General features: G+C 45.5%; 59 protein-coding genes and 1 riboswitch (1 of these 60 running past the window's edge). Of the genes, 4 read left to right on the forward strand and 55 right to left on the reverse strand.

Going from position 1 to position 57671, the window contains the following annotated elements:
• From dxs to BQ9856_RS01890, 42 genes are all read right to left on the reverse strand, one after another.
• Nucleotides 1-1255 (reverse strand): 1-deoxy-D-xylulose-5-phosphate synthase (gene dxs, locus BQ9856_RS01685; protein WP_077609429.1); only part of this gene is annotated, 1255 nt, incomplete at its 3' end.
• A gap of 16 nt (nt 1256-1271) precedes the next feature.
• Nucleotides 1272-2159, reverse strand: a complete 888-nt coding sequence (locus tag BQ9856_RS01690) for a polyprenyl synthetase family protein (RefSeq protein ID WP_077609430.1) — start codon at nt 2157-2159, stop codon at nt 1272-1274.
• Nucleotides 2149-2361 (reverse strand): exodeoxyribonuclease VII small subunit, encoded by a 213-nt coding sequence (xseB, locus tag BQ9856_RS01695; RefSeq protein WP_077609431.1) that lies wholly within the window; start codon nt 2359-2361, stop codon nt 2149-2151. Before xseB ends, BQ9856_RS01690 begins: the two co-directional genes overlap by 11 nt.
• The gene (gene xseA, locus BQ9856_RS01700; RefSeq protein WP_077609432.1) at nt 2333-3700 is read right to left on the reverse strand and encodes an exodeoxyribonuclease VII large subunit; all 1368 of its coding nucleotides are present in this window, start codon (nt 3698-3700) and stop codon (nt 2333-2335) included. Before xseA ends, xseB begins: the two co-directional genes overlap by 29 nt.
• Before the next feature lies 1 nt (nt 3701).
• Entirely contained in the window at nt 3702-4145 is a 444-nt protein-coding gene (gene nusB, locus BQ9856_RS01705) for a transcription antitermination factor NusB (RefSeq protein ID WP_077609433.1), read from the reverse strand.
• Nucleotides 4146-4227: 82 nt separating this feature from the next.
• Nucleotides 4228-5127 (reverse strand): NAD(P)-dependent oxidoreductase, encoded by a 900-nt coding sequence (locus BQ9856_RS01710; RefSeq protein WP_077609434.1) that lies wholly within the window; start codon nt 5125-5127, stop codon nt 4228-4230.
• 14 nt (nt 5128-5141) lie between these two features.
• Nucleotides 5142-5927, reverse strand: coding sequence for an aspartate dehydrogenase domain-containing protein (locus tag BQ9856_RS01715; protein ID WP_077609435.1), 786 nt, complete (start codon nt 5925-5927; stop codon nt 5142-5144).
• A 99-nt stretch (nt 5928-6026) separates the two neighbouring features.
• Entirely contained in the window at nt 6027-7454 is a 1428-nt protein-coding gene (locus BQ9856_RS01720; protein ID WP_077609436.1) for a sensor domain-containing diguanylate cyclase, read from the reverse strand.
• A gap of 163 nt (nt 7455-7617) precedes the next feature.
• The gene (locus BQ9856_RS01725; RefSeq protein WP_077609992.1) at nt 7618-7995 is read right to left on the reverse strand and encodes an Asp23/Gls24 family envelope stress response protein; all 378 of its coding nucleotides are present in this window, start codon (nt 7993-7995) and stop codon (nt 7618-7620) included.
• 85 nt (nt 7996-8080) lie between these two features.
• A complete protein-coding gene (locus tag BQ9856_RS01730; protein ID WP_200801233.1) occupies nt 8081-8905 on the reverse strand; it encodes a SpoIIIAH-like family protein in 825 nt (274 codons plus the stop codon).
• A 15-nt stretch (nt 8906-8920) separates the two neighbouring features.
• Nucleotides 8921-9526, reverse strand: coding sequence for a stage III sporulation protein AG (locus tag BQ9856_RS01735; RefSeq protein ID WP_442855458.1), 606 nt, complete (start codon nt 9524-9526; stop codon nt 8921-8923).
• Entirely contained in the window at nt 9495-10178 is a 684-nt protein-coding gene (locus BQ9856_RS01740) for a stage III sporulation protein AF (RefSeq protein WP_235839099.1), read from the reverse strand. The genes BQ9856_RS01735 and BQ9856_RS01740 overlap by 32 nt, the downstream gene beginning before the upstream one ends.
• Nucleotides 10179-10183: 5 nt before the next feature.
• Nucleotides 10184-11383: a stage III sporulation protein AE gene (locus tag BQ9856_RS01745; RefSeq protein ID WP_235839100.1), complete on the reverse strand. Its 1200-nt coding sequence runs from the start codon at nt 11381-11383 to the stop codon at nt 10184-10186.
• Complete coding sequence (gene spoIIIAD, locus BQ9856_RS01750; protein WP_077609439.1) at nt 11380-11766, reverse strand: stage III sporulation protein AD; 387 nt, start codon at nt 11764-11766, stop codon at nt 11380-11382. Before spoIIIAD ends, BQ9856_RS01745 begins: the two co-directional genes overlap by 4 nt.
• Nucleotides 11767-11825: 59 nt before the next feature.
• On the reverse strand, nt 11826-12020 hold the full coding sequence (spoIIIAC, locus tag BQ9856_RS01755) for a stage III sporulation protein AC (RefSeq protein WP_013273849.1): 195 nt from the start codon (nt 12018-12020) through the stop codon (nt 11826-11828).
• A gap of 10 nt (nt 12021-12030) precedes the next feature.
• Complete coding sequence (locus tag BQ9856_RS01760; RefSeq protein ID WP_077609440.1) at nt 12031-12561, reverse strand: stage III sporulation protein AB; 531 nt, start codon at nt 12559-12561, stop codon at nt 12031-12033.
• On the reverse strand, nt 12554-13567 hold the full coding sequence (gene spoIIIAA, locus BQ9856_RS01765; protein WP_077609441.1) for a stage III sporulation protein AA: 1014 nt from the start codon (nt 13565-13567) through the stop codon (nt 12554-12556). The genes BQ9856_RS01760 and spoIIIAA overlap by 8 nt, the downstream gene beginning before the upstream one ends.
• Nucleotides 13568-13738: 171 nt before the next feature.
• The gene (locus BQ9856_RS01770) at nt 13739-14260 is read right to left on the reverse strand and encodes a C40 family peptidase (RefSeq protein WP_077609442.1); all 522 of its coding nucleotides are present in this window, start codon (nt 14258-14260) and stop codon (nt 13739-13741) included.
• Between the two features lie 26 nt (nt 14261-14286).
• The gene (locus BQ9856_RS01775) at nt 14287-14832 is read right to left on the reverse strand and encodes a DUF3877 family protein (protein WP_077609443.1); all 546 of its coding nucleotides are present in this window, start codon (nt 14830-14832) and stop codon (nt 14287-14289) included.
• Nucleotides 14833-14931: 99 nt separating this feature from the next.
• Nucleotides 14932-15867 carry a M14 family metallopeptidase gene (locus BQ9856_RS01780; protein WP_077609444.1) on the reverse strand — a complete coding sequence of 312 codons (936 nt, stop codon included), beginning with the start codon at nt 15865-15867 and terminating at the stop codon, nt 14932-14934.
• Nucleotides 15864-16802 (reverse strand): M14 family metallopeptidase, encoded by a 939-nt coding sequence (locus tag BQ9856_RS01785; protein ID WP_077609995.1) that lies wholly within the window; start codon nt 16800-16802, stop codon nt 15864-15866. Before BQ9856_RS01785 ends, BQ9856_RS01780 begins: the two co-directional genes overlap by 4 nt.
• A gap of 110 nt (nt 16803-16912) precedes the next feature.
• Nucleotides 16913-18604, reverse strand: coding sequence for a hypothetical protein (locus BQ9856_RS01790; RefSeq protein ID WP_077609445.1), 1692 nt, complete (start codon nt 18602-18604; stop codon nt 16913-16915).
• 13 nt (nt 18605-18617) lie between these two features.
• A complete protein-coding gene (locus BQ9856_RS01795) occupies nt 18618-20753 on the reverse strand; it encodes a PAAR-like protein (RefSeq protein WP_077609446.1) in 2136 nt (711 codons plus the stop codon).
• Between the two features lie 14 nt (nt 20754-20767).
• Nucleotides 20768-21580, reverse strand: coding sequence for a hypothetical protein (locus BQ9856_RS01800; RefSeq protein ID WP_077609447.1), 813 nt, complete (start codon nt 21578-21580; stop codon nt 20768-20770).
• 77 nt (nt 21581-21657) lie between these two features.
• Nucleotides 21658-22503, reverse strand: coding sequence for a hypothetical protein (locus BQ9856_RS01805; protein WP_077609448.1), 846 nt, complete (start codon nt 22501-22503; stop codon nt 21658-21660).
• Between the two features lie 245 nt (nt 22504-22748).
• A complete protein-coding gene (locus tag BQ9856_RS01810) occupies nt 22749-23612 on the reverse strand; it encodes a hypothetical protein (RefSeq protein WP_077609449.1) in 864 nt (287 codons plus the stop codon).
• Between the two features lie 174 nt (nt 23613-23786).
• Nucleotides 23787-24644 (reverse strand): hypothetical protein, encoded by an 858-nt coding sequence (locus tag BQ9856_RS01815; RefSeq protein WP_077609450.1) that lies wholly within the window; start codon nt 24642-24644, stop codon nt 23787-23789.
• A gap of 170 nt (nt 24645-24814) precedes the next feature.
• Nucleotides 24815-25726: a hypothetical protein gene (locus BQ9856_RS01820; protein WP_077609451.1), complete on the reverse strand. Its 912-nt coding sequence runs from the start codon at nt 25724-25726 to the stop codon at nt 24815-24817.
• A gap of 86 nt (nt 25727-25812) precedes the next feature.
• Nucleotides 25813-26361, reverse strand: a complete 549-nt coding sequence (locus BQ9856_RS01825) for an imm11 family protein (protein ID WP_077609452.1) — start codon at nt 26359-26361, stop codon at nt 25813-25815.
• Nucleotides 26362-26367: 6 nt separating this feature from the next.
• A complete protein-coding gene (locus BQ9856_RS01830) occupies nt 26368-27513 on the reverse strand; it encodes a pentapeptide repeat-containing protein (protein WP_077609453.1) in 1146 nt (381 codons plus the stop codon).
• Nucleotides 27514-27523: 10 nt separating this feature from the next.
• On the reverse strand, nt 27524-28945 hold the full coding sequence (locus tag BQ9856_RS01835; protein ID WP_084758070.1) for a contractile injection system protein, VgrG/Pvc8 family: 1422 nt from the start codon (nt 28943-28945) through the stop codon (nt 27524-27526).
• A gap of 33 nt (nt 28946-28978) precedes the next feature.
• The gene (locus tag BQ9856_RS01840; RefSeq protein WP_077609455.1) at nt 28979-29575 is read right to left on the reverse strand and encodes a hypothetical protein; all 597 of its coding nucleotides are present in this window, start codon (nt 29573-29575) and stop codon (nt 28979-28981) included.
• Between the two features lie 380 nt (nt 29576-29955).
• On the reverse strand, nt 29956-30618 hold the full coding sequence (locus BQ9856_RS01845) for a DUF1062 domain-containing protein (protein ID WP_077609456.1): 663 nt from the start codon (nt 30616-30618) through the stop codon (nt 29956-29958).
• 125 nt (nt 30619-30743) lie between these two features.
• Nucleotides 30744-31028 carry a CD3324 family protein gene (locus BQ9856_RS01850; RefSeq protein WP_077609457.1) on the reverse strand — a complete coding sequence of 95 codons (285 nt, stop codon included), beginning with the start codon at nt 31026-31028 and terminating at the stop codon, nt 30744-30746.
• A gap of 229 nt (nt 31029-31257) precedes the next feature.
• The gene (locus tag BQ9856_RS01855; protein ID WP_077609458.1) at nt 31258-31920 is read right to left on the reverse strand and encodes a pentapeptide repeat-containing protein; all 663 of its coding nucleotides are present in this window, start codon (nt 31918-31920) and stop codon (nt 31258-31260) included.
• A gap of 34 nt (nt 31921-31954) precedes the next feature.
• A complete protein-coding gene (gene rlmH, locus BQ9856_RS01860; protein WP_077609459.1) occupies nt 31955-32434 on the reverse strand; it encodes a 23S rRNA (pseudouridine(1915)-N(3))-methyltransferase RlmH in 480 nt (159 codons plus the stop codon).
• A gap of 11 nt (nt 32435-32445) precedes the next feature.
• A complete protein-coding gene (locus BQ9856_RS01865; RefSeq protein ID WP_077609460.1) occupies nt 32446-33474 on the reverse strand; it encodes an alpha/beta hydrolase in 1029 nt (342 codons plus the stop codon).
• A gap of 30 nt (nt 33475-33504) precedes the next feature.
• On the reverse strand, nt 33505-35361 hold the full coding sequence (locus BQ9856_RS01870) for a DUF6320 domain-containing protein (RefSeq protein WP_077609461.1): 1857 nt from the start codon (nt 35359-35361) through the stop codon (nt 33505-33507).
• 12 nt (nt 35362-35373) lie between these two features.
• Entirely contained in the window at nt 35374-35880 is a 507-nt protein-coding gene (locus BQ9856_RS01875) for a GNAT family N-acetyltransferase (RefSeq protein ID WP_159441943.1), read from the reverse strand.
• Nucleotides 35881-35970: 90 nt separating this feature from the next.
• Nucleotides 35971-36669 carry a response regulator transcription factor gene (locus BQ9856_RS01880; RefSeq protein ID WP_077609463.1) on the reverse strand — a complete coding sequence of 233 codons (699 nt, stop codon included), beginning with the start codon at nt 36667-36669 and terminating at the stop codon, nt 35971-35973.
• Nucleotides 36670-36690: 21 nt separating this feature from the next.
• Nucleotides 36691-37395, reverse strand: a complete 705-nt coding sequence (locus tag BQ9856_RS01885) for a helix-hairpin-helix domain-containing protein (RefSeq protein ID WP_077609464.1) — start codon at nt 37393-37395, stop codon at nt 36691-36693.
• A gap of 100 nt (nt 37396-37495) precedes the next feature.
• On the reverse strand, nt 37496-37921 hold the full coding sequence (locus tag BQ9856_RS01890) for a DMT family transporter (protein ID WP_077609465.1): 426 nt from the start codon (nt 37919-37921) through the stop codon (nt 37496-37498).
• A 138-nt stretch (nt 37922-38059) separates the two neighbouring features.
• Nucleotides 38060-38158: riboswitch (TPP riboswitch) on the forward strand.
• A gap of 26 nt (nt 38159-38184) precedes the next feature.
• Between BQ9856_RS01890 and thiT the strand changes: the two genes are divergently transcribed.
• Nucleotides 38185-38856: an energy-coupled thiamine transporter ThiT gene (gene thiT / locus BQ9856_RS01895; protein ID WP_077609466.1), complete on the forward strand. Its 672-nt coding sequence runs from the start codon at nt 38185-38187 to the stop codon at nt 38854-38856.
• 16 nt (nt 38857-38872) lie between these two features.
• On the opposite strand, the gene eam is transcribed toward thiT, so the two are convergent.
• Nucleotides 38873-40132, reverse strand: a complete 1260-nt coding sequence (gene eam, locus BQ9856_RS01900) for a glutamate 2,3-aminomutase (RefSeq protein ID WP_077609467.1) — start codon at nt 40130-40132, stop codon at nt 38873-38875.
• A gap of 420 nt (nt 40133-40552) precedes the next feature.
• Between eam and BQ9856_RS01905 the strand changes: the two genes are divergently transcribed.
• Together BQ9856_RS01905 and BQ9856_RS01910 are read left to right on the forward strand one after the other, a co-directional pair.
• Nucleotides 40553-42118 (forward strand): class I SAM-dependent methyltransferase, encoded by a 1566-nt coding sequence (locus BQ9856_RS01905; RefSeq protein WP_077609468.1) that lies wholly within the window; start codon nt 40553-40555, stop codon nt 42116-42118.
• A 108-nt stretch (nt 42119-42226) separates the two neighbouring features.
• The gene (locus BQ9856_RS01910; RefSeq protein ID WP_077609469.1) at nt 42227-43654 is read left to right on the forward strand and encodes an amino acid permease; all 1428 of its coding nucleotides are present in this window, start codon (nt 42227-42229) and stop codon (nt 43652-43654) included.
• 48 nt (nt 43655-43702) lie between these two features.
• Here BQ9856_RS01910 and BQ9856_RS01915 read toward each other — a convergent pair whose 3' ends face one another.
• Both BQ9856_RS01915 and BQ9856_RS01920 read right to left on the reverse strand, forming a co-directional pair.
• The gene (locus BQ9856_RS01915; protein WP_077609470.1) at nt 43703-44545 is read right to left on the reverse strand and encodes a bifunctional 5,10-methylenetetrahydrofolate dehydrogenase/5,10-methenyltetrahydrofolate cyclohydrolase; all 843 of its coding nucleotides are present in this window, start codon (nt 44543-44545) and stop codon (nt 43703-43705) included.
• A 20-nt stretch (nt 44546-44565) separates the two neighbouring features.
• On the reverse strand, nt 44566-45198 hold the full coding sequence (locus BQ9856_RS01920) for a cyclodeaminase/cyclohydrolase family protein (protein WP_077609471.1): 633 nt from the start codon (nt 45196-45198) through the stop codon (nt 44566-44568).
• A 205-nt stretch (nt 45199-45403) separates the two neighbouring features.
• Here BQ9856_RS01920 and BQ9856_RS01925 point away from each other — a divergent pair, with 205 nt between their 5' ends.
• Entirely contained in the window at nt 45404-47035 is a 1632-nt protein-coding gene (locus BQ9856_RS01925; protein ID WP_077609472.1) for a PucR family transcriptional regulator, read from the forward strand.
• 1 nt (nt 47036) lies between these two features.
• Here the strand turns inward: BQ9856_RS01925 and BQ9856_RS01930 are convergent, their stop codons facing one another.
• The 10 genes from BQ9856_RS01930 to BQ9856_RS01975 all read right to left on the reverse strand — a co-directional run.
• Nucleotides 47037-47996, reverse strand: coding sequence for a DUF1177 domain-containing protein (locus BQ9856_RS01930; RefSeq protein WP_077609473.1), 960 nt, complete (start codon nt 47994-47996; stop codon nt 47037-47039).
• An 18-nt stretch (nt 47997-48014) separates the two neighbouring features.
• Nucleotides 48015-49268: a M20 family metallopeptidase gene (locus BQ9856_RS01935; protein WP_077609474.1), complete on the reverse strand. Its 1254-nt coding sequence runs from the start codon at nt 49266-49268 to the stop codon at nt 48015-48017.
• Nucleotides 49269-49288: 20 nt separating this feature from the next.
• Complete coding sequence (locus tag BQ9856_RS01940; RefSeq protein WP_077609475.1) at nt 49289-50275, reverse strand: ABC transporter ATP-binding protein; 987 nt, start codon at nt 50273-50275, stop codon at nt 49289-49291.
• Complete coding sequence (locus tag BQ9856_RS01945) at nt 50268-51281, reverse strand: ABC transporter ATP-binding protein (protein WP_077609996.1); 1014 nt, start codon at nt 51279-51281, stop codon at nt 50268-50270. The genes BQ9856_RS01940 and BQ9856_RS01945 overlap by 8 nt, the downstream gene beginning before the upstream one ends.
• A 13-nt stretch (nt 51282-51294) precedes the next feature.
• Nucleotides 51295-52482 carry a M20 family metallopeptidase gene (locus BQ9856_RS01950; RefSeq protein WP_077609476.1) on the reverse strand — a complete coding sequence of 396 codons (1188 nt, stop codon included), beginning with the start codon at nt 52480-52482 and terminating at the stop codon, nt 51295-51297.
• A 9-nt stretch (nt 52483-52491) separates the two neighbouring features.
• Nucleotides 52492-53388, reverse strand: a complete 897-nt coding sequence (locus BQ9856_RS01955) for an ABC transporter permease (RefSeq protein ID WP_077609477.1) — start codon at nt 53386-53388, stop codon at nt 52492-52494.
• Nucleotides 53389-54342, reverse strand: a complete 954-nt coding sequence (locus BQ9856_RS01960; protein ID WP_077609478.1) for an ABC transporter permease — start codon at nt 54340-54342, stop codon at nt 53389-53391.
• A 64-nt stretch (nt 54343-54406) separates the two neighbouring features.
• Nucleotides 54407-56038, reverse strand: coding sequence for an ABC transporter substrate-binding protein (locus BQ9856_RS01965; protein ID WP_077609479.1), 1632 nt, complete (start codon nt 56036-56038; stop codon nt 54407-54409).
• A 109-nt stretch (nt 56039-56147) separates the two neighbouring features.
• Nucleotides 56148-57317 (reverse strand): M20 metallopeptidase family protein, encoded by a 1170-nt coding sequence (locus tag BQ9856_RS01970; protein ID WP_077609480.1) that lies wholly within the window; start codon nt 57315-57317, stop codon nt 56148-56150.
• 139 nt (nt 57318-57456) lie between these two features.
• Nucleotides 57457-57671 carry the final stretch of an AroM family protein gene (locus tag BQ9856_RS01975; protein WP_077609481.1) on the reverse strand. 457 nt of this gene lie beyond the right edge of the window, so only the last 215 of its 672 coding nucleotides appear in the window; its start codon lies beyond the right edge, outside the window — the gene reads right to left on this strand; it ends in the stop codon at nt 57457-57459.

Here is a 57671-nt window from a genome sequence, read left to right on the forward strand (position 1 = left end):
CCAGGCCCGCCCGGTCAACGGAAAGCACCACAGGCAGATTCTGTATGCACACATCATGGAGAATCTGGTCAAAGCCCCGCTGTAAAAAGGAAGAATAGACCGCCACCACCGGCTTTAAGCCGCCTGCCGCCATCCCCGCTGCCGACGTAACCGCATGCTCTTCTGCAATTCCCACGTCAAAAAAGCGGTCAGGATACAGGCGGGAAAACCGTTTTAAACCTGTTCCATCCGGCATGGCTGCCGTTACCGCCACAAGTTTCTGATCCCTCTCGGCCAGACTGCAGATGGTTTTGGAAAACACATCGGTATAACTGGGGTTTTCCTTCTTTTTCTTCGGTTCGCCGGTGATAATATCAAAGGGGTCAACTCCATGGAATTTGGATGGATTCCTCTCCGCCGGAGCGTATCCCCTGCCCTTTTGGGTAATTACATGAACCAGCACGGTATGGTCCAGTTTCTTCGCTTCCCGCAAGGCCCTTTTAAGTGCCTTGACATTGTGGCCGTCCACCGGTCCCAAATAGGTGATTCCCATGTTTTCAAACAGCATCCCTGGGATCAGAAGCTGTTTGATCCCGTTCTTGGTCCGGCTGATCTTATCTATGAGCTGGTCTCCTATGACCGGAATGCGTGACAGCACATTGGTCACATGCTTTTTTAAATCCAGGTAGCCTTCCCCGGTACGGATGCTGTTTAAATACGTTGACATGCCGCCGACATTTTCTGAGATGGACATGTTGTTATCGTTGAGAATGATGATGAAATTCTTCTCCATCCTGGCCGCATTGTTTAAAGCCTCATAGGCCATGCCGCCGGTCAAGGCGCCGTCTCCAATGACGGATACCACGAAATGATCCTCTCCCAGCACGTCCCTTGCCTGAGCCAGTCCCAGCCCGGCTGAAATAGACGTAGAGCTGTGTCCGGTATCAAAAGCGTCACAGGGGCTTTCCTTCCGCTTCGGGAAGCCGCTGATGCCGCCGTACTGCCTCAGGTCATCAAATTCCGCTTTCCTGCCGCTTAATATCTTATGGGTATAGGACTGATGTCCTACATCCCAGATGATTTTATCTTTTGGAAGGTCGAAAGCCAGGTATATCGCCATGGTCAGTTCCACAACTCCTAAATTGGAAGCCAGATGGCCTCCTGTCATGCTGATTTTTCCTAACAAAAAATTGCGGATTTCCTGGCTTAAGATATCAAGCTCCTGTTTGGTCAGGCTTTTGATATCCTCAGGCCCGTTTATTAATTCCAATATCATATTCTAATCAGATCCTTTATTTTTCCCGGTTCACCAGCATCCGGATCAGTTCTTCCAGAAATTGATTCTGTCCCGGAAGCTCATGGAGGCAGGAAACCGCCTCTTCTGAAATCATCTCCACATCCTGCTTTGCCTTTATCATGCCCTCCAGGGTTACATAGGTAGTTTTATGGTTCTTTTCATCGCTGAGTACAGGTTTCCCAAGAACCTCATCACTGCTTGTCACATCCAGGATATCATCCCGGATCTGAAAAGCAAGTCCCACACAGGATGCCATTTTCTTCACCAGCTTTAACTGTTCTTCCCCGGCTCCTCCAAGCACGGCTCCGATCATCATGGAAGCCTCTAAAAGCGCTCCCGTCTTCAGCCGGTAGATGAAGTCCAGCTTTTCCCGCGGAATGGGTTTTCCTGCCAGCTCCACATCCACAGACTGGCCGCCTATCATACCGTAAAATCCCGCTTTTTCCGCCAAAATTCCCATACATCTGGCAACCCGGTCCGCCCGGTCCGTCAGGCCCAAGGCTTTTGCGGCCGTCTCCATGGAATACATCAAAAGACCGTCTCCTGCAAGAACGGCAATATCGTAGCCGAATTTTACCCACGTAGTGGGAAGCCCCCGGCGCAATGTATCATTATCCATACAAGGAAGGTCATCGTGGATCAGAGATGAGGTATGGATCATCTCGATTGCCGCCATAAAGGGTTCAATCTCTTTTCCCTGGCCGCCGAACAGGCGGTAGGTCTCTTCCATCAGCATGGGCCGCAGCCTCTTTCCTCCGGCGCGTACGCTGTAATCCATAGCCCCTAAAACCGTGCTCTGATGGCCTTCCACGGGGGGAAGGTATGTTTCTACAACATGGCCGACCTCCTCTGTCCGGACAGCCAGTATTTCTTTAAAGTTCATGATTCTCTCCATTTTCCTCTAATACAATGATTCTTTTTTCCACTTTATCTATTTTTTCATTGCAGGACTTGACCAGTTTTATACCGGCCTCGTAATACTGAAAGGATTCCTCCAGCGAACTTTCTCCGCTTTCCAGCTTGCGTATGATTTCTTCCAGCTCTCCGAATGTCTCTTCAATGTTTTTTTCCTTTTTCGCTGCCATAAGCCCGGTCCTCCTTATCCGATGGTCTTGCTGCCGCCGTCTGTTTTTCCTGTCCGGCTGGGGAACGGCCGAATTCAGCCGGGGTAATCCGGGAAACCACCGCTTCCACGCTTCCATCCCGGATTCTCAGCCGTATCCCGTCTCCGGCTTTTACCTGGTTTACGGAATCTATGCGCCTGTCTTTTTCATCGGTTACAAATCCATACCCGCCGCCGATCCGTTTGAAAGGGGACCCGGCCTCCAGACGGCTGATAAAAAGCTCTAACCTGTGCCTGTCCCGGACCGCCTGCTTTTCAATCAGCTGCTTTAAGCGATGCTCTCCCTCCGCCGTTCTGACCCGGTCCGAAGCTGCCTTCGACAGCATAAGGCCTCTAAGTTTATCTTCTGCATCGGCAAGCCTCTGCCGGTTCTCCCGGATACGGCTCTTCGGATCATGAACTTTCAGCCTCAGACCGTATTGAGCCGCATGGAAACGGTAACGCTCCAGTTTTCTGTCCATGGTCTTTGCAAGCGTGTTCCGGTAAAGCTCCACCTGTTCCTCAAACAGACTGTAATCGAATACAGCCAGTTCTGCGGCCGCAGACGGCGTAGGCGCACGCATGTCCGCCACATAATCCGCAATGGTCACATCAGTTTCATGGCCTACAGCGGAAATCACGGGAGTGATGCAGTTAAAAACAGCTCTTGCTACGATCTCCTCATTAAATGCCCACAAATCCTCAATGGAACCGCCGCCCCTCCCTACGATCAAAACATCAAGCCCCATCTGATCCAGGGTTTCAATGCCTTTTACAATGCTTTCCTTTGCGTTCTCTCCCTGGACCAGAGCCGGGTATAGAAAAAGCTGCACGTAAGGGTTGCGTCTGGCGGATATATTCATAATATCCCGGATCGCCGCACCGGTGGGAGCCGTTACGATTCCTACGGTTTTTGCATGCCTGGGAATGGGCTTTTTATATTCAGGGGAAAACATCCCCATCTCTTCCAGTTCATCACGCAGTTTTTGGAACCTTTCAAACAAGTCACCGATTCCTTCTCTTGTAATTTCCTGGGCATAGAGCTGATACCTCCCGTCCCGCTCATAAACTTCCACGCTGCCCTTTGCCACAACCTGCTGGCCTTCTTCCAGCTTAAAAGCAAGACCTTTTCTGTGCCCGGCAAACATCACCGCCGAAATAGACGATTTCCCGTCCTTTAAGGTAAAATATATGTGGCCGGAGGTATGGTATTTGCAATTGGACACCTCGCCCTTAATGGAAATCCGGTTCAAAGCAAAATCCTGGGCGAACATATTCTTAATGTAAGCATTGACCTGGGAAACGGAATACACGCCTGCCATATTACACCAGCTTTGCCAGGACTCCGTTTATAAATGCCGGAGCCTCGTTCCCGCCGTATTTCTTAGCCAGTTCCACCGCCTCATTGATGGCTACTTTTTCCGGCACATCCTCATCATATAAAATCTCGTACAAAGCAAGCCGGAGAATGGTAAGTTCCGCCTTTCCCATACGCTTTGTCTTCCAGCCCTCTGCCACTTCATTGATTTTTAAATCCAATTCCGGAATCTTAAGGATAACGGCCTCTGCCTTTTCTTTTAAATAAGCAGAATTCTCCTCGCTCATATCCACGTCATGGACGATCTCCTCCACGCCTTCCGTGTTTAAATCATCCTCTTTCGGTTCCTCAAAATATTGAATAAGCTGCTCCGACTTCTCCTCCGCCGGATGAAAATCCGTGCAGAAGAGCATCTTAAAGCAGTGTTCGCGCAATTTACTTCTGGTCATTTACCATGGTCCTCCTATTGGTGATTTTTCTGGACGCTTGGAATTATTATACCTTACCGGGGTTTTTTATACAATAGAAACTTCATTCTTCCCCCAAAAAGCACCTGATATGATCAAGCACCTTTTCACTCAAAATCCCAAACGCCTGCTTCGTCCTCCCGGCCGAAGCATTCACACAAAACACCTTCGGATGCCCCACAAGTTCCCCTGCCGGATCCCCTATGGCCCCTGCCGTATCGCAGGCAAACCGGTTATCCCCCTGATCCAGCCATCTCTTTAAATCCTCCGCTTCAAACGCCGGCCCAATGGACGTATTAAATAAAATCTTCCCATTCCCCAGCTTATTAAACTCCTCTTCATGAAGCAGAATTACATTTTTATTCAAACAGGTAAACACTACCTCGCTGCGTTCCAAAAGTTCATGGAGCGGAAGGTACTTCATCCCCTTCTCCTCATACTCCATTTTTCTGCTCCTGCTATAATAGGAAACATCCGCACCAAAAAACTTTAAAGCCTCTGCAATCATCCCGCCGGAAACTCCCATACCGATTACACCGGCCTTTAGCCCGGTGATCTCAACCGGCATATCCTTCCACACAGGCCTGTCATATCCATGAAGAAACCGTACCAGCTCACAGATCACATACTCCACTACCCCCGCATCACCATAATCCCTGATCCCCCGGACCGTTATCCCATGCTGTTCCGCATAACCAATATCCACATTTGCACTTTCCTTCGAATACAGACTGCAGCACATCCCCACATACTTGATGTTCGGACACCTTTCAAACACGAACTGGCTGATCCTGGAGGTATAACTGAGCAGCACCCCATCCGCATCCCCAATTCTCTTAATAATCTCTTCGTCATCAGATGGTATGTCATCATAAAGCACCACTTCCCCGGCATAACGAAAAAGCTCTTTTTCCGCATCTTCCACCAGATTCACCGGCTCAATCGCCACTAACTTCTCAAACATCCTTAAGTCCTCCCCTAAAATACGATGGGTGAAACAATATTCTGTAAAACCGCCACCACACTCCAGCCGGCAATGGCACTGTTTTCTGAATAGATATCCACTACAGCCTTCACCCCGCCGGTTTCCGCAGTAATCTTATGGTCATCCCCCACCATTCCCGGAACGCTGTGAATATTCACTTTCGTCTTTTCCGGACCGGCAGTTGCCAAAGAAGCTGCCACCGCAACATTCACCTTGGAAGGAAGAAGGGCGATCGCCCCTTTTGCATTCCCATCAAACACCATTGTGCTCTCAGCATCCGTCAGCAAATGCTCCTCAAAAAGAGGTGTATTCTGCAATGACTTCGGTCCCTTCCTGGTCTCGATCCCGGAAACCGCCTCTCCCATCAGAGATACCGTTCGAAGCACATCAAATCCGCCGACAGCCCCGGAGGCAATATACACCCTGGTATGATGCCTGTAAGCCGTTTCCTTCACCCTTTCATAAAATCCCTGATCCGCAAAAGCGCCAATGGACAGCACGACCAGATTGGAGCCGCTTGCCAGAATCTTTTCCGCCATATCCTTAACAGACTCCACCGATGCCGCCTCAGCTATGTAATCCGGTTTTAATTCCAGTAACTCATCTATGCCCGGGCAGGATCTGCAGCCATGCTCCTCTGCCAGTGCATCGGTCTTTTCCTTCGTCCTTCCGACGATACCGACCAGCTCATATTCAGGCAGCAAGCCATCGTTCCATGCCTTTGCGATAATTCCCCCAAGATAACCATTTCCGATGATCCCAAGTCTAAGCTTTTTCATGCGTTTCTCCTTTTCTTTTTAAACATTTAAATTTCATTATACTTGAAATTCCCAATAGTTTCAAGGAGCACTCAGGCTATGGTTCTTCCTGTGAGGCATTTATAGCTGAACTGCAAACTGATTCTTCCCTTTTCTCTTTGCCTGGTACAAAGCCTTATCCGCTCTTTTTAAAATGGCGTCGTATTCCATCTCACCTTCTCCCACCAGAGTAATGCCGATGCTTGCATGCACTTTGCCGGAAATATGAAAAGCGCTTAAAATCCGTTCTGCAATGGCTTCCGGCTGCTTCCTGTTCTTCGCTCCATACAGCCAGATGCAGAATTCATCCCCGCCGAAGCGGACGATCACGTCCTCTTGTCTTGTACAGGCACTTAAAATCTGACCGACTTCCACCAGAACCAGATCCCCCCTGTGGTGTCCAAAGGTATCATTGACCTTCTTAAAATCATCGATATCGAGAAACATACACGCATAAAACCGCTTTTTCCCTCCGCCTTTTAACCCCTGCTCCACCAGCTTCCTGGCGGTCTCTCTGGTATAAACTCCTGTTAAATAATCCTTCTGGGCCCTCTTTGCCTCCATTTTCCTTAAATACAGAATGCATATAATAAGTAAGACCGCACAGACCAGCATAATCGTGGAACCTGTGATAAAGCTTGCCGACAGCCCCCGGATCCGGTGAAGAGTGCTCTCATACCCTTCTGTTTCCACCAGAGAGGCAACCATCCAATCCTCTATCCCGGCATACTGATAATAAAGAAGCCTTTTATTCCCATTGCTGTAGTAGGTGGCGTATCCGGAAAGCCCGTTCTGCACCGCTGCCTCCATCCGCTTCACAGACTGCTCGTCCCGAAATTCCATTGCCTTCAGCATATCATAAATGGTATTATAATTTTCAGAACCGTGGCATGCGACCAGCAAATCTCCGCGCTTTGTAAAAATCAGATTGGCACCGTACATGCTTAACTCCGTATTATTTAAATAATTCCCCAGTTCTTCCGTAGCATATTCCATGCAGGCTACCCCTTTCACCTGCCCGTCTCTCGTAATCGGAACAGCCAGAACGATGCCGTCCTGACCGTTAAAATCCCTTTTAAGAACTGCGGAAACACTTTTTTCTCCTTTTAACGCTCTCCGGTAATAATCCCGTGCTGAAACGTCCTCGGTTTCATGATCCCCAAAATACATGGTCCCATGCTCGTCCGCCACTCCAAACCGGGAACCTTCCTTCTCAAATTGCCCGACTTCCTTCCACCATGTTTCCTTTCCCGATCCATCCGGTGGATCACAGTAGGACGCAAATACTTCCAACCATTCAAATTTTGTCTGGACCATCGTCTGGAGATAAGTAAGCGCCTTATCATTCTCCTGCTTTAAATCCCGGTAAGTCTGTTTTATCAGGCTTTTCTCGACTTCCCTGAAATAATAAAGATTTAAAGCGCATATTCCCATAATAACAGAAATCACCAACCCAAACAAAACCATTACCTTTGGCGAGTATTGATCCTTTTCCCTATGATTCGTCATATATTAAAACACCTGTCCCTTAAGAATCCTGCTGTACGCTTTATGGTTCATTATAAGTCCTGTGCAATGCCATTACAAGAAAAATTTATTCATTTAAACACAAAAGAAAAGCGGGGGCCCGGACCTCCTGCCGGTCCGCCCCCCGTTTACGACTTCTAAAAATCTACTTGTTCTCTTCCAATGCAACGCCGGCAATCCGGATGTTGACATCCAGAACCGTCAGGCCTGTCATATTCTCAATGGCGTTCTGCACTTTCTCCTGAACTTTTTCACTAACGGCCGGTATGCTGTAACCGTACTTGATGTTCAAGGAAAGATCCACAGAAACATGTTCCTCTGTCAGCTCTACCTTAACGCCCTTGGACAAATTTTTCATGCCCAGCTTTGACACCAATTCATTGGTGATGTTGCCTGCCATGGAATCTACACCTTCTACTTCCGTTGCAGCAAGGCCTGCAATGATAGCCACCACATCGTCCGCAATCTGTACTTCGCCGATTTTATCTTTTTCATATACCTTGTGAGTATTTCTGTTTTCCATTTCTGCCACAGCAATTCCCTCCTGTACTTAAATTCTAGGTTCTGGAATCATTATAGCAAAATTGTCAGTTGTTTGCAAAGGCTTTTTACTCTTCCAGTTTCATAAGGGTGATCACGATATTTTCTGCTCCAACCTCGGTTTTTCTCTTTACGATGTCCTCAATTTGGGCTCGCTGCGGATCGGTAATGCTGGATGCATTGATGACCACATCTACCTTTCCGTTGGAGATGCTGACCACCGGATCTGCAAAACCTTTGGCAAGCAGCAGGGTTTCCGCCGCATTTTCCTTTTCGGATATAGCTGTCATGTCGATCATTTCCTGAATGGCTTCCTGCTTCGCTGCTTCCTCAATGTTTGGATTGTTAATCAGGTTCATTAAGGTTTCCTTATTTTTGGCCCTTACCTGTTCCCGGTTTAACTGGACGCTAGATATGTAATCCGATACATTCATGCCGCTGGTGAGAACCGCTTCTCCGGGATTTTCAAGACCGGTGCCGGCTGCCTGGGTTTCATTTGCCGCAAGGTCCGCGGCTGCCGTACTCTCCGCAGCTAAATCGGTGTTTGCTGCTTCCGTATTTTCCTCTGCCTGCGATGACTCTGCTGCGGCCATTTTATCGATGTCCTCGGCATCCTGGTCAAGGCTCACAATCTCCTGATTTGCGTCACCTTCGTTAAGGGCCTGATTTTCCGCTAAAATATCTTCTTCGGAAATGTCAGTCATTCCTGCCTCATAGACATCTGTCCCGGAAGCCATCTCCTGTTTTCCGGCATAGTTTAAATATCCAGCTGCAGCTATCATAACGGCCAACGTGGTGATAATAATCTGGTTTCTTCGGAACAGTTTCTTCATATCCATTTTCTTTGGGGTTCTAGGGATTTTGGGTTCATTGCTTGTTTTCCAATTTCTCATACCTGACACTCCTTTTTATTCCACCCTCTTTAATACTTTTATTTTATGTGGGGGCAGGTTAAATAATGCTTCCATGGCACTGGAAATTTCAGCTTTTACCGTAGGACTGCTTCCGCCCTGGGCACTGATGATAATTCCTTCTATTTCCGGACGTATCTCTTTCTCCACAATGGGAGATGTATTTTCTCCTGTACCGGTCAGAATGGTGCTTTCCTGCAGTTCTGCGCTGGTAATCTTTCTGGTTCCTCCTGAGCTGTCTTTTTCCTCGGTGGAGGAATCAGAGCTGTTCTTATCAACCCGAAGCACTTTTTCTTCTGAGGATTTCAGTACGATCATCACATCTACCTGACCGACCCCATCCACGGTTTTTAAGATTTTCTTCACCCTCGCCTCCAGCTGTCCCTCATAGTTTTGGTCTGCTCCGGCTGCCACAGCCAGTTCCCCGTCTTCAGTCTCCGCAACAAGTCCCTGCTGCAGTACCGATTGGTTCTTACTCTCTGCTGTCCGCTCCACTTTCTCAGCGATACCCGAACCGGAGGGAAATGTAAGGATCAGGATAATCATTCCGGCCGCCAGCAGAATCAGCCATTTATCCTTTCCCATCTTCCAATTGAATTTCAATATCCTGTTCCTCCAAATCATAATATTCGGCAATTCGCCTTCTAAGACCAGAAAGCCGCGAATTTTCTTCCTGTTTCTTTTTTCTCACGTCTTCCGGCTCCTTTTCCTCGCTGTTTTTCGATTCTGAACTGCTTATCTTTCCCCCATCTACCTCCTGTACCTTCTTTACCGGCTCTACCTTTTCTATGGCCGCGACCGTGCCTTCTGCTTCATGTCCGGCTCCATCCGGGATCAGAAGCATGGATACCCGTATCACATGGCCAAATGTGCTGCTTTCCTGATTTTTATCAATCTCCACGGCTGATTCCCTGCATCCAAAGCCGGCTGTCTCTGCCATTGATTTTAAATCCACTCCCACCGCCTCCTCATACCTGGCGATCATGCTTTCAAGCCTTTTTTCTTCCATTTCAGAAACTTTTCCCGTTAATTCTCCCGCCTCCTTCTTAAGGCTGATCGCCTCAAAATAGTAAGCCAGCGTTTCATCAAGCCTTAAACCTCCTGTAATGGGTTTCAGCACCAGAAGGATGAGAACCATGCCTGCGAAAAATTTTAAGTATTTCTCATATTTTTTATCAGGAAGGAGGTTCATTGCTACGGTTATGAAAATCAGATAATAAGTAATATTGCGTATCCATTCAAACAATTCTTCCATGTCACTCACCCGGTATAATAGGTCACATTGGTAGAGGCACACACCAATGCTATGGTAACTACAAACAACAGCACCCCGGATGCTGCTATGGAAAGCAGCATTTTGTGGCCTTTTGCCATATCGGAAATGCAGGAAACGATTCTCTTGTCACAGACCGGCTGCAACAGAGCGGCAACGCACTGATACAGTATCATCAGCACCACCAATTTAAGCAGCGGGACCACGGAAATAATGAGAAGCACGATAATACCGGCAGCACCAATGGTATTTTTTATCAGCACTCCGGACCCCAGAACCATCTGGGCAACAGAGCTTACTCCGTTTCCGATTCCCGGAATGGCACCGATCAGCTTCTGGACTGCTCCGGTTTTCATGGAATCCACATAAGGAAGTACCATGGCCTGAATGATATGAAAACCAAGCACAACCCCGACCAGGGTCTTTATGCTCCAGGTAACCACCTGCTCCAAAAGCTCGGTGAGCTTGGAAAGCATATCCTCCTTTGCAATATGTCCGGCCATGACAAGAAGGGCATAGACCCTTACCATGGATAACAGTACCTGTCCCAGGAGCCACTGGGAAACAGCAAGAGCAAACAAGGTAAATTCATAGGAGGCCACTGCCGATACACTGCTTCCTGCAAATGCCGCCGCCAGGAAATAGGCCGGCAGCAATGCCTTCATGAAATCCAGAATCTGTCCTACCACGTCTCCTGCAATGGTCACACTGGTAAAAAAGCTGGCCGCCAGATACGTAAACAAAAGCAGATAGGTGACGAAAAAACCGGTCTCTGAAATCTGGCTTCCTGTAAAGACACTGGAAAAATTGGTGAACACCGCTCCAATGATCCCAAGCACGATAATCTGTCCCATCATATGCCCGCTGCTGCTTACTTCGGCCATAAGCATATCCTTAAGCGCCTTGCCGGCCTGTCCCATGACTTCGTTTAACTTCCCATCCATCAGATCCTTCATGAGCTCTTTAAACGAAAGGTTCATGCCCTGCTTTCCCTTCATCCGGTCCAGGAAATTCTGAATATCCGATAAATCATACTGATCCAGATCCAGTTCTCCGTTTACGCTTTCGCCGGTCTCCTGCCCCAAAGACGTCTCCGCCCCAAAAGCATCCCCGCAGAAAAACAGCATTGGCAGCAGACACAACAGGAAAAGGGCGATCCTTTTCATGGTCTTTTTTCCTCCCGTCATGATAAAAATACCTGCAGCGTTTCAATTAAAGCCAGCAGAATAGGCATGCTCACCGCCAGCACGGAAAGCTTCCCGAATATTTCAATCTGGGTCCCCACAGCCCCGTATCCGGCGTCCTTGCAGATCCCCGCGGCAAATTCTGCGATATAAGTAATGCCGATCATTTTCACCAGCGTGGACAGATAAACGTTGTTAATCTTAATATAGGACTGGATTTCTTTCATGGTATCCAGAATGGTGGTAAGCTTTCCCATACCGTAAAAGAAGATAAAAAAGCCCGCCGCCATGACCAGATAGGTTCCGTATTCGCCCTTCATCCCCTTTAAAGAAACCGCCAGAAGCACCGCTGCGATTCCTACTGCGGCTATGGTCACTACCGTCATGTTTTCCTCTTTCCTGCCCTGCTTTCCAGGGCATAAGGGTAAGCCTGCAAGGTGCTCACCTACAATGCAAACAGATTTTTAATGGATTCAAATAACTGGTAAATGTAAGGCACAAGCCAGAACAGCACCAGGATCAGCCCCGCAAGGCTTGTTAAGAATGCCTGTTCTTCCCGTCCGCTGTGCTTTAGTACCTGGCAGATGACGGAAACCAGGATTCCAACTGCTGCAATTTTAAATATCAAATTGACCCCCATGCTATCCTCCTTAATACATTACAATTGTCAGGAACAAACCGCCCATGATACCGAGACTGGTATAAAGGCGGCTTTTCTCCTGTTTATGTTCTCTTAAATAGCCGATGGTTAAGTCAAGCTGCTCCAGATACAAAAGGATGTTCCTTTCCTGCATATCCATGTCCAGATATCCAAGATGCTCTCCCAGCCCTTTTAAATTCTGTTTGTCCTCTTTGGATAAACAGACCTCCTTCGGAAGCTTGTTAATCTCTTCCTGCCAGATGGTATAAAAGGGTTCCCCTGGTTGTCCCGAAAGTCTTTCTGAAACATTCTCAAACAAAACACCGATTTCGCCTCCGGCTTTTCTGCCGGTCCGCTCAAACGCCTCTGTCAGCGGGGAATTGGCATAAACAATTTCCCCTTTTAATAGAAAAATCATTTTCCGGAGCTTCTCCACAGTCCTTAAATGCTCGTTCCATTGGGCCGCCATAAAAAAACCAAGGCCCGAGCAGGATACAATGACCAGAAGCGCTCCCAAAATCCGCAGCCATGCGTTATCCATAAGCCATGCACTCCTGCCTGTCCCACTGTTTTTCCATCTGATGTACCTGGGCTTTATAAAGCTGAGTTCCTCTGGAATCGTATATCTGGTCAATGTTTCCGATCTTTCCAAGGTTGTTTAAGACGATATACCGTTCAAAGACCCGTTCCTCAACCAGCTTTCTAAGGACCGGCTTCTGCTTCAAATCGTCTATGGAACTTCCGTGAACGGTTGCGATCAGCTTACAGCCGCAGTTCATTACGTATTCCATGGCTTCTAAGTCCTCCCTGCTTCCGATTTCATCTACAGCGATCACCCGGGGGGACATGGTCCGGATCAGCATCATCATCCCTCTGGCCTTGGGACAGCAGTCTAAAATATCGGTACGGATCCCCAATTCATTCTGAGGAATGCCCTGATAGCAGGCCCCGATCTCAGACCGTTCATCCACGACTCCCACCGTCAGTCCGGCATGTCCTTCGGAACCGTTGGAAACCTGCCGGATCAAATCTCTTAACAGAGTGGTCTTTCCGCATCTTGGCGGAGAAATGATCAGTGTGTGACAGATTTCCTTCCTTTCCTCATAGAGATAGGGCAGAACCGGAGAGGCACATCCCTTTACCTGATGGGACAGCCGGACATTGATAAAGGATATGTATTTCATGGTCTTTATTCCGGATTCATCTAAAATGGTTTTTCCTGCAATCCCGATCCTGTGACCGCCCTGTATGGTGAGGAACCCCTGCTTCATCTCCTCTTCAAAAGCATACAGGGAATAGCTGCTCATGTATTCCACGGTATCCTTCAGTTCATTTTTAGAGACTATATAGGCTGCCCTTCTATCCTTGCTCAAGGCTGCCTGGGGGGTTACATAATACTCTTCATTCCGGTATAATATCAAAAGGGGGGCTGCCACCCGGAGCCTGATTTCCTGAACCTCGTCAAAGTCGATGGCCACCCGGTTTAATATTTCTCTTATGTTCCTGGAAAATATACTGATAAGCTCGTCTTTCCTCTCCACCTTCATCCCTCCTCTTACCTCAATATATGTGAGGTGGGACAAATTATGACTGAAAAACTTTTGGCTTTTTCGCAGAGGGAAACATAGATTATGGCTGAACGTCTGAGAAAAAGAGGGAAGGCTTCCCGGACACGGAGAGCCTTCCCTCTTTTTCTTTTAAAACACTTTTTATTCTTTTTAATTTAAGATCCGTCTGACTGAAAGGATCGGCATAAAATCCACCTTGGAAACTTTAATCCCGTCTTCAGGGCCGCTTGCATGTATCACCTGGTTCTGGCCCGCGTAAATACCGATATGTCCTATGTAAGATATGAGGTCACCTGGCTGCGCATATTCCAGGCCGCCTGCGTCGGTTCCTGCTTTTCCCTGCTCTTCGGAAGTCCTTGGCAGGTTTATTCCAAACTGTTGATAGACACTCATCACAAACCCGGAACAGTCTGCGCCTTCCGTAAGGCTGGTCCCTCCATATGCATAGGGATTTCCGATAAACTGTCTGGCATAGGCCGCAACCTGTTCTCCCGTGCCTGCAGGCGATGTCCGGGTATAATTATTTTTTATGTTAACTCCAGGGCCGGCCGGCTCCTCATACGGCGGCGGAGCCACTATGGGTATTGACGTTTCTGCCTTAACCGTAAAGCTATTTGCAAACATAATCGCCAGACCTGAAAATAAGGTCGCCATCAATTTTTTCTTTCGCATTCTTTTCTTCTCCTCGTATCATATCGTTATAAGCCCATATCCATTGCATCATCGGATAAAAATCTGTGGTATGTGATATGGTTTTCATGGAATTTCATGTAATACCGGTAGCAGTCAACGGATGGATCTTCAAAATATATGATATAATCGCATTCCTCTTCTCCGGATTCCAGGCAAATAACCTTACCATCCGTAAATTTTTGAAAGACATGTAATATATCATCTAATGCTGCATCGGGTCTCTCCACGGTTTCAATGAATTCCTTTAAAAAACCATTGTCCTTTCCATTTTCCGCTGCGTACTCCACGCCTTCCGGCGGTATCTCAAAGCAAAAACGTTCCTGGCTTTTTGAGATCTTAATGTCTCCCAGCCGTCCTTTGACATATTCCTTGAAGCCCTCCATCGCCGTCTTTACTACCTGGCCGGATTCTCCGCTGATCTTCAGTATTTTCATCAATGCCTTTTCCGGATAATAAAACCGTATGGATTCTTTCTCATATCCTAATTTTATCTGCACTTCTTTTATTGAATTCATGAGCATTTGCTCCAAAGCCGCATATTGCATATCCATTTCTCCAGTCACTTCCCATTTGCATTCATTGAATAAATGTTCAATTATTATGATATCTATTATAGCCAGGCAGTCATTTAACAGTCAAGCCTGTTTCCTCTACTCGTGAAGCCTACGGATAATTTTAAAGATAATGGCTCCTTCCATCACTAATGGCTGGGAATGGGCAAAGAATACAATTCCTTCTGTGGGAGCCAGGATCTGGCTCATGACCTCACCTTCGCAGGGATCCAGAATATCTGCCAGCACATCCCCCCGGCTTACCTCCTGTCCGGGCTTAAAATACGGGCGGTAAATCCCTGCGCAGTCTGTCCGCACACTGGCTAAGTCGCTTTCATGAAGAACGGTGGCAATGTAGCCGCTGTGGCTGGTATAGCGTACCATTCCCATACGGGTCAGAAACCGCAGCACCGATGCCACTGCCATTTTGGCAGACGGTTCGTCGATCTGATCGGTTCCGCTTGTGTATACAGAAAAAGCATTGGTATTTTTAAGCTGCCAGTTATAATTTAAGGTAGCTTTATCAAACGGCTTGGCATCCCGGACAACCACATAGGGCAGGCCAAATAAGTTCGCCAGACTTGGATTCTGGAATCCCGTATCCATCATCCGCACATGGGGAACGAAATTACCCGGAATGTAAAAGCTGGTAAACTGGATCCCATAGCTGTATTCTTTTACCGCGTCAAAAATACCGGCGGCGATCCGCTTTGTAGTCTCCCCTGTTCCGTCTCCCGGATACATGCGGTTAATATCCGAATCATCCGCGGGCCAAAATCTCTTTCCCACATTTAAGGAGGCAGTATTCACGGTGGGAATGACCATGATTTCATTGCCTTTTACAATAGCTCCCCTCTCCTCCAGCTCTTTTAACCGCCGGATCAGCTGGGAACAGATATAAAGCTGCTGGACCTCATTTCCGCGGCATGCTCCCACAATGCAGGCTGATTTTTCCCCTTTTCCGAAATGATAGCCATAAATGTTCATGTTATCCCGATAGAGATTATTCAGCGTCAGAATCACTTCTTTCCTCATGCTTCCTCACCTCCCAGCACCCGGGCAAGTAAAGAGCCCACGGATACCACCGGATATTCTCTCAGGGTAAAGACCAGCCCTGTAATGGGGGAAAACACCTCTTCCAGAATGGTACCGGTCAGAGGATTTAAGATCTGGCCAATGGACCGGCCCTCCTCCACCCTTCCCAAATGCTCCACCGACGGCATGAAGATGCCGGCCTTTTCCGCGTTTACCAGCCCCAGTTTCCGTTTTAGGGATATCATGGGTTCTCTGGGAGTGATGGTTTCTCCGCTCCAGATCCCCAGCTTCTTCATCAGGCAGAAAATTCCTTCGGCCAGCTGGCGGCCATAACTTCTGGTGATCCGCATGCCCACTCCCATTTCCACAACAAAGGTGGGAACGCCGATGCTGTTTAACCCATGGGAAAGGGTGGATTCCAGCACGACCGCATTTTCATGGATCCAGACCAGATCTACATTCATAACCTTTGCATATTCAATCAGCTCTTCCGCCCGTTTCCCACTCATGCGGATCTGGGGGATCTCCCTTAAAAATATGTTACTGGCATGGAGATCAACACAGAAATCAGAACCGGATATATCCGATATGATCTCTGAGGCGATGTGCTCGGTGACAGCCCCTTCCTCGTCTCCCGGAAAAATGCGGTTCATGTCAATGTCAAAGCCGGGCACGCCTCTGGTGATGGAATCTATACCAAGAGGATTCAGGGCCGGATAGATGTCCACAATTCCTTTTAAATGTTCCCTGTTTTCCTGCAGCATGCGGTTTAATTCATAGCATACGAACTGGCCTTCCAGCTCGTCCCCGTGGACCCCGGTCACAATGCTCAATCTTTTTTCTCTCCCAGTCAGCACTTCGGGCTGGATCCTGTTTTTATAAATCTTCCAGTTTTCTCCTACTGCCAGCCCTACGGATACAACCGTCCTCACCATATTCCTCACCACCTTTGTGTTCATACTTTGTTCTACCTTTAAGAATAAATCAGGCTGATTCAAACGTCAAGCGCTTCCTTATGTAAAAAATGTCTCCACAGCTCCGGCTCTTACTCTTCTCCGTTCAAGCTTTCTCCATAGGATATAACACGAAACAATCCTTCTTCTCCCCCCAGCATCCCATCCTGTATCGGATTGTAATTCAGACAAGACTGCTCTTCAGACAACGGGGGATTCATTGTTGTACCAAACATATCACCCAGTAAGCCGACGGAATCACTATAGCTGCTCTTCCCGCTGATTGCCTGTGATATAAATTCAACTGACGCAACCGACATCAATGCTCCTTGTACTCCACTCAAGCCTTCTGCCGGTACCTCATATTCACAACCTCCCTGAAGCTGTTCCGGCTTTCCGGTACACTTCACCCCATTTTCCGCTTTACAGCTAATATTACCTGTTTGATTTAATTTGATAGAAGAAGTGCCTGTCTTAAAAGAAACACTGTTTCCTGCCTGGATTGAAATTCTTTTCGGATTTTGATCTCCTAAAATCAGATTTCCATTAGATTTAACCGAAATAGACCCCGGAGCTGAAAGAAGCGCCCGTCCGTTCTCTGTAAGGCATATTTTTGTACTGGACTTCTCATCACTCAGCGTAAATTCCGAGGGCCGCAAGTACATCCCTTTCTGATTTTCATTACAAAAATATTTTTCCATTGGACTATCCGTCAGAATAACGGGATTTTCTTTGTTTCGCACCATATCTGCCACAATCCCTGTTTCCTCCGGACCGGAAAAAGATACAACTGCCCGGTCTCCCGGCTGCGGCATATAGTATCCCAATTCATTATTTACACCGCCCGCATAATCAATATAAGGATAGCCTTGCCCTGAATACTCCTGATCAATAAGAAAATGTACCTTTAATTGATTCCGCTTTACTTCCTTTACAATTGCCTCTAGCTTCAGACCATAAAGTTCTTTATTCTCAAGCTTTATCGTCCTGGTATTCATAAAATGCGTAAGATACAGCCGGCAATAGATTTCTTCATTTCTTACGATTGTCTCAGATTTTCTCACAATCCATTCTTTTTTATGAAAGCTAACAGCAGAACCTGCTGAAATTCTTTCTGTACTTTCCACTATATAAGTGACATCTTCACCTGCAAAAGGCAGTAAAGCATTTTGAGATATCTTTCGATATTTCCCGATATCTTTCCGTATTTCATAGTTTTCTGACTGCAGCACCTTTCCTGGTATCTCATTTTCGGCTGCAACTTTAATGTCAGGATAGGAAGCAGAACTGTTAATGCATAGATATCCGGCCTGATGGGAGGCCAGTCTGAGCAGAAACTCCCAGTCTGTCTCTTCATATTGCAGCAGCATATGAGACAATTGTTTGTTTTCTGCCGCATAATGCACATTTCCATTTGCATATGCTGACATGATCTTCCCGGCAATCTGTTCATATGTATCTTCCAGACACTGGAAGGAACGCCTCTTTTTTTCTATATCCAATTGAAAACTGAAGGAAAAAGCATAAAGCTCAAACTGGCTGACCTGTCCTTTCAAGTGCATCTGTATCCTGTGAAGCAGACCGCAGAATATTGGCCGCCCGTTTTCCTTTACTTCTACTTTGCTTCCCTCGTAAAGCCTCATAATGCGGTCATCATTATCATCTTCCTTATAAATCCCTTTTAAAAAAAGAACGGTATGATGATTAATCTCTTCTACAATATTAAAATCATGAATACTGTGAACAGGCAATTCTATATCAATCTCATATTTTTTGTACTTCAAAAATCAGCCCTCCCTATTTACTGGTTCCAAGAATTCCCTCTGCAGTCCGAATGATGAAACTGGAATCCCTCTCCTGTCTGCTTAATTTATTTTCAATCTTTATTTCCTTCATATCGCCCAAGTAATCCCAGGTATTCATTGCAGTCTCCTGAATGGCTTTAGCTGCATCTTTGGTTCCAGCCAAGGCCGTGGAAAAGCTCTCCTGAATGAGTTTTCCTGTGTTCTTCACAGAATCCATTGCATAATTCTTAGCACTCTTTGATTGCTCTTTTGCATGCTCATATACATTTTCCAGACTTTCTTTTGTATAATCCAGCGGAGATATGCCCCCGGACAACGTATAAGGGGACCCCAGCAACTGTTCCGTCTGTGCATATTGCTCCTTCCACAGCCTGTCCAGATTATTTTTGCTTTCTTTTAAGTAGGCGGAGGTCAGATTCCCCTGGTTTTTTCCATAATCCCATAAATCTCCGGCCTGGTCATTCAGGCTTTTTAAAAGATCATCTCCGTATTCTTTCAGAACATCTGCCTGCTTCTTTCCATATTCTTTTGTGGCGTCTAAACTCTTCTGAGCAGAATTCTTTCTTCTGATCTGCATAGATTTTAAATCGGCTGCCCTGTTTATTTGTCCGTTATGGAATACGGTGACAACCCCTCCCTTCAGACAGCCTAACACAGATTTTTTCAGGACAATCTCCTTTCCATTAATCGTCTTGTTCTCATCCGTTAAAAGCCAGTCAAGTAAAAATTCCGGTTCACACAGCGTCATATCTCCTTTTCCCACAATCCGGGAAGGAACCTGCACCAGCTCTGCCGTACACTCGGCCCCTTCATCCATACAGATGTTCTCTCCTTTTTTCGTATCCTGCTTAATTGCTACTGCCTTTCCCTTGGTTATCTTTCCATGGGATTCCGGTACCTTTAAAGTTCCGCTTCCACTGCAATACCAGCATTCCAGAATGGCTCCGTCCACCACTTCGCTGTTTGGCGGCTGGCGGAGAGCATTAGAAGAAAAATTGATTCCATATAATTTGCTCAGACGTTTCATCAATGTATTTTCCCGTTTGTTCAAAACCTGCCGGTATGTTTCTTCCGCTGCCAGGACTGACAGCCAGTCAGACATGCTCCATCTGGTATTCTTCGTATTCTTAACCCCTTCTCCTTCTGCCTTACTGTAGAGGCAGCCAGCCAGGAATTTAGCTGCTGCAACCTTGGCTGCGGGAGGTAGCTCATACAGAAAATCTGCATTGGTAAGAAGATTTATTCCTACGGGAAGTGCATCCGGGGCTTTTTTTAGTTCTTTCTGATTTGCAAGATAATAATTTGGCTTATGTGCACCAAAAAAATTCATTATTAAACTCTTCTGATATTCCGGCAGATCCTCAAAATCCTTTCCTTCGGGATAAAAATATTCGGAATACCCGGCAGGCCGTCCCAACAGGGCATTGACGATATCCCTGGCATCATTGATTCCTATGGTTAAGCTTCTACCTATTTTTAACTGCTCCTCTGCCAGCTTATCGGCAAACGGGATGGAAAAGCCGGGGCCGTCTATGGAGTAGGCTCTTTCTATAATTCCTGCCGGAAACAGATACGCAAGGGCCGCTGCCAGATTTCCTGCCTTGGAGTGGCCGATTGGTATAATATGCTCCAGTCCGGAGCCTGCCACATATTTGATGGCCTCCCTCTGGGTCGGTGTCTGGGAGGAAATGAACATGGCCAGGTTATCATCCCACTGGCCGTCTGCTGCTGTGCCGCGAAATACCATTATCGGATTTGTTTCTTCTTCCGGGTCGATCAGGGTTACGGCACGGAAGCCGGTATCGCCCACATCTTTAAAGTTTTTTAGTTTCATATCCTTCAATGTCTCCGAGTTCTCCAGTACTTCTACCACTTCTAAAAACTCTTTCTGGCTCATCATACCTCCATAAGGATTATTGTGATTTTTTAGATATTCCTCATCCCAGGTATTCATAGTTTCTTCAGTGGGGTATTTACCTTCTTCATTATCCTCAATTCTATCTCTTAATTTTTCTAAATAACTTCCCATGGTCATATTTTCTTTATCTTTGCCTATAACCTCTTCCATATCTGGAAAATAAATCACTGCTGACAGTGCAACCGCTTCCTCTTTTGTAATCTCTCCCATTTTTTCATCTCCGTTTATTTTTGAAATCTGTTTTTTTTCTCTTCCAGTGCATTTTTCATATCATATATCAGTGCTTCTTTACTAATATCAAATTCCTTTCCTGCTCTTTTATCAAATAAAGTTCGTCCTATAAAATTCGTAGTTTCAACCTTTTCTTCTTTATCCTTGAATAATACCTGAAGTGTTATCCAAGAGTTAAAGTTTATCCCCTTTTCATAATTATACTCCTCCATCAATTCTGTCACACAGGCTGATATCCTTTCCGCCATCTCCTCTATATCTTCCTCTTTTATATAAATGTAATATTTAATACTAGTATGATAATCTTTTTTATCAATTAAACTTTTATCATCTTTTTTTACCTTTGGATATGCCCTAAATCCGCCGTATTCTGTTTCATAATCAATTCCATACTTCTCCGCCTTCTTCTGAAATCTCACCTCCAGTAAATCCTGTCCATAACAGTCGCGATACTCAAGTTCTGCATGCAAACCGCCCGATTTTGAAAAAGGGATGGGACTGGCATTCCCATATGTCCGATAGGTATATACTTTAAATATAAAGGATGAATCGCTTTTAGGACTCACCTCATAAGCAATCCCTTCTGCAAGGTCACCGTACGGCGCTTTTACCCAATATCCTAATGACAACAGATCTATTTTTCTTCGGATTTCAAATTCTTCCCCATAGGTATCCCTTAATCTTTCAAGGACTTCCTCCTCTGTCAGAAGGGGCGGATACTCCACTTTTTCTTTTTTACAACTGACTAACAATGTATATGTTAGCACTACACATAAAACTATTATTAATTTATGTAATTGCTTCACCTTGCTTCCTCCTGATATTTTTCTATTATCAACCATAGTTCACACAGTTAGAGTTTCGCCACCTCATGTTTTTAAAATCAATTTTTTTCTTCTTCAACAGCTTGTTTTAAATCTCGTATTAAAAATTCTTTACTGATATCAAACTCTCCTGACTCCAATCCCCAACGTTTACAAAATAAATTCCTTCCTACATAAGAAGTGGTTTCTTCCTTTCCATCTCTATCTTTAAAACACACTTGGATATCAATAGATGAATATAGATTCATTCCTACTTCATAACAATATTCTTTCATCAATTCCGTTATGCAAAGAGAGAGTTTTTCTGCCATTTCCTCTATCTCAACTTCCTTTATGTAAATGTTATAAGACATAGCTATATGATAGTCTTTTTCTTCAAAATCAGGAATCCATACCTTACCTCGTCGTCTAGCATCATTTGCTTCTTCTGATGTAGAATTCCCATCTCTGAATCCCTCATACTCAGTCTCATAAGTAATTCCATACTTCTTTGCCTTCTCTCGGAACCTTTGTTCTAGCAAATCCGGACCATAGCACTCATAGTACTCCGGTTCTATTTGTAAACCACCCGATTTTGAAAAAGGGATAGGACTGGCATTCCCGTAAGCTCTATAGGTATATACTTTAAAAACAAAGGATGAATCACTTTTGGGACTAGCTTCATATACAAACCCTCCTGCAATGTCACTGTAAGGGCCAGGAGCTTTTACCAGCTTTCCTAATGACAGCAAATCCGTCTTACTTCGTATTTCAAATTCTTTACCATATGTTTTCTCCAGTCTTTCTAGCACTTCCTCCTCTGTCAGCAAGGGCGGATACTCCACTTTTTCTTTTTTACAACTAACTACCAATATACTTATCAGCACTGCACATAAAACTAATATTAATTTATGTAATTTCCTCATCTTGCCTCCTCCCGATTTATTCTATTATCAGCCATAGTTCACACAGCACATACTTGCATGACAATTTATTCTAATAGTCCGGCAGACCTTACACCTTCCCCTCTTTTTTTGCTCCTCTGTCAGCTTATCGGAAAATTGTATGGAAAAACCGAGGTTCTTCTTTTGTAATTTCACTCATTCCTAATTCCTCCTTTTTGCAACCTGTTTTTTTCTCATCTACTTTTTTTCATATCAATTGCTATCTATTACCTCCTATTTTGAAACCTATTTTTTTCCTCTTCCACCACGTTTTCCAAATCATGCATAAGAACCTCTTTTTTTATATTAAAAGCTTCATCTCCATATTCATCAAATAAAACTCTTCCTACATAATCTGTAGATTTCTCCTCTCCTTCTTTATCCTTAAACCTTACCTGAATTAATATTGAAGAATCAAAACACATTCCCTCTTTGTAATGATACTCTTCCATCAATTCCAGCACACAAAGGGATATTTTTTCAGCCATTTCCTCTATATTTTCATCTCGAATATAAATATAATATTTAATACCCGTATGATAACTTTTTATATCAATAAAATCTTTACTGAACTCTTCATATTCACCCTTTATGCGAGCTATACGTGCTTCCTCCGAAAATTCATATCCGTCATAAAATCCGCCATATTTTGTTGTATAAACTATCCCATACTTTTTTGCCTTCTCCTTAAATCGTTTTTCCAATATATCCTGTCCATAACAGTCATGGTACTCAAGTTCTGCCTGCAATCCACCTGATTTTGAAAAAGGAATGGGGCTGGCATTCCCATAGCACCGGTAAGTATATACGTTAAATACAAAGGACGGATCACTTTCAGGACTGGCTTCATAAACAAGTCCATCCGCAAGATCAGAATAAGGTCCAGGTGCATGTATCCACGTTCCCAATGACAGTAAATCCCTCTTACTTCGAATTTCAAATTCCTCCCCATATGTTTCCTTCAGCCTTTCCAATACTTCTTCCTCTGTCAGAAGGGGCGGATACTCCACCTTTTCTTTTTTACAACTGACTAGCAATGCACTTATTATCACTACAAATAGAATTAACATAAATTTATATAATTTCTTCATCTCGCTTCCTCCTGATTATTTATGATCATTTATAGTTCATGAAGCACATACTTTCGTAACAACTTTTTTATGATATTACGGCAATTTTTAGATACTATTCATATCAGGAAAATAAATTACTGCTGATAAGGCAACCGCTTCTTCCTTTGTAATTTCTCCCATTTCTATTTCCTCCTACTTTTTATACCTGTGTTTTCCCTCTTTCACTTCATTCTCCAAATCACGCATGAGTATTTCTTTTTTAATATTAAATTTTTCTTTTCTGTTATCATCAAATAAAATCCTTCCTACATAATCTGTAGTTTCCTCCTCGCCTTCCTTATCCTTAAACCTTACCTGAATTCCTACTGTCGAGAAAAAATTCATTCCCACTTCGTAATGATACTCTTCCATCAATTCTGATATACAAAGGGCTATTTTTTCTGACATTTCTTCTATCTTTTCTTCTCGAATATTGATATAATATTTTATACTAGTATGATAATCTTTTGTATCAATAAAATCCTTACTGAACTCTTCATATTCACCTTTTACGCGTGCTATATGCGCTTCCTCTGAAGATCTATATCCCTCATAGAACCCTTTATATTTTGTTGTATAAACTATCCCATATTCTTCTGCTTTTTCCTTAAACCTCTTCTCCAGTAAATCCTGTCCATAACAGTCATGGTACTCAAGTTCTGCCTGCAATCCGCCCGATTTATCAAAGGGAATCGGACTGGCATTCCCATAGCACCTGTAAGTATATACGTTAAATACAAAGGACGGATCACTTTCAGGACTGGCTTCATAAACAAGCCCCTCCGCAAGGTCGGAATAAGGTCCAGGTGCATGTATCCACGTTCCCAATGACAGTAAATCCCTCTTACTTCGTATTTCAAATTCTTCCCCATACGTTTCCTTCAGCCTTTCCAATACTTCTTCCTCTGTCAAAAGGGGAGGATACTCCACCTTTGCTTTTTTACAGCTAGCTGCTAATATACATAAAAACACTACACATAAAATTAGTAACAATTTATGTAGTTTCTTCATTTCGCATCCTCCAGTTTTTTATAATCATTTATAGTTCATGAAGCACATACTCTCGTAACATTTTTTTAATAGCACGACAAATTTTAGACACTATTCATATTCGGAAAATAAATTACTGCTGACAAGGCTACTGCTTCTTCCTTGGTAATTTCTCCCATATCTATTACCTCCTATTTTTGCAGTCTATTTTTTTCCTCTTGAATTTCTTTTTTCATGTCACTTATTAATAATTCTTTACTAATATCGAAGTCTCCATCTTCCGAATAATTTCCCCATCGTCTATAAAACAAGTTTCTTCCAAGAAACGAGGATTCTTCTCTATCTTTAAATATAAATTTAACATCGATAATAATGGATGTCTGTAAATCCATTTCTGGTATGTACTGCCATGGTTTATATTGCAAAGGATCGTAGTTCCATGGTTCATAGTGATACTCTTCCATTAATTCTGTTACACAAAGGGATATTTTTTCTGCCATCTCCTCTAGCTTTTCTTCTCTTATAAAAATATTAAAATCAACACTCGTATGATAATCTTTTGTATCAATAAAATCCTTACTGAACTCTTCATATTCATCTTTTATACGTGCTATATACGCTTCCTCTGAAGATCTATATCCCTCATAGAACCCGTCATATGTTATTGTATAAGCTATCCCATACTTTTTTGCTTTTTCCTTAAACCTCTTCTCCAGTAAATCTTGTCCATAACAGTCATGATACTCAAGGTCAGCCTGCAATCCGCCCGATTTATCAAAGGGAATCGGACTGGCATTCCCATAGCACCGGTAAGTATATACGTTAAATACAAAGGACGGATCACTTTCAGGGCTGGCTTCGTAAACAAGCCCCTCTGCAAGATCGGAATAAGGTCCAGGTGCATGTATCCACTTTCCCAATGACAGCAAATCCCTTTTACTTCGGATTTCAAATTCCTCCCCATAAGTCTCCTTTAATCTTTCAAGAACTTCTTCCTCTGTAAGCAGCGGCGGATACTCCACTTTTTCTTTTTTACAACTGACTGCCAAAGCACTTATCACTATTACACATAAAACTAATATTATTTTATGCAGCTTCTTCATTTCACTTCCTCCATAAAATCAGGCAACACTTTTTGTTCCTCTGTCAGCATAAGGACAAATGGAATGAAAGACCATATCCATCCGCGTTACACCACAGTAACCGGAGTTAAGACGATTCCCTCCATGGATCTTCGCAGTAAGCTTTCTGCCACATCAAGGCTCACTACCAGCCTCTTTTCCAATAATCCATCGATCATAAATATCTGCCTTGTTCCAATTTTTTTCTTATTCAGTACCATTTTCTTTAACAAACGGTTAGGAAATAACTCCGCACTTTCATCCAGACAGTCCTGCTCTCTTACGGCAAATAACCAGTAAACTTCCTGTATTTTTAAAACAGGATCACTTAAAAAAGCGGCTGTACTGCTAAAATATTGCTCATAAGCCTCAAAGATTTCCTTCATCCGGGTGGACAGCAGGGGAAGCGGCTGATATAAATAATCCGGATACATATTGCTGTCTTTGCTGATCACCCGGAAATTGTAACATTGTTCAAAGATCGCCTGATCGCTCCATCTTATATCCGTTGTCAGCTTTATTTCAATATCCGGTTTCAGCTGTTTCGGAAGGTATCGGTAATCAAGAGATACCACATGATTCATTGCTTTATCCTGAGAGAACAGAAAATACTCCATCACCGGTCACCTGCCTTTCTGAAATAAAATATTCTCTGACTGTTCCTCTGAAAACTGCACCCCAGCCTTTGCCTCCGGGCTGAAGACAGCATGATAGAGATTCGCGCCGGTAAAATCCGTATTTTCAAATACTGCATCCCTGAAATCGGCCCCCGCCAGATTCGCACCCTTAAATGTAGTATTTTTTAGAATCGTATTGGTGAAATCAGCCCCTATCCAGCTGATTATGCTAAGGTTCAATATAGATGGAATGCTGATCGGTGCAAAGGAATCGCGGAAATCGCTGTCAGTTAAATCGCAACCCGAAAAATCTGCATCCAATAAAACAGCATTTCTCCATATCGTACCTGTAAGATTGCATGCACTCCATTTCGTTTTCAAACAAAAGCTGTCACTAAGATCAGCATTGCTCATATCCGTATTCGTGAAGGTGCTTTTACTTAAATTAATCTCTTTCAGGCTCAAATATCCAAGCTGACAGTTTACATAATTTTTACAAAAAAATTCATCCGGAAGCTTTCTGTACTCCTGAAATTCCAACCTTATGGTATCACTGTCCTTTTCCACAATTTCTGTCAGATATAATTCATCCAGGCTTCCTTTGTATTCTCCTGCTATGATCCGGAAATCAGCAGTTTTTTGTATTGGTGAAATCCATTCCACTCCATACTCTTTGATGGTCTGCCTTGCTATTTCTATGATTAATTTGTTTACAAACTTTGTATAGTCATGTAATAAAAAGCTTCTGATATCACTTTCCAGTACGTTTCCCCGAAAGTATTTTGCTTTTTGATTCAACCGTTCTTCCAGCTTCCATATAAACTGAAAGATTTCTGACCCATCGAATTCCACAAATACAGGCTCTTCATCCAGATAAAATCTGTTATCAAAAGCATACATTCGTATTTTTCCTGTCTTGAGCAAAATTTCGCTTCGCAAGATGGAGATTGTTATGTATAAAATTTTCCCTTTTTCTCCAATCCTTTGCATGTCTGCTGTTTTTGCAGCCAATTCCTGCATACTTTCATAAATCTCTCTGCAGATAGTCTCTTTTCTTGCCCGGGCATATTCATACAGCAATTTAATCCCAATAGCAGCTTCGATAATCCCGTGCTGACCCCAAAAACGACTCAATGCTTTCTTTCTCTCCATCTGCTTCTCCTTAGTTAATATAAACTTTATTTCCCTTTAATTCTGTTTTTCCTTCCTTATCCATAGATATCTCTGCTTTGCCGCCGCAGCGGACCTTTATGCTGTCAGATGCCTCGATACTCACCTGATCTCCTGCGCTAAGCTCAATGGATTCTCCGGCTGCAATTGAGATATTTGTCTTTGATTGAACATAAATCGTCCCGCTTTCATCTAAAACCAATTTACTCCCGCCATTTGCTGAAATAATCACCTGCTGCGGAGTCCACATGATTTCCATTCCCTGTGGATTTCGTATGTACCTTCTCTGGTAGTCCGCCATTCGGTCTGTCTGCCCTTTTGAAGGTTGATAATTACTGACTGCACTGACGGCGAATGCAGACTTTTCATCTATATCCGGGATTTGGATTCTCACTTCATCTCTCACTTCCGGCATACAGTACCACCCGCTCCCGTCCTGTGAAGCATAAATAGAGGAATAAGAAAACCAATACGCTTTTTCTATACTCTGCTCCTTATCCGCCTCATGGATATGTACTTTAATCTGATCTCTTTGTACCGCTATTACCGTCCCTTTTAAAGAACTTCCTTTAAGCTGTTCATTATAGCTTAATTCCTTTTTAAGTCCGCCTTTTGTACTTAAATCATAGTATCCTGCCAGCCCAGCCTGCTGCATCCGGATTTCTGCTTTCTTCACATAAAATGGAATTTTCCTGAATGTTACCTGCTCTCCTAACTCCATCACCTTTAAAGCTTCAATCCTATAAGCGCTAAAGTCCAGACTCATGATATTCTGAATCGTATTTTTCTCAGCCTTCTGAAATTCTCCAAGCTCTCTATTTATTTCATAATCTGTTTTTGCAATTTCAACATTTCGTTCTATTGATGGCATACCTGCATGGTATGCTAAAAATCCTGCCTCAACATACGGAAACAGGCCCTGGTTTATATGAGATGCCAGACGCTTTATAAACTGCCAGTCCGTTTCGTCATATTGCAGGAACAACTGCCCTGTCGGTACATCAAATTCATTACTCACAATAACATTGGAATCTTTATATTCCCCTGTTATTCCTTTGATAATGTCCGCATAGGTAGCTGTTATATCCTGAAAAGAACGCTTCTTTTTTTCAATATCCATAAGAAATGTTTTTGAAATTGCCTGAACCGATATGCTGTAAACTCCTCCTTCTTTTTTCAAATTGATTTGACTTATCATTCCATAGAATAAAAACGAACCTGTACGAAATTTTATACAAATTTCAGTTTCCGGGCCGCACCGTTCCAGATAAGGCTCGGCCAATTCCGCTTTGACCTTGCCAGACAGCTCCAGACTGCTATGTTCATTTATTTCTTTATGAATTTCCAACGTTTCAATTGTTAAAAATTCAAATGGGCTGATTTGTAATTCTTCATATGTCATCATCTGATTCATTTTCATAATTCTCCTCTCATTCTGTATGAACCGCTATACCGGTTCCTCTTTCATTGTCATAAAAATACGGTAAACCACGGACTGCCATGCCTGAAAACACTCTTCCTGCATTTGAAAATTTATTATAATTACTTTTCTGTTACAAATAATAATTCCTGCCGTATTATATATTTTTTTATCCGGCATCCTTAGCAGCATTGTAAAGATATCTGCCTCCATCTCCTTATGCACCATAGTTTTTGAAAAAACCAATTCTGATTGCTGCTTTGATTCATTCATCATTTTTTTATAATGCTCTTCTATCTCCTGTATTCCAGGTTTTTGTTCCTGATCTAACCGTTTGATTGTCAGCAGAAACTGATTACTGAATGAAAATACAGCCATTTCCTCTCTTTCTGCCAGTAGTCTTATACCTTTCGGTAAAAGTATGGAAAGCCCATATTTAGAAAAGGAATACCGGATAAATTCATATTGAATATTATCTATAAATAAGCTTTCCCCTTCCTCTATTTCCTGTAAACCATTTACATCTGATTCACTGATAAGAGCAGGCTCTGCTGTTTCTTGGAATTCTGATTTCAACAGAACATTCCTTCTTGCTTTTGCAAATAATAAATCAATGTCATTCATTTTTTATTCCCTTCTAATCCACCCTCCGAGATAGTAAGTAACTACCCGTAATAAATGAACCCGTATATATCCTCATTCGACATTTTATGAGCATTATTTCAACTTATGAGCATTGTTTCAACCCAAGTGCCAAAATTATACACGTTGAGTGCCAAAATTTGCACATCAACCTTTTTGCTTCCGTAATATTACCTGAATGTAGAACCACATTCCTAGTTTATAAGCGGTTTCACATGTTGAAAGTAAGCTTTAAAGTTTAAGTAGAAAAGTTACCACATATGCCATATTCTATTTATATAAATGACTTAAAAAAATAAAGGTAACGGCTGTCATAATAAGACCCATTACCTTTAAAATACCATACAATTTTTTGTGATTTCTCAATACTTAACACACCTTTTCACTTTACAGGGAATAAAATCAGATTCATGGGATTCCCTCAATGCTTTCGTTTTAAAAGCCTCTGTTCTGATCTGCAAAAGCATTCCATCCTTTACTCTGCTTTTAGGTGATAAAACCCCGCTCCCGCTGGCAATCAGCCCTTCTTCACACCATTTCTTTATCCTACTTCTTGAAACAGAGAGCTGACGCACTAAAAACAAGTCAACCCTTAAATCAAAACCGGCAGGAACCCTTACTTCTACCTCTATGGCATGATCATCCATGCAGGGAAGGGGGGTAACCACCTCCAGTATATGGTACTCTGTTCTAGTATTTGCTGCTTCTGCTTTGTTTTTTGCAAATAAATCTCTGTCAGATCCATATATGGCAGCCAGATAGGGATCATTTTTTAAAAATCCCTCATATTCCTTTTCATCAAGGTGCCCGGCCTCCGCTCTTTCCCAAATTGCCATATTCCAGGAGGTCTCACACTTACCGCACCGGTATATCAGCCAGACATCGATGAGACGTCCATTGGCATTTACTCTGAATTTTCCGCTATTTTTATATTCCGTCTTTTTTCCGCATTTCGGACACCTTCTTATGACAAAAGGAAGTTCATCCGGCGTGATGATCCATTGTTTCCGAAAATTCCGTTTCATGTTTTTCCTCCATTCATGCAGATTTTCTTATGTTACTGTATCACGCCTTTTTTCTTCATCCTACCTCAAACTCTATTATGAAAGAAAGAAAAGGCGGCACATCATGCTCTTTCCGATGTGCCGCCCTACTCTATTTTCTTTTTTCTCTTTTCCTGAAGTACGATTCTCTGAATGCTTTTCTCAGACAGGTAATACCGCTCAGCAAGCATCTTCACACAGATGCCAGAAGCATAATCCCTGTAAATGGCCAGGTCACGGAGCTCACGCTCCTCCCTGGCGCCCGTCCCCTCACCCCAGGTCCTTTTATTTTCCTGTTTTCTGGGGATGTAAATATATTCCCCATCAATATAATTCTGAATGAATTCCACCAGTTCCACCGGCAAAATTTCATTTGCTTTCTTATAGCGCATCGCTGCCTCCCAAACATGATTTTTCTGTCCGGAATAGCAAAGGCTATACAATTACTGTCATATTTTCACTGCATAACCTGTGCTATGCAGTCTTTGCGGGGTCCATCATAAAAAAGCTCGCCTCCTTAAAAGATATATGTCCTTCTTCAACATAATCAAAACCATTATACCATACGAAGCATCCTTATAAACCTCACACTCATTCCAGAATCATTTTAGAGGCAGCGGTTTATCCGTTTTTTATAACCACCCCAAGATACTTTGCCAGCTCTGCCGCCTGGTATAAATCCACCACAGCTCCCCTGACCTCCCGGCAGTCATCGGAAAGCATCAGGCCCTGTATGACGCTGTCCGTAAAGTCCATACCATTTAACATGGTCTTAAAAAAGCTGGCATTTTCCAGGCAGACCCGGTTCCATTCCACCGCTTTGCAGCGGCACTGGGTGATGGAGCTCCCCCGGAGCTGAGTACCGGAAAACCGGATATGTTCAAGCTTAGAGGAATCAAAATTAGCATAGTCAAAATTGCTTTCTTCAACCGCCGTATGGAGTATGGTGCTCCCACAGAATCTCACACCCACTCCCTTGGAGGCAAGAAATTCCGCCCGGTTAAAATAACCGTCTGTGAAATTGCAGTTGGAAACATCACAGGACTGAAATACCACATCGGAAAATTCCCCTTTTTCAAAGTTACAATTTTGAAATATACAGTTCTCGAATACGACTGCGGAAAAACGCATGCGGGAAAGATCCTCTTCCGCCATGCGGATATTCCTTACGAGAACAGCTTTAACAGCTTCCTCCTCATCCTTCCTGTTAAAGAGTTCAGCCACATCTTCCAGAACATACTCCATTTCCTCCGGAAGAATCGGGGTAAGAAACTTTTGACTCATCTCCGTTTTCTCCTTTTCGCTGGGTTCGGGTTTTTTACTTGTGATACGGCTCTCCATTGATGATCCGGTAGCTGCGGTATATCTGCTCCAGCAAGATCACCCGCATAAGCTGGTGGGGAAACGTCATCCGGGAGAAACTCAGCTTATAATCCGCCCTTTTTAAAACGGCCTCCGACAGGCCTAAGGAGCCCCCGATGACAAATATAATCTGGCTGGTCCCTCCCACTCCCAGAGCGTTTATTTTCTCAGACAGCTTAACGGAATCCGGCATTTCCCCTTCAATGGCCAGGGCAGCCACGTAGGCACCCTCTTTGATGGAAGAGAGTATCCGCTCCCCTTCCCTGTCCTTAATCTGCCGCTCCACGGCCTCACCGGCGCTGTCCGGTGTCTTTTCATCCGCCACCTGTATGATCTCCAGCTTACAGTAACGGCTCAGTCTCTTGCTGTATTCCGCGATGGCGTCGGCATAAAACTTCTCCTTTATTTTACCCACAGTCACCAAAGTTATCTTCATTGGAGTCTCCTTTATGTGTCCAGCTCCTTCTTCATCATAGCGATCAGAAGTCTGGTCATATCCCTCACCGGTTTCTTATGTTCTGTCTTTACCTTCCGCACCACTTTTCCCTCCGGCTTCACATTGATATGATAGACGGCCCTTAAAAATCCCTCTACCTCGTCCCAGGCTTCCCGGCTCTCCGGAATCAAGTCCAGGCCCATCTGGAATACATGGAACATTCCTTCGTACACGGAAAGGCGCCGTTTTACGCCCGCCTTTTTTAAATGATCTGCAACCGTCAGGGTATCGCTTAAAAGCACCTCATAGCCTCCCACCTGCATGAGGACGGGAGGGAATCCCTCATACTCTCCAAATACCGGAGAGAGATACGGATCTGCCGGATCCCTTTCGCCGATATAGGCGGAATGGTAAAGCATGTTATCGGTTGAATTGCCGAACAGGGGGTCGATCTCATAGTTTGTCACATGGCTTTCCCCGCTGTTGGTCAGATCCGTCCAGGCGGACATGGTAATAAAACCGCCGGGCAGGGCAATCCCATGATCCCTAAGATACAGACCCAGTGCCAGACTTAAGCCGCCTCCTGCCGAATCACCTGCCACCACAATATGTTCCGGACTGTATCCCTTTTCAAAAAGAAGCCATTCATAGGCAGCCACCGCATCTTCCAGGGCTGCCGGGTAGGGATTTTCCGGGGCCACCCGGTAATCGAGGGTCAGCACATCCCCTCCATAGCTTAACTTGGAATACCGGACCGCAAACCTCCGGTAAATGTTCTTCATCGGCCCGATGTATCCGCCGCCGTGAAGCTGAAGGATCACGCGCCCTGTCACCACTCCCGCCGGACGCAGATATTCCATTTTAAAATGCTCCATCTCTATGATTTCATATTCGTATCCAGCCGGACAGGTCCAGGCCGGCTCCACCGGATACTTTCTCAGTTCTCCGGTCCGGATCGGCTGTTTTAATGAAGTCTCCATCACGTTCTGCATCATATCTCTCACCAGGTTTCCCCGCACACTCACTTTTCTTTTACTCATCCGCAAAGCCCTCCTTTCCCAACTGCATGGTTACACATGAAAACGCCGCTTCAATTCCGTTTTCACGCTGCGGTCGCCAAGCACGATGGTAACGGCCAGAATGAAAACGGTCACGATCACAGTAATAAGCGCCAGAGGCAGTCTGGTAAGCAGACCTGCCGCCCAAAGGATCAGAGGAATAAAACTGAAGACCGTAATGGCGATCTGATACATGAAATAGCTCTGCCAGTTCATCCGGTTCACCAGAATCAGGAATACCACCGCCAGATCCGCAAACAGGATGGTACTTGGGATTCCGTAGTTCACGGACCATCCGCTGTAACCGGAGGAATGGTCGATCGCCACCCATAGAAATTCCGCCGCCGCTGTCTGCAGAAGGATCTTACCGGCTAAGTTGGAATGGCGCATAAAGGAATACCGGACCGTAAGGACCGCATATGCCATAAGGCCAATGGCAATGACCGACCATAAGGACCCGGTATAAGTGGCATAATTAATGAATCCCAAAACAGCGGATATAAAAATCATCAGACCATAGAAGACATTGACCAGCTTTTTAAGACGTTCCTGATCATATCGGATCTGGGGATACATTCCCCTGTCATCCCGTTTGTCCGGAACTCCGTTGCTCTCCAGCTTTACAGGTATCCCCTTTTCCTTCAGGAACCCAAAGAAGCGGTCCTGAAGCCTGGTGTCCTGGAACACAGAGGTAAAGGTTACAATCACCTCATCCTTATAAGCGCAGACCGAGCATTTCACAGGCTGCCTTCTGGAAACCCCGATCATCAAATAAAAACGTTCTATTTCCCCGGCATATTCCTCATCAATCTGAACCGGCCCGATATTGGAAAGAGTCATGGTGTAAGCTTTATCATTCTTTCGGAAAATCAGGTTTAAAACGCACCATTTTATAAAAAGGGGCGTTGCCCGCAGATACCACTTTTTTTCATTGGAAACATTGTAGGAAATGGTCTCCTCCATCTTTTCCTTTGTGATCTTTAAGTCCATCTGACTGCTCACTGTTTTCAGCACCTCTTCAAAGGTATGCTCTTCACTGGAAGAAAGAAAATCTATGAGCGTCACGGCAAAAAAATTGGCCATGGTCTCCGAACCGAAAAACGACCTCAGATTAATGGGTATGCTGATGCCGATGGATTCCCCCCAGGGTTTCCCTCCCAAATATTCCTGATAAATGGCCCAGATCAGGGAAGCTGTCAGAAACCTGGTTATGCTGACTCCGTAACGTTTACCGGCCTCTTTTAACTCCCTTAAGGCCACGTAGCCGTGAAGAATATTTTCCTCATCTAACGGAAGTGGTTCTCCGGTCAGATGATAGGCCTTCCTGGAACTGTATTTGCGCCTTGCGGTCTTTTTATAATGGCGGACATAACTGTCTTCCACATTCATGGAAACGTCCGATGATATTTTCTGGGAAGCCTTATGGCCGGTTCCGGAATTCCGTTTTAAATCCAGATACCGGTAGACCAGGGCCTTCAAAAAATTTACCGCCCCAAGGCCGTCCGTAACTGCATGAAATACCTCCAGATTGATCCGTCTGTCAAAATAACTGACCCGGAATAAAAAGAGCTGGCTGCTGTGAGGGTCGATGTATTTACATGGGTAGGTCGTTTCCCTCTCAATGACCGGCATCCTTTTGTTATGCTCAAAATAATACCAGAAAAAACCTCTCCGCAGTCTCACCGAAAATCCTTCAAACTGGGGAAGAATCTCTTCCAAAGCCCGCTGCAGGGTCCCCGGATCCACCTCTTCCTTTAAAGTTGCTGAAATCCGGAACACATTGCTTAAATTCTCGCTGGCTATGACCGGAAACAGCTTCGCCGTATTATCCAGCCTTCTCCATCTTTCTCCCTGTGGGCTTCGTTTCATACTGCCGGTGCCTCACTTCCCTGCATCCTTAAAATCCAGAAGCATGTCATACCAAATGGCTCCTCCGTGTACAGACCCGGAAACTCCCATGTTCCGGTATCCGAATTTTTCATAATAATGTATCAGCCGGTCCTTGCAGGTGAGAATCATTCCCTTTCTGCCCCTTCTCCCCGCTTCTTCTATGAGACGGTCCATGAGAGCAGCAGCAATTCCCCTGCCCCTCCACTTCTCTGCCACATCAAGGCCGAAAACGCTTTGATAGGCACCATCCGGATCATGAAGGTCCGGATTCTCGAACATCTCGTCGCAGATAGTATTCCCATTTGTGGCGCAGCCATTAATAAAACCGATGATCGTCCCGCCGGCAAGCTCCGCCACAAAAAAACTTTCCGGAAACCTCCCGATCCTCTGCCGGAAAGCTTCTTTTCCAGCCGCCTCCGCCGCAGGAAAACAGAGGGCTTCCACCTCTGCCACCCCGTCTAAATCTTCTTTTCTCACCATTCTGATGTTATAATCCACTGAATCCATAACTCCAGCTCCTTAATCCCTAAAATCTAAGAAAAGGCGGATCCTTCCGGTTTCCCGTCAGAAATCCTCCTCTTTCTTTTTCTATACCCGGAAATAATATCCCACGCCCCATTTGGTATGCACATATTTGGGATCGCTTGGGCTGGGCTCGATCTTCTCTCTCAGACGCCTTACATGGACATCAACAGTGCGGACATCTCCCGTATCCATGACCTTGTTGCCCCACACATAAGTAAGAAGCTGTTCCCTGCTGTAAACCTTACCCGGATTGCAGGTAAGCAGCTCCAAAAGATCAAATTCCTTCGCCGTCAAATTAATCTCTTTCTCACCGATAAAAACACGCCTGCTGTCACGGTCAAGCTTTAAGTCGCCTGCCGTCACCACATGGCTGTCATCCTGACGCTCCCGTCTGCCCTTTTTCGCATTCCGGCGCATGATGGCCTTGATCCTGGCCTTTACTTCAAGAATGTTAAAGGGTTTGGTAATATAATCGTCTGCCCCGTATTCCAGGCCCAGAATCTTATCCATATCATTGCCTTTTGCCGTCAGCATGATGATCGGCATCTCGGAGAATTCCCGGATGGCCTGGCACACCTCGTATCCGTCGAACTTCGGAAGCATGACATCCAAAAGGACCACATCATATTCCCTCTGTTTCGCCAGATTAATGGCTTCCTCCCCGTCATAGGCACAATCCACTTCCATACCGTCCTGCTCCAGACTGAATCTCATTCCCTTAACAATCAGTTTTTCATCATCAACTACTAATACACTTGCCATATCACACCTCTGCCCTCTATCTCAAACCGTTATATCATCTTTTATTTTCTGAAATGCCGCATCTTTAATACCGGATATCTTCATGATATCCTCAATCCTCTGAAATCCACCGTGGCTGTCCCGATACCGTATGATATCATCGGCCTTGGCCTCTCCGATTCCCCGAAGAGTCATCAGCTCTTCTTTGGCCGCAGTATTTAAATTCACCTTTGGCTTTTGTCCCTCGGACGGCGCTTCGGCCGGTAAGGAAAGTTCAGCGCGGGCCCTGGCCGCCTCTGCCTCTTCCTTATTAAGTACCTCGATCTTCATACCGTCGCTGACCCGCTCCGCCATATTCAAATATTCCCCAGCAGCATTTTCTGTAAAACCTCCGGCTCTCTCAATTGCCTGAAAGATCCTGCTCCCTTCTTGAAGCTCATAAACACCGGGAGAAACCACTTCCCCGCAGATATGTACATAAAAGGATGAGGAAGCCTTATCTCCTGTCTTCCCGGAATCACCATCCGGCTCTGCTTCCCCAGACGGACCGGACTGCTGAAAACCTGTCCGCCCGCCGGACCTTTCGTCTGACCCGCCTTCATCACTTGAAATTTCCCTGGAAGCAGACGGCTCAGACAGCTCGATCTCTTCTGCCCGGGTTCCGTGATTGCTTTTTAAGCCGTAGCATATGCCCGCAGCCAAAATGAACAGGGCAATGACAGCAATTCTTACTTTCTGGTATTTCATGATATCCCTCCTTACAAAAATTCTCAAAAAAGGATACCATCTTCAGCCTATGTTACTATTCTACCTAAAGAAATAGGTAAATACAAGCACTATTTCCAAATTAATTAAATATCATGATTCCAATGATCGCAACCACCGCCCCGATCAGTTTTTTCCATTCAAATCCCACTTTTTCAACTCCAAATAATCCGAACACTTCCACGGCATAAGCCACAATGATCTGGGATACCACGATGATCAAAGCTGCTTTGGCCGGCCCTAAGGTACCCATGCTCCTAACCACTGTATATGTGATAAATGCGCCGATGATACCACCGAGCAGCATGTATTTCGGCTGCACATCAAAAAGTCCTGAAATGTTGTCTTTTCCTGAAAAATACCACAGGACCAGACAGGTTATAAACGCCGTCAGCTGCACCCAGCCGGTCGCTACCCACATGCTGGTCTGTTTTGTCACTCCCGTATTAAAAACTCCCTGGATACTCATAAGTGCCCCTGATATAAGAGCTATAATAAAGCCTGTCATAACAAACAACCTCCATACTTCCAATTTTCATCATTTCATAGGTTGTGCTTTATTTATTTTTTTATACTTATTTTACATTTTGACATGACTTGACAAGCGTATGGATTTGCGATATACTCACAGCGAAAACATAGATTGTACACACGCTAGGGGAGCCTTGGGCTGAGACTGGTAAAAACCTAACCCTCACTACTTGAACCGGATAATACCGGCGTAAGGAAGCATCAGTAGTCCCCTCCTGCGCGCACAAAGGAGGATTTTTTATGTCTTTTTTTCTAACTTATTCTGCAGAAAATGAAGAATACTTATTAAAACCGGCCGGATACGGGCTGGTAATCGTTCTGCTTCTGGCAGTCCTGGCGGGTCTCCACCTGCTTGGCATGTCCGCCGGCAAATCCAAACAGCTTAAGACCCGTCAGCTGGTTTACTGTGGGGGCGCGATGGCACTGGCAATGGTAGCTTCCTTTATTAAATTTGCCACACTTCCATTCGGCGGCTCCATTACCATGTTTTCCATGCTGTTCATCTGTCTGATCGGCTATGTTTACGGCTTAAAGACCGGAATCATGACCGGTGTGGCATACGGCATCCTTCAGTTTATCACAGGCCCCTATATATACGCCCCGCTGCAGGTCCTGCTTGATTATCCTCTGGCCTTCGGCGCTTTGGGCCTTTCCGGACTTTTCTGCAACAAAAAGCATGGCCTTATTACCGGATACATTGCAGGTGTTCTGGGCCGCTATGTATGCCATGTCATCTCCGGCTATATATTTTTTGCTTCCTATGCACCGGAAGGCATGAACTCGTTTCTTTATACCATGGGATACAATGCGACTTACATTCTGCCGGAACTGATCGTAACGGTCATCATCCTGTATTTTCCTCCGGTGCTGAGGGCCATCGGGCAGATGAAACGGCAGGCGGTTAACGGATAAACAGAATCCTTTCCGTTTATTCCAGCCACTCCCTGATATCCTTTGTCTCATGATCTTCATATTTCACAATATTGCCTTCCCAGGTTCTCAGTTTTACGTAACCTGGTCCCCGGGACACAACATAATTGGGGAATATGGGCGTTTTCCCCTGCCCTTTGGGGGCATTTACGATAAATGTCGGGATCGCCATGCCGGATGTATAGCCTCTTAAGTATTCCATGATTTCCACGCCATCCTCAATTGATGTATTAAAATGAGTGGTTCCCTGTACATGCTTTGCATGAAAGATATAATAAGGCCTTACCCTGCATTTCAGCAATTCATGATTGAGCACCCGCATGACATATTTATCATTGTTGATCCCATTTAACAGCACAGCCTGATTTCCAAGAACGATTCCGGAATCCGCTAATTTGCCGCAGGCGGCTTTTGCAGCCCGGGTAATTTCCATGGGATGATTAAAATGCGTATTGATGTAGATCGGATGATATTTTTTCAGCATGGAACATAACCGGTCCGTAACCCTTTGGGGCATGGTCACCGGGGTTCTGGTGCCCAGGCGAATATAATCAACGTGCGGAATTTCTTTCAGTTGTTTTATGATCCACTCAAGCTCTTCATCGGAAAGGCATAACGCATCTCCGCCGGTAATTAAAACATCTCTTATTTCTTCATTCTCTCTTATGTAATCTATGGATTCCTGAATGATTTCACGGGACCGGTGGACATCCTCTTCTCCAATATTTCTCCTTCTCTGGCAATGCCTGCAAAACATGGCACACTCATTGGTCACATTGATGATCAGCCTGTCGGGATAACGTCTCGTAATACAGCCCGCCGGATTTGTAAATTCTTCTCCCATAGGATCTAAGTCCGTACAGGAATCCTCCAGCTCTTTATACGTGGGGATCGATAACAGCCTGATCGGATCATACCTGTCATCCGGATCAGCCAGACTTAAATAATATGGAGAGACCGCCCATCTGAATTTTTTCTCAACTTTCTGAATCTGCATTTTTTCCTTTTCACTTAGGTTCACTATTTTACTTAATGTTTCCACATCTGAAATCCTATGATTCAACTGCCATTGGTAATCATTCCAGTCCTCTTCTGCGGCATCCAGTACTTTTAATATTTTGTTCTTTCGATTTATTAACTCCTCTTCCTTTTCCAGCCCTTTGGGAATCTCATTTCTTGCCTCTAAAAAATCTTCAATCCGCCCTTTTAATTCCTTTGCCCGTTCCATTGATATTTGTCGTTTTCTGTCTTTTTCCATATAAATTCTCCTTTCATTCCTTTATTCAACTGGCCAAAAAATCAGCTCCATACCGATATTTTTGCAACGAAAAACAAAAGCTTCGGTATTTTTATCACGAAACAATCACCTATCCGGTTAAATTTAAATTATAAACTTTCCTGTGGGAGGGTTATAGAAAAGTGAAACGTTGTTTCAAATACTAAATTTTCAGATATGGGGACCAATCAAAATGTCGGATTATTGTTACAAAAACCTTCCAAGCCGCCCCGAGTAACAACTTGATTATAGCAGATAAGTTGTTACTTAGTCAACCGTGTTGATAAAAACAGAGGAAACAGTGTACGCCAGATCCATTATCACACCAGCATGTACCTGTGGAATATAATGGTATGAAAGCATTTTGGATCATAGGAACCAAGTAAAATAAAAGGAGAAATTATGATGAATCAGGAACAATCCATTACCAGTGTGGAAGAGCTTCACAAAAAGGCTGCTGAAAACAGCCGTAATTATGAAATTTATTTTCGGATGGGCGAATATTACAAAAAAAGCGGGAACTTAAAGCGTGCCTACCTCTGCTACGCCCACAGCTCCTTCCTCTGTGACAAGGAGGAGGACGCCAAGCTCATATCCGATGTTCTGACGGCATTTACAAAGGAATATGCAAAGGACATTCCAAAGGCAGCATTTATCATTCCTTCCGTACCATCCCAGGAGCAAATGGAAATAATCCTTTCTACATGCCTTGCTGCCCAGGAGGACTGCCAGACCGTTGTGGTGATTGACCGGGAAGAATCTGAGGAGGTTACAAACTGGCTGAAAGGTCAGAAAGATATCTCGTATGTATCGGGAAAAGGACTTTCCCCCGCCCTGGCATACCGGAAAGCGGCAAAACTTACAAAGAAAAATGAGGATATCCTATTCCTGGGTCAGGGATCCGTTCTTTTGAACCACGCGTTATTTCAATTGCGCATGTCCCTGTACAAAACCAATGATATCGGCGCGGTAAACGCTGTTACCAATGGCCCGGCATTGGGCCTGGTTGATTTAAAAACCCCCATTGACCGGGCCAATGTCTATGCCGCCGAGCATAACCTGCCCGGGGATGAGCATATGGATCCGGTCCTGATTCCCTCATGTCTCACCATTTTGGTGCAAAGAGACAGCTGGGCGGCCGTTAAGGGATTTGACGAGCATTTTTCCACCCAGGAAGTGTTGGAGAAAGACTTAAGCTTCCAGCTGCTGCACAAAAAGAAACTCACGTATTTATGCCATCATGCCTATGTCTATACCTTTGGGCAGCAGCAAAGCAACCAGGCCCGCTTGGCTGACTACGATTATTTCCACCAGAAATGGAATGTGCGGCTCAATTACTCTCTTTTCAGCCGGCCGGATATCCTTGCCCTGGTTACCGATCCGAAAGAAACTCCATTAAGAGCTCTTGATGTGGGATGTGCATGCGGAGCATCCTTGCTTTCCATGAAAAACAAGTATCCGTCAGCCGAGCTTCACGGCATCGAATTAGATCCCGGTTCCTGGAAAATCTCTTCCCTTCTTTTTCCTGTCACCCAGGGCAATGTGGAAGAGAATCTGGATTATCCGGAGGGATTTTTTGATTATATCATATTCGGTGATGTGTTGGAACATCTTCACCAGCCGGAATCCGTATTGGTTAACATGAAGCGCTATTTAAAACCGGGAGGCGCTATTCTGGCAAGCATCCCGAACGTAATGCATATTTCTGTTATAAGCGACTTATTAAACGGTTTTTGGACCTATCAGGAAAGCGGGATCCTTGACCGGACACATCTGCGCTTTTTTACCAAAACAGAAATTACCCGCATGTTTTCCCGGGCCGGATATGAGATCGAAGATATGGGAGTAACCAGGGTCTGGATCAGCCCGGAACAGCAGAAAATGATCGATCAGCTGTGTTCCTTTACCAAAAGCCAGCCGGATGCATTTACCACATACCAGTATCTGGTGAAAGCGCGGAAAAAATAGGATCCTGTGCCTGCAGGCAGACCTTTTGCCGCTTTATTGTATTTTCAGTTCCGAATAACTTTTCCGTTATCTGGAATAATAATACAAAAATCAAAAGCGAGGAATCCCATGAAAAATAAAGCAAATGGTCTTACTGCAGGCCGCTTAACGATGATGGCTCTGGGAACCGTGATCGGCGGTTCCTTTTTTCTGGGCTCATCGGTTGCCATACAGGCTGCCGGCCCGGGAATCATTCTTTCTTATCTGATTTGCGGTGTTATGGTTTATTTCATTCTTTTTGCGCTTTCGGAAATGACGGTATCCAATCCGGATTCCTCTTCCTTCCGGACATTTGCCGCTCAATATATAAATAGTGGCGCAGGCTTTGTTGTGGGCTGGGTCTATTGGACCGGAATGGTCATTTCCATGTCTAGCGAGGCTACCGCAGTTTCCTTACTGTTCCGGACATGGTTTCCGTCGGTCTCGATCCCGGTCCTGGGCACCGCTCTGATCATCGGGGTAACATTGTTAAATCTTTTGGGCGCAAACCGGCTAAGCAGCCTGGAAAGCATTCTGTCAGCAATCAAGATTTCAGCAATTTTCGGTTTTATTCTGTTAGGTTCCCTGATCGTTCTGGGTATCCTGCCGGGTTCCCGTCCCTTGGGAAGCAGCATATTGCGGTCGGAGGCATTTCTCCCCGGAGGCATAAAAAGCCTGGCAGGAAGCATGCTGATCGTTTTATTCACCTATGCAGGCTTTGAAATCATCGGACTGGCTGCCAGCGAAACGAAAAATAAGCAAAAAAACGTGCCGCGGGCAATCCACCTGACGGTTTTCTGGCTCGTGACACTTTATATTCTGTGCATTTCAATTCTTTTGCTGCTGGTCCCGACCGCATCCTTAAGCGAAAACGTCAGTCCTATGGTTACGGCCTTAAACCTCTACCATGTGACCTGGGCCGGCACTGCCATGACGGTTATATTAATCAGCGCAATTTTGTCCACCATGGTAGCTGCCATGTTTGGAATCGGAAGAATGCTCCGTTCTCTTGTGGATGACCGGCTTGGTCCTGCATTTTTAAAGGACAGAACCGATGTCCCCTACCGTGGGATTTTATTTTCCGGTTTGTCCATGGTGCTGTTTCTGTACATCGGATTGTTTTTTCCCCAGGTCTATCTGTTTTTGATCAGCTCCGGAGGGTTTGCATTGCTTTTCACTTATATCATGCTCATGTTTACCCATATCCGATTCCGGAAAAAGAACGGGAAGCCGGAAGGAAACTGCCGGTTGTGCGGATTTCCGTATAGTTCGCTGTTTACCATGGCCGGACTGATCATAGCCATGTTCAGTATGCCCTTTATAAAAGGTCAGACCTTAGGTTTTTTTGCAGGCATCGCTCTGGTTGCATTTTTTACGGTCTGCTATGCTATCGTAAAGGCGGCTAACAGACGGAGCATGCACCAATGGGAGCAATATCCGGCAGGAACGCCGGAGCATCGCCGTATTTTAACGGAATTTTCGGAAGAGCTCCATGATCCGGACATGAAAAAGAAATAAAGCATGGAAAACCGTACAGGCTGTGAGTTCTTTCCCACAGCCTGTACTTTATCCCTTATTCTTTCCTGCCGCCTGTACCAGGTGTTTCGCCAGCACGGCAGTTGTCACGGTACCAACGCCTCCGGGTACCGGAGTCGCCATGGAGGCAGTGCCTTCAAGAGATTCAAAATCCACATCTCCGCAAAGCTTTCCGTCCTCATCCACATTGATTCCCACATCAATGACCACGGCATCCTCTCCAACATAGGAAGCATCGATCATCTTTGCGCGCCCGGCAGCCGCAATCAGAATCTCTGCACTCCGGCAGACTTTTTTCAGTTCCTCTGTGCGGGTATGGCAAATGGTAACGGTTGCATTTTCCTTTAAAAGGAGCATGGAAAGGGGGCGCCCCACAACCAGGCTCCTTCCCACCACAGTCACTCTCTTTCCGGTCATGGGAATATCATTGGCCTTTAACACCTCCACAACTGCTTCCGCCGTACAGGGTGCAAACCCATCCTCACCGCCTGCAAATACACGGGCAATGTTTTCCGGTGAGATCCCGTCTAAATCCTTTCCCGGATCGATCATATGCTCGATATCCTTTTCCTTTATCTGCTTTGGCAAAGGCCGGAGCAAAAGGATTCCGTCGATATCCGGATTTTCATTGATTTTAAAAAACTCTTCCTTAAATGCTTCATCGGAAATATCTTTTGGAAAGCAAAAGCTTTCGGCCTGCAAACCGAAATTTTCCATTTTCTTTAATGCACCACGCTCATAAGCCAGATCATCCGGCCGTTCTCCCACCCTTACAATGGCCAGCTTTGGCGTTTTCTCCGGCAGATTTATTAAAAGCTCTGCCACCTCTTCCCTGATTTTCGCAGACACAGCTGCTCCCTTTAAAGTTATCACGGCTTTTTTGAGCCTCCTTTTTATTCTGTCTTTAACACCGCCTCTACTTTTGCATAAATTTCATCGGACCGCTTCCTTCCGGCCTCCGCCATCTGGTCTGCCCGGAGATTAAGCTCTCCGGCTCTTTCCCTCTGCTTCATGGATTTGGTATTAATGGATACATTCATCTTTGCACCCAAAAGAGCAGACTTAAGAAACTGGACTCCTACTCCCACATCACTGACAGCCAGCCGGCTACCCTTATCTGCCAGGACAGCCATGATCTCCAGCGCTTCCAAAGCCCGTTCCATGACTGCGGCCGGTACCAGGCTGGCCGCCAGTAAATGTTTTTCCAAAACCTCTGATTTACGCCTCTTTTCTTCCTCTGTGCCGGCAGGCAGGCCATAAGCTGCTGCCAGCGGGGCAAATACGGCCGCATCTTCGTCCGCAAGTCTTAAAAATTCCTTTTTTAAGCTCTCCAGTTTTATAAGAAGCTCCTGCATCTCCTCTTCCACATCCGCGTACCGTTTTTTCCCAAGAGTCAGATGGATCACCATCTCTCCCAGAGCCACGCCCTGTGCGCCGCCAAGTGCTGCCGCTCCTCCGCCTCCCGGCGTCGGCTTCCCGGATGACAGTTCTTCCAAGAATCCGGAAACTGTAAGATCCTGTATCATAAATATTTCCTCCCTTTCCGGCTGTATGTTTTAATCATTATATCGGCCTTTTACAAAAAACACAAGGTCCTATTTCAACATATTCCAGCAAAATCCGGGACTTTTTCACTGTAAAAATCTTGTAAAGGAACCGGATCAATGGTATCATTGTCGAAAAAGATAAATCTAAGCAGTAAGTCTCTGTTTCCAATGGAAGGAGTATCCAATGAAGTATCCAATCTTAACCCTTGGCTGGTTTTTATACGAAACTCCAATTGACAATCTTGAATTTATAGGCAATGAAGAAGCCTTAAATAAGCCGATCACGGGAATCAGCGTTCTGGATAATCCGGATGGGGTCAAGTGGATCAAAAAAAATGAGATCATTCTCACAACAGGATATATTTTTTACGATGACTTTGAACTGCAGAAAAAGGTGATCGCTGATCTCCATGCCATTGACTGTACCGCATTCTGCATTAAAGTCAAACGGTTCTTTGACAAAATCCCGGAGTCCCTGATCGAAGAAGCAAAAAAATACGGGGTTCCTCTTGTCTCTATGCCCTTTTACCACGGATATTCCAACATTATCAGCATAATCAATCAAAATCTGGTTGATCAGAAAATTTCCACTCAGCAGTTCATTCTAAATGAAACCGAAAAATTTCATCAGCTTTATTTTAATAAAGAAGGAATCATGAAAATGCTGGAGCAGGTATCCCATTATACCAATTCCATTGCCATGATCGCGACGACCTCTGATTTTCCGATTTATTACTATATCCCCCCCAAAGATCAGGCGGCGTTTTCAAAAATAGACAAGCTGCAGGCCCAGCCCGTAAACGCGCTGTCTAAGCAGACCGCAGAAAAACCGTCCGGAAAGCGTAATTTTTACTTCAATGATACCCTTCTTACCTTTCAGACTTTTCTGCTTCCCGACAGCCGGCATTATCTGTGTATTGATATTACCGGTACGGATATTGATGATACCACCGGAGCCATTTTAAGACAGATCTCTTCTGTCATTGCTCTGGAGCTTTCCTCCATGCAGGTTCAAAACAGGGTTTTTTCCCAGAAAAACTATTACGATTCCTTCTTTTATATGCTTACGGATATCAGGAATAAATCCGCCGAAGAAATACGTCTGATCTGTGATTCCTACTCGTTTCCTTATCAGTTAAAAAGGATCTGTGTCTCCCTGGAATGCCAGGAAAAGGAAAGCAAACTGTTCCGCAGCCTCTATAACGCAGTAAACCATGAGCTGATGCGGCTCGATCAGAAATCCTTCTTATGCCACAATGATAACCGGATCGTTATCTTTCTATTCTATCCAAAACAGGTATCGAATGGAAAGGCGCTCTCTCTGGCAAACCAGACGGTTTCACAGCTCATGGAAGCATTAAAAGAATATCACTCCTTTTTCAGACTGGGAATCAGCCGCTGCCATACTGCCTATGCTTCGATTGCAAAAGCATATGAAGAAAGCCTGCAGACTTTGCATCTGCAGACCCCCTCCTTCCAGACCGCCCGGATCAATTCTTACACCAGGCAGTATGCGTTCCATCTTTTGATCCAGCTTTCTTCCTATGAGATAAAAAAGATTTACCGGGACACGGTCAAGGACCTTGCCACCTATGATTCGGAAAATAAAAGCGAGCTTTTCCTCACCCTTAAGACCTATTTAGAAAGCTCATTAAGTCTTACGGAAACCGCTCAGAAATTATTTATACACAGGAATACCCTGACCTCCCGGCTTGCGCTGATCAAAAAGCTTCTTTGCAGTGAAATCTCATCCATTGAGGATATTTTTTATTTATATTTGGGAATCTGCGCCTGCGAACTGCTTCGCGGTATGTAGCTTATGCATCGTCGTCGCATTCATTTCCGGTTCCCAGGGTCTGAAAATGTTCCATATTTCCATACAGATACTGGATCCGGTCATATTCCTTTTCATCATAGAAGCTGCATTCCCCCCGGCCGTAGGCCTTTGCCACCTCTAACATAAATCTCGCGGCTTCCTCACAGTCCGTAATATGGGTCGCACCGGTTGCACAGCCTGCAACGGGTGCTTCTGTTGTTATGGCGACCCCGATCACAGGTGCTTTCGTAGCAGTTGCCGGCTGTAAAATGCTGTTTAAATGATACAGCCCGTTTCCGTAAGGAGTGATATCCTGCTGGGAAAGGGCATATACATAGGGCAGTTTTCCGGTGGTTGTCTGCATTAAATCCAGAATGCTCTCGGAAACCCGCAGGATATAACCTTCCTTCACAGTAGGGGAAACAGCAAACCCTCTGGTGTTGATGATCCGGTTTCCCTTTGTTGTATCAACAGATAAAATCGCATCCAGTTCAACCGTAACCTCTTCCTGATTGACCTGTGCCATATTCACCGGAGAATCCATAAACGGTACCGGTTTGTGTTCTCTGGTGGGCGCATCCGGACAAATATGGGTGGAAATGAATACATCTCCATCCAGATAATCTCCTTTGTTCTGCATATCCAGTAATTTCGCCGCCAGAGATAATGCGACCAGGGCTCCGTCTCCATCCGAAACAAAACCGATCCGCTCCGGTCTGGCTCCCAGACCCCCAAGTCTCCCCAGCAAACCGATGGTGGGAGCATCCATGCCTTTGCTTTTTCCCTTTGCCCCCGGGATCCTTACCTTTATCATATCGGTTTTTCCCTTCGGTCCTTCCAATGCGTAAACCTCCACGCTGGCATCCGGCCGAATGCTTTTTAAATAGGTTTCAACCTGTTTTCCACTGGCATAGCTGCTGTCAAGCAGATCATGTACCTCGATCAATTGTTTCATCAACATGACGAATCCTCCAAAAATTTATTTTATTTCCATGAGATCGCAGATAGCGGCTACATAGGTTTTGGCTGCTATAACCACATCTTCTATCTGGACCGTTTCATTATAGGAATGAATGCCAACCGTATTGGATGGACCGAACTGGATCGTCGGAATTCCCAGTTTCCGGTAATCCCTGGCATCACTGGATGCCCACTGGTATGCAGGGATCACTTCTTTTCCCAGCAGTTCTTCCGCATTTTTCCGGAAAGCAAGCACAATGGGAGCCTCGTGGTCCGTGAAATTGGCATCGCTCTTATAGTGAAGCTCGTATTCCACCCCTTCCACACCGCTTACTTCCATTATGCGTTTTAAAACTTCATCGATCTCCTCTTTCCGGACTCCGATGGGAAGCCGCACATCTACGGTTGCTTCACAATAATCGGGAACCATATTATGTCTGGTTCCGCCCTTAATAAGCCCTACATTGGTGCTTACATGGTCAATGACACTTCCCAATCCCGTAATTTTGTTTTCTCTTTCCGCAAGCATCTGGGAATCCTTCAAAGGCTTTTGCTGGCGGTCCGTGAAATGTCCTTTGACTTCCGTAAGCATGGAAACATTGGAAAGGACCTTTGCTAACTTTAAGATGGCATTTTCTCCCTTAAAATTGCCGAGACTGCCGTGGGCGGATTTTCCATAGGATTTTAAAGTCAGCAGCAGCCCGCCCTTCTGCCCGATCTCAATGGTATTCATGGATGTGGGTTCTGCAACCAAACATGCATCGGCATGATCCGCATACCCGTTGGCACAAAGCCACTGTGATCCGAACTGGCCCCCGCTTTCTTCATCGGATACAATATGCAGCCGGATATTTCCCTTTAACGGAACCTGTTTCCTGGCAAACAGGGAAAGTGCAAACAGGACTCCTGCCACTCCTGCCTTCATATCCGAAGTGCCTCTGCCTAAAATCCGGGTATCCGTTATCTCTCCTGAAAAGGGATCAAAATCCCACTGCTTTAAATCCCCGGCAGGCACCACATCCACATGCCCGTTGATGATCATGGAAAATCCCATGTCATTTCCATATCCGGCCACTACGCATGGATAGTCCGGATTACAGCCCGTTTCCTTATAATCGATTCCGGCCTCCTTAAGAAACGCTTCCACATAATCGATCACATCTCTCTGGGTACCGGTAGGGTTTTCACTTTTTATCTGAATCAGCCGGGATACAAGCCTGATCAGTTCATCCTTATGATCCTCTACATACTGAAGCAGTTCTTTTTTTGTCATAGCATCCTCCTTCTGGTCATTTACTGGTTTTCATATAAGAAGCAGGCCACTTGATGCCCCTCTTCCCCGTGCTGCTTTAACCGGGGTACTTCTCTTTTGCACCGTTCCATGCACTGGGCGCACCGGCCGGCCAGAGGGCATCCCTCCCGCTCGCCAATGGGACTCGGCACCTCCCCTTTCAGCACGATCCTCTCCTTCTTTTCATCCGGACTTTCCGGGGGAATGGCGGAAAGAAGCGCTTTTGTGTAGGGGTGCAGAGGATTTTTATAAATATCTCCTCCATTGCAAAGCTCCACGAACTGCCCCAGGTACATGATCGCGATCCGGTCGCTGACATATTTGACCACACTTAAATCATGGGAAATAAATACATAAGTAAGATTGTATTTTTTCTGTAATCCTTTCAACAGATTGATGACCTGTGCCTGAATGGATACATCAAGGGCCGAAACCGGCTCATCGCAGATGACCACCTTCGGGTTAATGGAAATGGCGCGTGCCACGTTTAAGCGCTGTCTCTGTCCGCCGGAAAACTCGTGGGGATACCGGTTCATATGCTGTACATCAAGGCCTACCTGTTGAAAAAGCTCCAAAACCCTTTTTTCGAGCTCAGCCTTCCCCTTGACGGTCTTATGGACGATCATCGGCTCAGACACAGAATCTGCCGCCGTATGCCTGGGATCCAGAGAGGAATAGGGGTCCTGAAAAACCATCTGGATGTTCTTGCAAAGCTCAAGCCTCTCCCTGGCAGATAACTTTATAATGCTTTTTCCTTCAAACAGAATCTCTCCGCCGGTCGGTTTGTGCAAGCCCACCAGACACCTTCCCAGGGTAGACTTTCCGCATCCGGACTCCCCGATCACCCCAAGCACTTCCCCTTCCCGGATATCCAGGTTTAAGTCTTTTAACGCATGAAGTACGGCTTTTTTACTGCCAAGCTTCTTTCCCTTTATCTCAAAATCCTTGGACAGATTTTTAATCTGCAAGATCACTTTTTTCTCATTCATTGACCTTCCCACCTCCCCGCACAAGACCGCCGGTTTCGCACTGTCTGTGACAGGCAACGAAATGTCCCGGTTCCAGTTCCTTTAATTCCGGAACACTGCTTTTGCATAGATCCACAGCATAGGGACACCGGTTGGAAAAATTACAGGAAGTCCCCGTCAGCCTCAAATCAGGCGGTGTCCCCGGAATGGCCGACAGTTCTTCCCCGGAATCACTGCCAAGCTTTGGCATGGAATCCAGCAATCCCCACGTATATGGATGCAGCGGCTTATGATACAGTTCCCCGCACGTGGTATACTCAACCGTCTTGCCTGCATACATGACCATCACGCTGTCACACATCTGCCATACCACACCCAGATTATGGGTGATCAGGAGGACCGCAGTTCCGTTTTTATCTCTCATCTCTTTTAACAGCTCCAGAACCTGTGCCTGAACGGTCACATCAAGAGCCGTAGTGGGCTCGTCCGCAATGATCATCTTGGGATTGCTGCAGATGGACATGGCAATGATAACGCGCTGGCACATCCCGCCGGATAATTCATAAGGATAGGAATCCATCCGGCGTCTGGCATCGGGAATGCCTACTTTCTTTAAAGCCTCTTCCCCCATGCGCCAGGCTTCCTGCCTGCTTACCTTCTGATGGGTACAAATCATTTCCACCATCTGGTGTCCCACTTTAAAGACCGGCGATAAGGAAGTCATGGGGTTCTGGAAAATCATGGAAACATCTCTTCCCCGAAAGGTCAGCAGTTCTTTTTTCCCCAGCTTTAATACATCGGTACCGTCAAAGACTATGCTGCCGCTTACTATTTTTCCGGTCCCGGCCGGCAAAAGCCGGATAATGGACGAGGATGTAACGCTTTTTCCGGAACCGGATTCGCCCACAATTCCCATGATCTCCCCCCGGCTGATGCGAAAGCTCACTCCATCTACGGCTTTGCTTACGCCGCTTGCCGTATAAAAATAGGTTTTCAGATCATTCACGGTTAATAATACATCACTCACAGCAGCACCTCCTTTACTCATAGTTCTTTCTCATTTCTGCAAAGCTCTGTTTTACTTTATCCATATTATCAGATGATGACAGCAGATCCAACGCGGTAAATGCCAGGGCTTTGGCTCCTGTCAGCACAGCCTTTTTTCCGGCCTCGCTTTTACATGCCTCTTCAAATTCCCTGGTATGGCCTCGAAGCTCCGGTACTACCTGCACATAAGACTGAAGCGCCGGAAGCACGTGGGTGATATTCCCTACATCCGTACATCCGATTCCCAGCTCTTTTCTTCTCGGCATGACCGTTTCCCCAAGTTCCGTTAAATTTTTTTCCAGCAGCTTTTCAAGCTCCCGGTTATTGCGGATGTCTTCATAGGTACAGCCATCCCACTCATACTTAAATGCGGTTCCTGTCATCCGGGCAATGGACTGTCCTGCTTCCAGGAATTCCTTTAAGATCTTTTCTTTGAACTTCTTGTCAAAAGACCGCACCGTAAATTTTGCCCGGCAAAAATCCGGTATATGGATGGGTTCTCTGCCCCCATCCGTAATCACTCCCAGGATCGTCCCTCTGCCATTCCAGCAAAGCCGCTGTCCGTTTACATACTGAAACAAAAGAAGCAGGGGATCAAGTGCGCTGATCCCTTCTTCCGGCCACGTGGCTCCGTGGGCGCTCTTTCCGTGAAATTCAACGCTTAAATCGGTTTTCGAATAGGAAATATCATTAACCACCGTCTCATTGGCAGAATGAATGATCATGGCTGCATCCAAGTCCTTAAACGCACCTCTCTCCAGCATGATCACCTTTCCTCCGCCGCCCTCTTCCGCCGGAGTGCCGAAAACAGATATCTTTCCGCCCAGCCTGCCGATCACGGCACGCACTCCGGCACCTGCTCCGGCCGACATCGCCGCCATCAGATTATGGCCGCAGGAATGTCCCATGCCCGGTACCGCATCATATTCAGCAAGAAATCCGATATGGGGCCCCGGCTTTCTGCTGTCATATTCCGCATGAAACGCAGTATCCAGACCGCAGATCCCTTTTTCCGTTTCAAAGCCAAATGACTCTAAAAGTTCCCTTACGGCTTTGCTGGATTTATATTCGTTAAAATTATATTCGGGATTGTCCCAGAGGTATTTAGCCAGTCCCCAAAGCTCATCCGCTTTTTCCTCAATGGTTTGCTCCGCATCTTTTTTTATCCTGTTTAATTCCATACTTTTCCCCTACTTTTTCATTTTAGGATCCAGCACATCCCGGATCCCGTCACCCAGAAGATTAAAACCGATCACCGTGATCAGGATAAATACCCCCGATACCGCGGCAATATGAGGTGCCGTATTAAGAGAATTTCTTCCGGCGCGCAGGATGCTTCCCCAGGAAGCGGTGGGCAGTTCGATCCCAAGGCCCAGGAAGCTTAACGCAGCTTCTGAAATAATGGCACTGGCTATGTTTAAAGTAGCATACACGATCACTTCTGAGATCGTGTTGGGCAGTATATGGTGAACCAGCATACGGAAATGGGAAATTCCGATGACCCTTCCCGCATTGCAGTACTCTTCCTTTTTTACGACCAGAACCTGTCCTCTTACCACTCTGGCAAACCTGGGTATCTCCGCAATGCCGATGGCAAGAATTACATTGATGATACCGGAACCGAGAACTGTCATAAGAACAATGGAAAGCAGAATAAAAGGAAAGGCCAGAACTCCATCCATGATCCGCATCAGGACCCCATCCACGATTCCGCCCATATATCCCGCGATCAGACCTAAGATGACACCTGTGATACCGCCTACGATGGTCGCACCTGCTGCAACCAGAAGAGATACTCTTGCACCGTAGCAGATTCTGGCAAACAAATCCCTTCCGTACTCGTCGGTTCCGAATAAATGGCCTTTCTCAAAAAAAGTAAGATATGCATCAATGGGATGGATCTCATTGGGCTTTCCATCCGTGATAAACGGTGCCAGTATGGCAATTGCGATCATAAAGCAGACCGCAGCCAGTCCGATGACCGCCGTTTTGTTTCTTTTCAGTTTATTCCATGCGCTGTTTGCTTTTCGTTCTTTCCTTAATATTTCTTCATGGGACTCACGGTCTAATCCGAGCGTTTTTGCCATTTAGCTCCCTCCTTCATAACTGACATTTGGATTGATGATCATGTAGATCACATCCACAAGCATATTGATGATTACGAAGGCCAGTGCGATCACCAGAACCGCTCCCTGTATCAGGGCATAGTCTCTGTTATCGATCGCACCCACGATCAGGGTTCCCATACCCGGCCATGAAAAAATGGTTTCCGTAAGGATCGCTCCGGCAAAGCAGCCTGCCAGCTGCAGTCCCAGCACCGTGATGAGAGGCGGCAATGCACTTTTTAATGCATACTTCCAGATCACCACATACTCCTTCATTCCTCTGGCCCTCAGGGCGCGAATGGAATCGCCGTGAATGGACTCCAGAATGCTGGAACGGGCGATTCTGGAAAAGGTAGCCGTGGGAATCGTCGCAAGGCAGAAGCAGGGAAGAACCATATGGCGGATCACATCTCCGATCCCATTGGAAATACTTCCCATGCCAAGAACCGGCAGCCAGCCAAGATTTACGCTGAAAAGCAGGACGAGCATAAGACCCAGCCAGAAAATAGGCATGGAGACACCGACCAGCGCCAGTATCATAAACACATAATCAAACAGGGTGCCCTGACGGACCGCAGAGGTCACACCGATCAGAAGGCCCGCAATGAGCGCGATGAAAACCGAGGGCAATGCAATCAGCAGAGTGTTTGGGATCCGTTTTGCTATCAGGCCGAGCACCGGCTGATTGTAGGAATAGGAAACCCCGAAATCCCCTTTTAAGATATGGATCATATAATCCTTGTATTGACCCGCAAGTGACTGGTCAAGGCCCATGGTCTCCCGCATCTTTTCCACATCTTCCACAGATGCCTGAGGCCCCAGAACCGCTCTGGCCGGATCACCCGGTATCATTCTGGTCAGTATAAAGGTCAGCGTGACAACCACAAAAAGAGACGGAATGATCTGTAAACATCTGATTAATATTGTTTTTAACATATATCTCCTCTCGTGTCTTTCAAATGGGGGATATTGCAGAAGCAATATCCCTCCTTCCTTTTTGTTACTTCGATAACCATACGTTGGTGTCCGGAGTACAGATCTTGACCTTTCCGTCGGCTCTCTGTACCATGCCCTGAACATTGGAGCTTACACCCCAGTTTACATTTTCATTTGCATAAAAGATTCCGGGATACTGCTTTACGATAACAGCGAGAGCTTTCTTGTATAATTCCGCCCGCTTTTCCTGATCCGTGGTCAGTAATGCGTCGTCTAAATACTGATCCACTTCTCCGTTTGAGAAGCCCTGGCCGTTTCCAAGGGAACCGATGGCACTGGTATGGAACAGCTTGTTTAAGAAGAAATACGGATCCGGGTACCAGGTCCAGGACATTGCAAATACATCGGCTTCTCCGGATGCTCCTATTTCGCTGAAGGTTCCCCATTCACTGGTATTAATGTTTACGTTGATGTTTAAATTCTGTTTTAAATAAGCCTGGAATAAGGTTGCCATCTTTACTCTGGCTTCCGTATTGGAAATGTAGATATCCATGTCAAATCCATCCGGATATCCGGCCTCTGCCAGAAGTTTTTTGGCTCCTTCCGGATCATAGGCGGGAACTTCTGATTCAAGGCTGGAATCGTATCCCCAGGATCCCGGAGGCAGCGGCAGGCTGGCAGGTTTCGCTTCCTGATACTGATATACACCGGCGGTAAGCTCCTCTACATTGACCGCTTTTATGATCGCCTCCCTGACCCGGATATCGGCGGTAGGACCTTTTTTCTGATTGAAATAGATATAGGCAACATGAAGTCCCGGTGTTTCCATCAATTCTACGGACTGGTCGTCTCTGGCGATCTGAACTGCTTCCCCGGTTAAACTGGTTGCCACATTGATCTCTCCGGTACGAAGGGCATTGACTGCCTGGTTTCCATCGCTGATAGGCTTAAAGGTAACGCCATCCAGATAAGGAGCCGCCGCCCAGTATTTGTCGTTGCGGGTTAATTCCGCTTTCTGGTCCAGTTCAAAGGATTTCAGTGCAAACGGACCGGTCCCTACAAGATGAGTGCCAAAATCATCTCCCCAGCCCTCAACCTCTTCTTTTGGTACGATCACATTTCCTGCGTCGGTCAATGCGGTTAAGAATACGGCATTTGGCTCTGCCAGATAGCAGACCACTTCCGTATCGCTGACCACTTCGCAGTGATCCAGCATGTCCAGCCTGTCCATGGCAGAAAGCTCATGGGAACGCTCTAAGGAATATTTCACATCCTCTGCCGTCATCTTTCTTCCGTCCTGATATTTTCCCGGCTGGAAATAAACATCATCGCGGAGGGTAAAGGTATAAGCAAGGCCATCCTCGCTTACGGTCCAGGATTTGGCAAGTCCCGGCTGAATTTCAGTCAGATCCGTATTGTATTCCACAAGGGTATCACATACGGTTCCGATAATCTGGGATTCATAGGTTCCCGTATACTTTACAGGATCCAGATTCTTGGGGGAAGAAGAAAGGGAAATTGTTAAAACGCCGCCGGATACCGGTTCCCCTGCTGCTTTCTCCGCTCCCGCCGTTCCCTGGGCTGCACCGGCTGCTTCCGTCGTTTCCGCCGTTGAGGCTGAATGATCAGAGCCGCATGCACTTAGAACAGCAGAAACAGCCACGGTTAAAATTGCTGCTAAGATTCTCTTTTTCATAATGGTTCCTCTTTTCCTTTTATATTAATAAAACGACAGCTAAAGAAAGCATAGTCGCCTTTAACTATCGTCATATCCAAACTATATCAAATTTGTATGAAGCCATTCTTTATGCGTGATCCTTGAGCCATTCCATGGCCGTATTGGCATAAATTGCTGCCATTTTATGCAGGCTTTCCTCATGAAACGTAACTCTGGGGTCATGAACGCCGTAAGGATATCCTTCTTCTTCCGAACCGGTTCCGACCCAGTAAAGAACCGATGGCACAAGCTGTGAGATAACGGAAAAATCCTCTGAGCCGGTCATGCGGGGCAATTCATAACAAGTACCAGGTCCGAGAAGACCGTCAATATAACCGGTGGAGGCGGTGAGCAGATCCCCGTTATTTTCCATGGGCGGAACGCCCTCATGAAGAAATTCCACTTCTGCTTCTCCCCGGAATGCGGAGGCAGTCTGACTTGCAATCTGAATCAGACGTTCTTTTGCAAAGCTTCTGACCTTTGTATTCATGGTACGGATGGTTCCCTTTAACACTGCCGTTTCCGGAAAAATGTTAGACGCTGTTCCTGCACTAATCTGGCAGATGCTTACTACCAGCATTTCGTCGGGATGTACTTCCCGGCTGTTTAATGTCTGCAGGGCCAGATGGATATGAACTGCTATGTTAATGGGATCGATGCAGTCATGGGGTGCGGCACCGTGACCGCCTTTTCCCTTTACCGTAATGGTGAATATATCGCTGGAAGCACATGCCGTATCCCGGGAAAAGCCCACGGTTCCTGAGGTTTTATGTACCACATGGAGAGCCATTGCCGAATCCACGGAAGGATTCTCAAGAACTCCTGCCCTCACCATATCCAGGGCGCCGCCCACTCCTTCTTCACACGGCTGGAACATAAATTTCACCGTTCCTTCTAATTCGGCTTCCCTTTCTTTTAAAATGCGGGCTGCCAACAGGAGGGCACCGGTATGGATATCATGCCCGCAGGCATGCATAAAACCGTTTTCCGATGCAAAATCCAGTCCGGTTTCCTCTCTCATGGGAAGGGCATCCATATCAGCTCTCAGCAAAAATGTTTTTCCGGGTTTTCCTGCTAATGCCGTGATACCTGCAATTCCGCACCGGGCTGGCTCATATCCAAAGGATATCAGCTCTTTTTTCACAAGCTCCACTGTCTTTGGAAGTTCAAAACCGATTTCCGGATTCTTATGGATCTGGCGTCTGATCTCAATTCCATAAGACTCCAGCTCTCTTGCCCTGGATAATACATCACTCATAGCCGCGATCCTCCAAATTCATATTTATAAATATATGGTGAATATTTTAGCAAGAGTGATTTTCTTTGTAAATAACTATTTGCACATTTAATTTTACACAATTTAAGCATAATGCACATGGTTAAATCTGGATTGTGGATTATAGATCCGTTAATTCAGAAACCATACGGGCCAGCAAGGTCCTCGGAAGGATCACCGGCTTATTGGTCTCCCTTGCGAACAGCCTTTTCATTTCCTGGCTGTAACCGATGCAGTCTAAGACGATCAAATCTCCCTCTTCATCCTTAATAAGTCTGGCTGTTTCTTCCAGCTCCTCCCACGCTCCATAAGGGGAACCGGCGAAAACCCTGACCT

This window comes from Clostridium sp. Marseille-P2415 (assembly GCF_900155545.1).
GTDB lineage: Bacteria > Bacillota > Clostridia > Lachnospirales > Lachnospiraceae > Lacrimispora.

Bases quoted from the DNA above. Each gene is read 5' to 3' on its own strand.
- BQ9856_RS01925 (WP_077609472.1), top strand. From the start codon at position 45,404: ATGAAGTATCCAATCTTAACCCTTGGCTGGTTTTTATACGAAACTCCA.
- BQ9856_RS01725 (WP_077609992.1), bottom strand. From the start codon at position 7,995: ATGGAAAACAGAAATACTCACAAGGTATATGAAAAAGATAAAATCGGC.
- BQ9856_RS01835 (WP_084758070.1), bottom strand. From the start codon at position 28,945: ATGAATCAGATGATGACATATGAAGAATTACAAATCAGCCCATTTGAA.
- BQ9856_RS01850 (WP_077609457.1), bottom strand. From the start codon at position 31,028: ATGCGCTATAAGAAAGCAAATGAAATTTTGCCGGTGGAACTGGTGGAA.
- BQ9856_RS01710 (WP_077609434.1), bottom strand. From the start codon at position 5,127: ATGTTTGAGAAGTTAGTGGCGATTGAGCCGGTGAATCTGGTGGAAGAT.
- spoIIIAA (WP_077609441.1), bottom strand. From the start codon at position 13,567: ATGAAGGTGGAGAGGAAAGACGAGCTTATCAGTATATTTTCCAGGAAC.
- BQ9856_RS01970 (WP_077609480.1), bottom strand. From the start codon at position 57,317: ATGAGTGATGTATTATCCAGGGCAAGAGAGCTGGAGTCTTATGGAATT.
- BQ9856_RS01825 (WP_077609452.1), bottom strand. From the start codon at position 26,361: ATGGAGTATTTTCTGTTCTCTCAGGATAAAGCAATGAATCATGTGGTA.
- spoIIIAC (WP_013273849.1), bottom strand. From the start codon at position 12,020: ATGGGGGTCAATTTGATATTTAAAATTGCAGCAGTTGGAATCCTGGTT.
- BQ9856_RS01715 (WP_077609435.1), bottom strand. From the start codon at position 5,927: ATGAAAAAGCTTAGACTTGGGATCATCGGAAATGGTTATCTTGGGGGA.
- eam (WP_077609467.1), bottom strand. From the start codon at position 40,132: ATGGAAAAAGACAGAAAACGACAAATATCAATGGAACGGGCAAAGGAA.
- BQ9856_RS01795 (WP_077609446.1), bottom strand. From the start codon at position 20,753: ATGGGAGAGATTACAAAAGAGGAAGCGGTTGCACTGTCAGCAGTGATT.
- BQ9856_RS01740 (WP_235839099.1), bottom strand. From the start codon at position 10,178: ATGGAAGAATTGTTTGAATGGATACGCAATATTACTTATTATCTGATT.
- BQ9856_RS01805 (WP_077609448.1), bottom strand. From the start codon at position 22,503: ATGAGGAAATTACATAAATTAATATTAGTTTTATGTGCAGTGCTGATA.
- BQ9856_RS01810 (WP_077609449.1), bottom strand. From the start codon at position 23,612: ATGAAGAAATTATATAAATTTATGTTAATTCTATTTGTAGTGATAATA.
- BQ9856_RS01930 (WP_077609473.1), bottom strand. From the start codon at position 47,996: ATGTTGATGAAACAATTGATCGAGGTACATGATCTGCTTGACAGCAGC.
- thiT (WP_077609466.1), top strand. From the start codon at position 38,185: ATGTCTTTTTTTCTAACTTATTCTGCAGAAAATGAAGAATACTTATTA.
- xseB (WP_077609431.1), bottom strand. From the start codon at position 2,361: ATGGCAGCGAAAAAGGAAAAAAACATTGAAGAGACATTCGGAGAGCTG.
- BQ9856_RS01720 (WP_077609436.1), bottom strand. From the start codon at position 7,454: ATGACGAATCATAGGGAAAAGGATCAATACTCGCCAAAGGTAATGGTT.
- BQ9856_RS01775 (WP_077609443.1), bottom strand. From the start codon at position 14,832: ATGGATATGCAATATGCGGCTTTGGAGCAAATGCTCATGAATTCAATA.
- BQ9856_RS01955 (WP_077609477.1), bottom strand. From the start codon at position 53,388: ATGGCAAAAACGCTCGGATTAGACCGTGAGTCCCATGAAGAAATATTA.
- BQ9856_RS01760 (WP_077609440.1), bottom strand. From the start codon at position 12,561: ATGGATAACGCATGGCTGCGGATTTTGGGAGCGCTTCTGGTCATTGTA.
- BQ9856_RS01880 (WP_077609463.1), bottom strand. From the start codon at position 36,669: ATGGCAAGTGTATTAGTAGTTGATGATGAAAAACTGATTGTTAAGGGA.
- BQ9856_RS01940 (WP_077609475.1), bottom strand. From the start codon at position 50,275: ATGAATGAGAAAAAAGTGATCTTGCAGATTAAAAATCTGTCCAAGGAT.
- spoIIIAD (WP_077609439.1), bottom strand. From the start codon at position 11,766: ATGACGGTAGTGACCATAGCCGCAGTAGGAATCGCAGCGGTGCTTCTG.
- BQ9856_RS01905 (WP_077609468.1), top strand. From the start codon at position 40,553: ATGATGAATCAGGAACAATCCATTACCAGTGTGGAAGAGCTTCACAAA.
- BQ9856_RS01885 (WP_077609464.1), bottom strand. From the start codon at position 37,395: ATGAAATACCAGAAAGTAAGAATTGCTGTCATTGCCCTGTTCATTTTG.
- BQ9856_RS01935 (WP_077609474.1), bottom strand. From the start codon at position 49,268: ATGACAAAAAAAGAACTGCTTCAGTATGTAGAGGATCATAAGGATGAA.
- BQ9856_RS01870 (WP_077609461.1), bottom strand. From the start codon at position 35,361: ATGAAACGAAGCCCACAGGGAGAAAGATGGAGAAGGCTGGATAATACG.
- BQ9856_RS01845 (WP_077609456.1), bottom strand. From the start codon at position 30,618: ATGAAACGGAATTTTCGGAAACAATGGATCATCACGCCGGATGAACTT.
- BQ9856_RS01910 (WP_077609469.1), top strand. From the start codon at position 42,227: ATGAAAAATAAAGCAAATGGTCTTACTGCAGGCCGCTTAACGATGATG.
- BQ9856_RS01830 (WP_077609453.1), bottom strand. From the start codon at position 27,513: ATGGAGAGAAAGAAAGCATTGAGTCGTTTTTGGGGTCAGCACGGGATT.
- xseA (WP_077609432.1), bottom strand. From the start codon at position 3,700: ATGGCAGGCGTGTATTCCGTTTCCCAGGTCAATGCTTACATTAAGAAT.
- BQ9856_RS01820 (WP_077609451.1), bottom strand. From the start codon at position 25,726: ATGAAGAAGCTGCATAAAATAATATTAGTTTTATGTGTAATAGTGATA.
- BQ9856_RS01745 (WP_235839100.1), bottom strand. From the start codon at position 11,383: ATGACGGGAGGAAAAAAGACCATGAAAAGGATCGCCCTTTTCCTGTTG.
- BQ9856_RS01730 (WP_200801233.1), bottom strand. From the start codon at position 8,905: ATGAGAAATTGGAAAACAAGCAATGAACCCAAAATCCCTAGAACCCCA.
- BQ9856_RS01890 (WP_077609465.1), bottom strand. From the start codon at position 37,921: ATGACAGGCTTTATTATAGCTCTTATATCAGGGGCACTTATGAGTATC.
- BQ9856_RS01780 (WP_077609444.1), bottom strand. From the start codon at position 15,867: ATGAGGAAAGAAGTGATTCTGACGCTGAATAATCTCTATCGGGATAAC.
- BQ9856_RS01785 (WP_077609995.1), bottom strand. From the start codon at position 16,802: ATGGTGAGGACGGTTGTATCCGTAGGGCTGGCAGTAGGAGAAAACTGG.
- BQ9856_RS01770 (WP_077609442.1), bottom strand. From the start codon at position 14,260: ATGCGAAAGAAAAAATTGATGGCGACCTTATTTTCAGGTCTGGCGATT.
- rlmH (WP_077609459.1), bottom strand. From the start codon at position 32,434: ATGAAGATAACTTTGGTGACTGTGGGTAAAATAAAGGAGAAGTTTTAT.
- BQ9856_RS01865 (WP_077609460.1), bottom strand. From the start codon at position 33,474: ATGAGTAAAAGAAAAGTGAGTGTGCGGGGAAACCTGGTGAGAGATATG.
- BQ9856_RS01950 (WP_077609476.1), bottom strand. From the start codon at position 52,482: ATGGAATTAAACAGGATAAAAAAAGATGCGGAGCAAACCATTGAGGAA.
- BQ9856_RS01855 (WP_077609458.1), bottom strand. From the start codon at position 31,920: ATGAGTCAAAAGTTTCTTACCCCGATTCTTCCGGAGGAAATGGAGTAT.
- BQ9856_RS01690 (WP_077609430.1), bottom strand. From the start codon at position 2,159: ATGAACTTTAAAGAAATACTGGCTGTCCGGACAGAGGAGGTCGGCCAT.
- nusB (WP_077609433.1), bottom strand. From the start codon at position 4,145: ATGACCAGAAGTAAATTGCGCGAACACTGCTTTAAGATGCTCTTCTGC.
- BQ9856_RS01840 (WP_077609455.1), bottom strand. From the start codon at position 29,575: ATGAATGACATTGATTTATTATTTGCAAAAGCAAGAAGGAATGTTCTG.
- BQ9856_RS01960 (WP_077609478.1), bottom strand. From the start codon at position 54,342: ATGTTAAAAACAATATTAATCAGATGTTTACAGATCATTCCGTCTCTT.
- BQ9856_RS01920 (WP_077609471.1), bottom strand. From the start codon at position 45,198: ATGATACAGGATCTTACAGTTTCCGGATTCTTGGAAGAACTGTCATCC.
- BQ9856_RS01965 (WP_077609479.1), bottom strand. From the start codon at position 56,038: ATGAAAAAGAGAATCTTAGCAGCAATTTTAACCGTGGCTGTTTCTGCT.
- BQ9856_RS01815 (WP_077609450.1), bottom strand. From the start codon at position 24,644: ATGAAGAAACTACATAAATTGTTACTAATTTTATGTGTAGTGTTTTTA.